The 56,648-nt window shown below is 68.7% G+C and carries 54 protein-coding genes and 1 pseudogene (1 of these 55 running past the window's edge); 31 read left to right on the top strand and 24 right to left on the bottom strand.

Going from position 1 to position 56,648, the window contains the following annotated elements; translation table 11 throughout:
- Nucleotides 1–60: 60 nt before the first annotated feature.
- Entirely contained in the window at nt 61–1,314 is a 1,254-nt protein-coding gene (locus LCL87_RS22190; protein ID WP_225023614.1) for a cytochrome P450, read from the bottom strand.
- Between the two features lie 175 nt (nt 1,315–1,489).
- On the opposite strand from LCL87_RS22190, the gene LCL87_RS22195 reads away from it, so the two are divergent.
- The 3 genes from LCL87_RS22195 (at nt 1,490) to LCL87_RS22205 (ending at nt 3,913) form a co-directional block, all read left to right on the top strand.
- Nucleotides 1,490–2,653 carry a steroid 3-ketoacyl-CoA thiolase gene (locus tag LCL87_RS22195; RefSeq protein WP_225023615.1) on the top strand — a complete coding sequence of 388 codons (1,164 nt, stop codon included), beginning with the start codon at nt 1,490–1,492 and terminating at the stop codon, nt 2,651–2,653.
- A 16-nt stretch (nt 2,654–2,669) separates the two neighbouring features.
- Nucleotides 2,670–3,140, top strand: coding sequence for a nitroreductase family deazaflavin-dependent oxidoreductase (locus tag LCL87_RS22200; protein WP_225023616.1), 471 nt, complete (start codon nt 2,670–2,672; stop codon nt 3,138–3,140).
- A gap of 101 nt (nt 3,141–3,241) precedes the next feature.
- A complete protein-coding gene (locus tag LCL87_RS22205) occupies nt 3,242–3,913 on the top strand; it encodes a GNAT family N-acetyltransferase (RefSeq protein ID WP_225023617.1) in 672 nt (223 codons plus the stop codon).
- 66 nt (nt 3,914–3,979) lie between these two features.
- Here the strand turns inward: LCL87_RS22205 and LCL87_RS22210 are convergent, their stop codons facing one another.
- Both LCL87_RS22210 and LCL87_RS22215 read right to left on the bottom strand, forming a co-directional pair.
- A complete protein-coding gene (locus tag LCL87_RS22210; RefSeq protein WP_225023618.1) occupies nt 3,980–4,894 on the bottom strand; it encodes an SDR family oxidoreductase in 915 nt (304 codons plus the stop codon).
- Nucleotides 4,891–5,676, bottom strand: a complete 786-nt coding sequence (locus LCL87_RS22215) for an SDR family oxidoreductase (protein WP_225023619.1) — start codon at nt 5,674–5,676, stop codon at nt 4,891–4,893. The genes LCL87_RS22210 and LCL87_RS22215 overlap by 4 nt, the downstream gene beginning before the upstream one ends.
- 97 nt (nt 5,677–5,773) lie before the next feature.
- Between LCL87_RS22215 and echA20 the strand changes: the two genes are divergently transcribed.
- The 4 genes from echA20 to LCL87_RS22235 are packed head-to-tail and all read left to right on the top strand — an operon-like array spanning nt 5,774 to nt 9,256.
- Nucleotides 5,774–6,559, top strand: coding sequence for a (7aS)-7a-methyl-1,5-dioxo-2,3,5,6,7,7a-hexahydro-1H-indene-carboxyl-CoA hydrolase (gene echA20 / locus LCL87_RS22220; protein ID WP_084870322.1), 786 nt, complete (start codon nt 5,774–5,776; stop codon nt 6,557–6,559).
- Nucleotides 6,559–7,449 (top strand): CoA-transferase, encoded by an 891-nt coding sequence (locus LCL87_RS22225; protein ID WP_225023620.1) that lies wholly within the window; start codon nt 6,559–6,561, stop codon nt 7,447–7,449. The genes echA20 and LCL87_RS22225 overlap by 1 nt, the downstream gene beginning before the upstream one ends.
- Entirely contained in the window at nt 7,446–8,195 is a 750-nt protein-coding gene (locus tag LCL87_RS22230) for a CoA-transferase (protein ID WP_225023621.1), read from the top strand. Before LCL87_RS22225 ends, LCL87_RS22230 begins: the two co-directional genes overlap by 4 nt.
- Nucleotides 8,192–9,256 (top strand): nitronate monooxygenase, encoded by a 1,065-nt coding sequence (locus LCL87_RS22235; RefSeq protein ID WP_225023622.1) that lies wholly within the window; start codon nt 8,192–8,194, stop codon nt 9,254–9,256. The genes LCL87_RS22230 and LCL87_RS22235 overlap by 4 nt, the downstream gene beginning before the upstream one ends.
- Nucleotides 9,257–9,323: 67 nt before the next feature.
- Here LCL87_RS22235 and LCL87_RS22240 read toward each other — a convergent pair whose 3' ends face one another.
- The 4 genes from LCL87_RS22240 to LCL87_RS22255 all read right to left on the bottom strand — a co-directional run bounded on the left by LCL87_RS22240 (nt 9,324) and on the right by LCL87_RS22255 (nt 12,727).
- Entirely contained in the window at nt 9,324–10,103 is a 780-nt protein-coding gene (locus LCL87_RS22240; RefSeq protein ID WP_225023623.1) for a hypothetical protein, read from the bottom strand.
- On the bottom strand, nt 10,100–10,897 hold the full coding sequence (locus LCL87_RS22245; protein WP_225023624.1) for a DUF8176 domain-containing protein: 798 nt from the start codon (nt 10,895–10,897) through the stop codon (nt 10,100–10,102). The genes LCL87_RS22240 and LCL87_RS22245 overlap by 4 nt, the downstream gene beginning before the upstream one ends.
- Nucleotides 10,898–10,950: 53 nt before the next feature.
- Nucleotides 10,951–12,138, bottom strand: a complete 1,188-nt coding sequence (locus LCL87_RS22250; protein WP_225023625.1) for a hypothetical protein — start codon at nt 12,136–12,138, stop codon at nt 10,951–10,953.
- 301 nt (nt 12,139–12,439) lie between these two features.
- On the bottom strand, nt 12,440–12,727 hold the full coding sequence (locus LCL87_RS22255; RefSeq protein ID WP_225023626.1) for a DUF2277 family protein: 288 nt from the start codon (nt 12,725–12,727) through the stop codon (nt 12,440–12,442).
- A gap of 104 nt (nt 12,728–12,831) precedes the next feature.
- Here LCL87_RS22255 and LCL87_RS22260 point away from each other — a divergent pair.
- Both LCL87_RS22260 and LCL87_RS22265 read left to right on the top strand, forming a co-directional pair.
- Nucleotides 12,832–14,236, top strand: a pseudogene (locus LCL87_RS22260) (cytochrome P450).
- Nucleotides 14,237–14,330: 94 nt separating this feature from the next.
- Complete coding sequence (locus LCL87_RS22265) at nt 14,331–15,248, top strand: bile acid:sodium symporter family protein (RefSeq protein ID WP_225023627.1); 918 nt, start codon at nt 14,331–14,333, stop codon at nt 15,246–15,248.
- A 4-nt stretch (nt 15,249–15,252) separates the two neighbouring features.
- On the opposite strand, the gene LCL87_RS22270 is transcribed toward LCL87_RS22265, so the two are convergent.
- Nucleotides 15,253–16,218, bottom strand: coding sequence for a quinone oxidoreductase family protein (locus LCL87_RS22270; RefSeq protein WP_225023628.1), 966 nt, complete (start codon nt 16,216–16,218; stop codon nt 15,253–15,255).
- A 108-nt stretch (nt 16,219–16,326) separates the two neighbouring features.
- Here LCL87_RS22270 and LCL87_RS22275 point away from each other — a divergent pair, with 108 nt between their 5' ends.
- From LCL87_RS22275 to LCL87_RS22285, 3 genes are all read left to right on the top strand, one after another.
- Nucleotides 16,327–16,902, top strand: coding sequence for a TetR/AcrR family transcriptional regulator (locus tag LCL87_RS22275; protein WP_225023629.1), 576 nt, complete (start codon nt 16,327–16,329; stop codon nt 16,900–16,902).
- 36 nt (nt 16,903–16,938) lie between these two features.
- Nucleotides 16,939–18,027 carry an alpha/beta fold hydrolase gene (locus tag LCL87_RS22280; RefSeq protein ID WP_225023630.1) on the top strand — a complete coding sequence of 363 codons (1,089 nt, stop codon included), beginning with the start codon at nt 16,939–16,941 and terminating at the stop codon, nt 18,025–18,027.
- A 95-nt stretch (nt 18,028–18,122) separates the two neighbouring features.
- A complete protein-coding gene (locus LCL87_RS22285) occupies nt 18,123–18,812 on the top strand; it encodes a class I SAM-dependent methyltransferase (protein WP_225023631.1) in 690 nt (229 codons plus the stop codon).
- A gap of 173 nt (nt 18,813–18,985) precedes the next feature.
- Here the strand turns inward: LCL87_RS22285 and LCL87_RS22290 are convergent, their stop codons facing one another.
- The 4 genes from LCL87_RS22290 to LCL87_RS22305 all read right to left on the bottom strand — a co-directional run bounded on the left by LCL87_RS22290 (nt 18,986) and on the right by LCL87_RS22305 (nt 22,944).
- Nucleotides 18,986–20,140, bottom strand: coding sequence for an acetyl-CoA C-acetyltransferase (locus LCL87_RS22290; RefSeq protein ID WP_225023632.1), 1,155 nt, complete (start codon nt 20,138–20,140; stop codon nt 18,986–18,988).
- A gap of 19 nt (nt 20,141–20,159) precedes the next feature.
- Nucleotides 20,160–20,783: a TetR/AcrR family transcriptional regulator gene (locus LCL87_RS22295; RefSeq protein ID WP_225023633.1), complete on the bottom strand. Its 624-nt coding sequence runs from the start codon at nt 20,781–20,783 to the stop codon at nt 20,160–20,162.
- 143 nt (nt 20,784–20,926) lie between these two features.
- Entirely contained in the window at nt 20,927–21,736 is an 810-nt protein-coding gene (locus LCL87_RS22300; RefSeq protein WP_225023634.1) for an SDR family oxidoreductase, read from the bottom strand.
- Complete coding sequence (locus LCL87_RS22305; protein WP_225023635.1) at nt 21,733–22,944, bottom strand: acyl-CoA dehydrogenase family protein; 1,212 nt, start codon at nt 22,942–22,944, stop codon at nt 21,733–21,735. Before LCL87_RS22305 ends, LCL87_RS22300 begins: the two co-directional genes overlap by 4 nt.
- A gap of 77 nt (nt 22,945–23,021) precedes the next feature.
- Between LCL87_RS22305 and LCL87_RS22310 the strand changes: the two genes are divergently transcribed.
- Genes LCL87_RS22310 through LCL87_RS22330 form a run of 5 tightly spaced genes read left to right on the top strand, consistent with a single transcriptional unit; the run spans nt 23,022 to nt 28,705 of the window.
- Nucleotides 23,022–24,599 (top strand): FadD3 family acyl-CoA ligase, encoded by a 1,578-nt coding sequence (locus tag LCL87_RS22310; RefSeq protein ID WP_225023772.1) that lies wholly within the window; start codon nt 23,022–23,024, stop codon nt 24,597–24,599.
- Nucleotides 24,596–25,459 carry an enoyl-CoA hydratase gene (locus LCL87_RS22315; protein ID WP_225023636.1) on the top strand — a complete coding sequence of 288 codons (864 nt, stop codon included), beginning with the start codon at nt 24,596–24,598 and terminating at the stop codon, nt 25,457–25,459. Before LCL87_RS22310 ends, LCL87_RS22315 begins: the two co-directional genes overlap by 4 nt.
- Nucleotides 25,459–26,598: an acyl-CoA dehydrogenase family protein gene (locus LCL87_RS22320; protein ID WP_225023637.1), complete on the top strand. Its 1,140-nt coding sequence runs from the start codon at nt 25,459–25,461 to the stop codon at nt 26,596–26,598. Before LCL87_RS22315 ends, LCL87_RS22320 begins: the two co-directional genes overlap by 1 nt.
- Nucleotides 26,595–27,581, top strand: coding sequence for an acyl-CoA dehydrogenase family protein (locus LCL87_RS22325; RefSeq protein ID WP_225023638.1), 987 nt, complete (start codon nt 26,595–26,597; stop codon nt 27,579–27,581). The genes LCL87_RS22320 and LCL87_RS22325 overlap by 4 nt, the downstream gene beginning before the upstream one ends.
- Nucleotides 27,578–28,705: an acyl-CoA dehydrogenase family protein gene (locus LCL87_RS22330; RefSeq protein WP_225023639.1), complete on the top strand. Its 1,128-nt coding sequence runs from the start codon at nt 27,578–27,580 to the stop codon at nt 28,703–28,705. The genes LCL87_RS22325 and LCL87_RS22330 overlap by 4 nt, the downstream gene beginning before the upstream one ends.
- A 66-nt stretch (nt 28,706–28,771) precedes the next feature.
- Here the strand turns inward: LCL87_RS22330 and LCL87_RS22335 are convergent, their stop codons facing one another.
- Both LCL87_RS22335 and LCL87_RS22340 read right to left on the bottom strand, forming a co-directional pair.
- Nucleotides 28,772–29,413, bottom strand: coding sequence for a ScbR family autoregulator-binding transcription factor (locus LCL87_RS22335; RefSeq protein WP_225023640.1), 642 nt, complete (start codon nt 29,411–29,413; stop codon nt 28,772–28,774).
- 90 nt (nt 29,414–29,503) lie between these two features.
- Nucleotides 29,504–30,316, bottom strand: coding sequence for an HAD family hydrolase (locus tag LCL87_RS22340; RefSeq protein WP_225023641.1), 813 nt, complete (start codon nt 30,314–30,316; stop codon nt 29,504–29,506).
- An 89-nt stretch (nt 30,317–30,405) separates the two neighbouring features.
- Here LCL87_RS22340 and LCL87_RS22345 point away from each other — a divergent pair, with 89 nt between their 5' ends.
- Nucleotides 30,406–30,735, top strand: a complete 330-nt coding sequence (locus tag LCL87_RS22345) for an ArsR/SmtB family transcription factor (protein WP_225023642.1) — start codon at nt 30,406–30,408, stop codon at nt 30,733–30,735.
- Entirely contained in the window at nt 30,735–31,388 is a 654-nt protein-coding gene (locus LCL87_RS22350; RefSeq protein ID WP_225023773.1) for a cation efflux transmembrane domain-containing protein, read from the top strand. The genes LCL87_RS22345 and LCL87_RS22350 overlap by 1 nt, the downstream gene beginning before the upstream one ends.
- Here LCL87_RS22350 and LCL87_RS22355 read toward each other — a convergent pair.
- On the bottom strand, nt 31,360–32,136 hold the full coding sequence (locus LCL87_RS22355; protein WP_225023643.1) for an SDR family oxidoreductase: 777 nt from the start codon (nt 32,134–32,136) through the stop codon (nt 31,360–31,362). The two genes, LCL87_RS22350 and LCL87_RS22355, sit on opposite strands and share 29 nt — an antisense overlap.
- Nucleotides 32,137–32,286: 150 nt before the next feature.
- On the opposite strand from LCL87_RS22355, the gene LCL87_RS22360 reads away from it, so the two are divergent.
- From LCL87_RS22360 to LCL87_RS22375, 4 genes are all read left to right on the top strand, one after another.
- Entirely contained in the window at nt 32,287–32,793 is a 507-nt protein-coding gene (locus tag LCL87_RS22360) for a nuclear transport factor 2 family protein (protein WP_225023644.1), read from the top strand.
- A 39-nt stretch (nt 32,794–32,832) separates the two neighbouring features.
- On the top strand, nt 32,833–33,708 hold the full coding sequence (locus LCL87_RS22365; protein WP_225023645.1) for an aldo/keto reductase: 876 nt from the start codon (nt 32,833–32,835) through the stop codon (nt 33,706–33,708).
- Between the two features lie 95 nt (nt 33,709–33,803).
- The gene (locus LCL87_RS22370) at nt 33,804–34,232 is read left to right on the top strand and encodes a cupin domain-containing protein (RefSeq protein ID WP_225023646.1); all 429 of its coding nucleotides are present in this window, start codon (nt 33,804–33,806) and stop codon (nt 34,230–34,232) included.
- 40 nt (nt 34,233–34,272) lie between these two features.
- The gene (locus LCL87_RS22375; RefSeq protein ID WP_225023647.1) at nt 34,273–35,838 is read left to right on the top strand and encodes an HNH endonuclease signature motif containing protein; all 1,566 of its coding nucleotides are present in this window, start codon (nt 34,273–34,275) and stop codon (nt 35,836–35,838) included.
- Here LCL87_RS22375 and LCL87_RS22380 read toward each other — a convergent pair.
- Complete coding sequence (locus tag LCL87_RS22380) at nt 35,814–37,037, bottom strand: cytochrome P450 (RefSeq protein ID WP_225023648.1); 1,224 nt, start codon at nt 37,035–37,037, stop codon at nt 35,814–35,816. The genes LCL87_RS22375 and LCL87_RS22380 overlap by 25 nt on opposite strands.
- 120 nt (nt 37,038–37,157) lie before the next feature.
- Here LCL87_RS22380 and LCL87_RS22385 point away from each other — a divergent pair, with 120 nt between their 5' ends.
- The 3 genes from LCL87_RS22385 (at nt 37,158) to LCL87_RS22395 (ending at nt 40,916) form a co-directional block, all read left to right on the top strand.
- Entirely contained in the window at nt 37,158–38,018 is an 861-nt protein-coding gene (locus tag LCL87_RS22385) for an SDR family oxidoreductase (protein ID WP_225023649.1), read from the top strand.
- Complete coding sequence (locus LCL87_RS22390; protein WP_225023650.1) at nt 38,015–38,746, top strand: acetoacetate decarboxylase family protein; 732 nt, start codon at nt 38,015–38,017, stop codon at nt 38,744–38,746. Before LCL87_RS22385 ends, LCL87_RS22390 begins: the two co-directional genes overlap by 4 nt.
- 112 nt (nt 38,747–38,858) lie before the next feature.
- On the top strand, nt 38,859–40,916 hold the full coding sequence (locus LCL87_RS22395) for a neutral/alkaline ceramidase (RefSeq protein ID WP_225023651.1): 2,058 nt from the start codon (nt 38,859–38,861) through the stop codon (nt 40,914–40,916).
- Between the two features lie 56 nt (nt 40,917–40,972).
- Here LCL87_RS22395 and LCL87_RS22400 read toward each other — a convergent pair whose 3' ends face one another.
- The 6 genes from LCL87_RS22400 to hsaA form a co-directional block, all read right to left on the bottom strand.
- Nucleotides 40,973–41,428, bottom strand: coding sequence for an SRPBCC family protein (locus LCL87_RS22400; protein WP_225023652.1), 456 nt, complete (start codon nt 41,426–41,428; stop codon nt 40,973–40,975).
- A 268-nt stretch (nt 41,429–41,696) separates the two neighbouring features.
- Nucleotides 41,697–42,473: a hypothetical protein gene (locus LCL87_RS22405; RefSeq protein ID WP_225023653.1), complete on the bottom strand. Its 777-nt coding sequence runs from the start codon at nt 42,471–42,473 to the stop codon at nt 41,697–41,699.
- An 83-nt stretch (nt 42,474–42,556) separates the two neighbouring features.
- A complete protein-coding gene (gene hsaB / locus LCL87_RS22410; RefSeq protein WP_510850840.1) occupies nt 42,557–43,144 on the bottom strand; it encodes a 3-hydroxy-9,10-secoandrosta-1,3,5(10)-triene-9,17-dione monooxygenase reductase subunit in 588 nt (195 codons plus the stop codon).
- Nucleotides 43,144–44,043, bottom strand: a complete 900-nt coding sequence (gene hsaC, locus LCL87_RS22415; protein ID WP_225023654.1) for an iron-dependent extradiol dioxygenase HsaC — start codon at nt 44,041–44,043, stop codon at nt 43,144–43,146. The genes hsaB and hsaC overlap by 1 nt, the downstream gene beginning before the upstream one ends.
- Nucleotides 44,043–44,948, bottom strand: a complete 906-nt coding sequence (gene hsaD, locus LCL87_RS22420) for a 4,5:9,10-diseco-3-hydroxy-5,9,17-trioxoandrosta-1(10),2-diene-4-oate hydrolase (protein ID WP_225023655.1) — start codon at nt 44,946–44,948, stop codon at nt 44,043–44,045. The genes hsaC and hsaD overlap by 1 nt, the downstream gene beginning before the upstream one ends.
- 10 nt (nt 44,949–44,958) lie before the next feature.
- Nucleotides 44,959–46,107 carry a 3-hydroxy-9,10-secoandrosta-1,3,5(10)-triene-9,17-dione monooxygenase oxygenase subunit gene (gene hsaA / locus LCL87_RS22425; RefSeq protein WP_225023775.1) on the bottom strand — a complete coding sequence of 383 codons (1,149 nt, stop codon included), beginning with the start codon at nt 46,105–46,107 and terminating at the stop codon, nt 44,959–44,961.
- A 217-nt stretch (nt 46,108–46,324) separates the two neighbouring features.
- On the opposite strand from hsaA, the gene LCL87_RS22430 reads away from it, so the two are divergent.
- Nucleotides 46,325–47,485 (top strand): 3-ketosteroid-9-alpha-monooxygenase, oxygenase component, encoded by a 1,161-nt coding sequence (locus LCL87_RS22430; protein ID WP_225023656.1) that lies wholly within the window; start codon nt 46,325–46,327, stop codon nt 47,483–47,485.
- Nucleotides 47,482–47,835, top strand: coding sequence for a hypothetical protein (locus LCL87_RS22435; RefSeq protein WP_225023657.1), 354 nt, complete (start codon nt 47,482–47,484; stop codon nt 47,833–47,835). Before LCL87_RS22430 ends, LCL87_RS22435 begins: the two co-directional genes overlap by 4 nt.
- A gap of 61 nt (nt 47,836–47,896) precedes the next feature.
- Here the strand turns inward: LCL87_RS22435 and LCL87_RS22440 are convergent, their stop codons facing one another.
- Nucleotides 47,897–48,622, bottom strand: a complete 726-nt coding sequence (locus LCL87_RS22440; protein WP_225023658.1) for a BPL-N domain-containing protein — start codon at nt 48,620–48,622, stop codon at nt 47,897–47,899.
- Between the two features lie 545 nt (nt 48,623–49,167).
- On the opposite strand from LCL87_RS22440, the gene LCL87_RS22445 reads away from it, so the two are divergent.
- Genes LCL87_RS22445 through LCL87_RS22455 form a run of 3 tightly spaced genes read left to right on the top strand, consistent with a single transcriptional unit; the run spans nt 49,168 to nt 55,099 of the window.
- Nucleotides 49,168–53,175: a Pls/PosA family non-ribosomal peptide synthetase gene (locus tag LCL87_RS22445; protein ID WP_225023659.1), complete on the top strand. Its 4,008-nt coding sequence runs from the start codon at nt 49,168–49,170 to the stop codon at nt 53,173–53,175.
- Entirely contained in the window at nt 53,172–53,846 is a 675-nt protein-coding gene (locus tag LCL87_RS22450) for a BPL-N domain-containing protein (RefSeq protein WP_225023660.1), read from the top strand. Before LCL87_RS22445 ends, LCL87_RS22450 begins: the two co-directional genes overlap by 4 nt.
- Complete coding sequence (locus tag LCL87_RS22455; RefSeq protein ID WP_225023661.1) at nt 53,846–55,099, top strand: heparan-alpha-glucosaminide N-acetyltransferase domain-containing protein; 1,254 nt, start codon at nt 53,846–53,848, stop codon at nt 55,097–55,099. The genes LCL87_RS22450 and LCL87_RS22455 overlap by 1 nt, the downstream gene beginning before the upstream one ends.
- Here the strand turns inward: LCL87_RS22455 and LCL87_RS26000 are convergent.
- Nucleotides 55,071–56,648, bottom strand: partial view of a LuxR C-terminal-related transcriptional regulator gene (locus LCL87_RS26000; RefSeq protein ID WP_225023662.1) — the 3' portion only. It continues 813 nt past the right edge of the window; 1,578 of the gene's 2,391 nt are visible here — the last part of the coding sequence; the start codon falls outside the window, past its right edge; it ends in the stop codon at nt 55,071–55,073. The two genes, LCL87_RS22455 and LCL87_RS26000, sit on opposite strands and share 29 nt — an antisense overlap.

Raw genomic sequence — 56,648 nt, forward strand, 5'->3', positions numbered from 1 at the left:
AGTGGCGCCGGCGAGGGATGAGGGATCTCGCCGGCGCCACTGCGCCTGTGGGTGTCGAAGCTAGTGCTTGACCGGGCAACCGCCGGTCTTGTAGTCGACCTGGTACTCCTTGATGCCGTTGAGCCAGCCCGAGCGCAGGCGACGGGTGTCGCCGGCCTCGGTGATGTCCGGCAGGAAGTCGGCGATCGCGTTGAAGATCAGCTCGATCTCCATGCGAGCGAGGTTGGCGCCCAGGCAGTAGTGCGCGCCGGTGCCGCCGAACGACAGGTGCGGGTTGGGGTCGCGGGTGATGTCGAACGAGTGCGGGTTCTCGAACACGTCCTCGTCGAAGTTGGCCGAGACGTAGCTCATCACCACGCGCTGGCCCTTCTTGATCGCGACGCCGCCGATCTCGGTGTCCTCGAGCGCGGTGCGCTGGAACGACGCGACCGGGGTGGCCCAACGGATGACCTCGTCGGCCATCGTCTTCGGGCGCTCCTTCTTGAACAACTCCCACTGCTCGGGGTTGTCCATGAACGCCTTCATGCCGTGCGTCGTGGCGTTGCGGGTGGTCTCGTTGCCGGCCACCGCCAGCACGATCACGAAGAAGCCGAACTCCTCCGGGCTGAGCACGTCACCGTCGACGTCCGCCTCGATGAGGGTCGTGACGAGGTCGTCGGCCGGGTTCTCCTTGCGGGCCTCCGCCATCTGGTAGGCGTAGCCGAGGATCTCCATCGACGCGGCGGCCGGATCGATGTCCGCGAACTCCGGGTCGTCGTACGAGGTCATCTGGTTGGACCACTCGAAGACCTTGCCGCGATCCTCCTGCGGCACACCGATGAGCTCGGCGATGGCCTGCAGCGGCAGCTCCGCGGCGACCTGGGTGACGAAGTCGCCGCTACCCTCCGCAGCGGCGGCCTTGACGATGGCCTCGGCGCGGGACTGCAGCTCGGCCTTGAGACCGTTGATCGCGCGGGGCGTGAAGCCGCGGGCGACGAGCTTGCGCAGCTTGGTGTGCTCCGGTGCGTCCTTGTTCAGGAGCACGAAGCGCTGCAGCTCGATCTGCGCACGCTCCATGTCGTCGTTGAAGCGCGGGATCGCGGTGTTCTCCCACGTGGAGAACACGTCGCTGCGCTGCGAGACGTCACGGATGTCCTCGTGCCGGGTGACGAGCCAGTAGCCGCCGTCGTTGAAGCCGCCGACACCGTCCGGCTGCTCGACCCAGAACACGGGCTCGGTCTTCCGCACCTCGGCGAGCTCTGCGACCGGGATCCGGTGTGCGTAGATGTCAGGATCCGTAAAGTCGAAACCTGCGGGAATGTTGGGCTGCGCCACTGCTGTCTCCTGCCCTCGCGGTCAGGCCCGCGAAGTGATGTGGAACACGTTCTACATGCATTGAATCACAGTGCGTCGATCAGGGAAAGACTAGGCAAAAATCAACCCACCGGGCGCTTGCCCGGCAGGGAGAACTTGTTCTACTTTTCGAAGTAGAGAGTGAAAGGAGCCCGCCGTGGGCACACCAGTAATCGTCGAGGCAGTTCGCACCCCGATCGGAAAGCGCGGTGGCTGGCTGTCCGGCCTGCACGCGACCGAGATCCTCGGAGCCGTGCAGAAGGGCATCGTAGACCGCGCGGGCATCGATCCCGTACTGGTCGAGCAGGTCATCGGCGGGTGTGTCACGCAGGCCGGCGCGCAGTCCAACAACGTCACCCGCACCGCGTGGCTCGCCTCCGGTCTCCCGTGGCAGGTCGGTGCCACCACCGTCGACTGCCAGTGCGGTTCCGCACAGCAGGCCAATCACCTCATCGCCGGCCTCATCGCGACCGGTGCGATCGACATCGGCATCGCGTGCGGCGTCGAGGCCATGAGCCAGGTTCCGTTGGGCGCCAACGTCGGCACCGAGGCGGGCCCGCGCCGTCCCGCGTCGTGGGACATCGACATGCCCGACCAGTTCAACGCTGCCGAGCGAATCGCCAAGCGTCGCGGTCTCACTCGCGAGGACCTCGAGGTCCTCGGCGTGCAGTCGCAGGCCCGCGCGAAGCAGGCGTGGGAGGAGGGCCGCTTCGATCGCGAGATCGTCCCGGTCACCGCACCGGTCATCGGCGCGGACAAGCTGCCCACGTCGGAGATGAACGTCGTCAGCCGTGACCAGGGCCTGCGCGACACCACCGCCGAGTCCCTCGCGAAGCTCAAGCCCGTCCTCGAGGGCGGCACCCACACCGCCGGTACGTCTTCGCAGATCTCCGACGGTGCCGCCGCCGTCATGCTCATGGACGAGGACCGCGCCCGCGCGCTCGGTCTGAAGCCGCGGGCCCGCATCGTCAGCCAGGCGCTCGTCGGCGCCGAGCCCGAGTTCCACCTCGACGGCCCGGTCCAGGCCACGTCGCGGGTGCTCGAGAAGGCCGGCATGAAGATCGGCGATCTCGACCTGTTCGAGGTCAACGAGGCCTTCGCGTCGGTGGCGCTGTCGTGGGCACAGGTCCACGGCCCGGACATGGACAAGGTCAACGTCAACGGCGGCGCGCTCGCGCTCGGACATCCCGTGGGCAGCACCGGTTCCCGGCTGATCACCACCGCCCTGCACGAGCTCGAGCGTCGCGACGCCTCGACCGCGCTCATCACGATGTGTGCGGGTGGCGCGCTGGCCACCGGCACCATCATCGAGCGGATCTGATCGGAGCCACTGGCAGATGACCACTCAGCGCCCGTCGGGGCTCGATTCGAAGTACACGGTCGACATCATCAAGTGGATGTCCAAGACCAACGTGAAGCTGTATCGGGCCACCGGCGGGCGTCTGGGTGGCAAGTGGCGCGTGGGCAGCGCATTCCCGTGGGGAATCCCGGTCTGCCTGCTCACCACCACGGGCCGCAAGAGCGGTCAGCCCCGGATCAGCCCGCTGCTGTTCCTCGAGGACGGCGACCGCGTCGTACTCGTCGCGTCGCAGGGCGGGCTGCCGAAGAACCCGATGTGGTACCTGAACATTCGCACCAACCCGGACGTGACCATCCAGATCAAGTCGCGGATCCGGAAGATGCGCGCGCGCGTCGCGACCGACGAGGAGCGCGCCGAGCTGTGGCCTCGTCTGGTGGCGATGTACGCCGACTTCGACAACTACCAGTCGTGGACCGACCGCCAGATCCCCGTGGTGATCTGCGAATAACTTTCGGCCCTCCCCCGCGCGGCCTCGGACGGGAATAATGGTGGACGACGCCCGGCATATCGGCGCCGGGCACACCGGTTCTCGAGGAGGAATGTCTCAACATGACCGTGAAGAACCACGACCAGGTGATCGACCGGCGCGAGATCGCTTCGGCCCTGCTGAAGGCACTCGACCGGCGCCACGAAGTCCTGGACGCCATCGTCGAGAGCAAGGATCGTGAGGCCGCCGTCGCGGCCGTCCGCGACCTGCTCGACACGTCGGATTTCTGCGCCGAGGCCGTACTGGGCCTGCGCTTCGACCGCCTGACGGTCAAGGAACGCGACCGTATCCGCACCGAACTCGAGGATCTCGACGCGACGCTGCAGTGGCTACCCGAGCAGCGCCCGTACAGCACGGGTGCGGGAGTTCGCGTGCGCCCGTTCACCGATTCCGACGCGGACACCGCACTGTTCCGGGCGCGGTCCACGGAGCGCTTCGACGAGTCCGGCTCGCCGTGGAGCGCGGACCGCGTCGAGCAGGAACGCCAGGACGGCCTGAAGCGCATCGACGACGAGTCGGCGGCATGGTTCGTCGCGGAATGCACGACGGGTGACGAACCGAGCAGCGTCGGCCTGGTGTTCGGCGAACTGGCCGGCAACGAGGTGGACGTCGCGGTCTGGGTGGCGCCCGACGCCCGCAAGCAGGGCTACGGCACCGCGTCGCTCAAGCAGGCCCGCAGTGAACTGGCCGCGTATTTCCCGGGCACCGTGCTGATCGTCCGCACCCCCGCCTGAACGACCCTCGGAAACGGACAACGCCCGTGCGCACGAAGCGCACGGGCGTTGTCGTCACTGCGTGACTTACGCGCCGTAGACCGGCGTCGGGACCTCGGCCTTGGCCAGCAGGTCGGCGACGACCGGGCCCAGCTCCTTGGGATCCCAGCGGTCACCCTTGTCCTGGGTGGGGCCGTGGCGCCAGCCCTCGGCGACCGTGATCTTGCCGCCCTCGACCTCGAAGACGCGTCCGGTGACGTCCTTCGACTCGGCGGAGCCCAGCCACACGACCAGCGGGGAGATGTTCTCCGGCGCCATCGCGTCGAAGCCCTCCTCCGGAGCGGCCATCGCCTCGGCCATGGCGCCACCGGCACCGACGGTCATGCGGGTGCGGGCCGCGGGGGCGATCGCGTTGACGGAGACGCCGTAGTTCTTCAGCTCGGCGGCGGCCTGGATGGTCATCTCGGCGATGCCGGCCTTGGCCGCGGCGTAGTTGCCCTGGCCGATGGAGCCCTGCAGGCCCGCGCCCGAGCTGGTGTTGATGATGCGGGCGTCGACCGGGCGTCCGGCCTTGGACTCGGCACGCCAGTACGCGGCGGCGTGGCGCAGCGGGGCGAAGTGGCCCTTGAGGTGCACGCGGATGACCGCGTCCCACTCCTGCTCGCTCATGCCGACGAGCATGCGGTCACGCAGGAAGCCCGCGTTGTTGACCAGGATGTCCAGGCCACCGAAGGTGTCGATGGCGGTCTGGATCAGGTTCTGGGCACCCTCCCACGACGCGACGTCGTCACCGTTGGTGACGGCCTCGCCGCCGGCGGCCTTGATCTCCGCGACGACCTGCTCGGCCGGGGTCTCGCCGGTGTTGGAGCCGTCGCCGCCGACACCGATGTCGTTGACGACGACCTTGGCGCCCTCGGCCGCGAAGGCCAGTGCGTGGGCGCGACCGATTCCACGGCCGGCGCCGGTGATGATGACGACTCGGCCGTCAAGCAAACCGCTCACTTGTTCTCCTCTGTAGTTGCCGCGGCCAGGAAGGCCGGGCGCTCGCCGCCGCCGTGGACGGTAAGGGTCGATCCGCTGACGTAGGCCGCCAGCGGGGATGCCAGGAATGTCGCACAGTTGCCGATGTCCTCGGGACGGGCCATCCGACCCAGCGGGACGGTGGCGCCGACCGCGTCGATGCCGGCGTCGTCGCCGTAGTGCAGGTGGCTCAGCTCGGTCTGGACCAGGCCGACGACGATCGAGTTGACCCGCACCTTGGGGGCCCACTCGACGGACAGGCTGGCCGAGAGCGAGTCGATACCGGCCTTGGCCGCGCCGTACGCCGCGGTGCCCGGGGAGGGCCGACTGCCGCTGACGGAGGAGATCATCACGATCGATCCCCCGTCCTCCTGCTTCTGCATGACCGCGTTGGCGATCTGCGAGAGCAGCAGGGGCGCGAGCAGATTGAGCTCGACGATCTTGGAATGGAACTTGGGGCTGGCGTCGGCCGCCATCGCGAACGGGGCACCGCCGGCGTTGTTGACGACGGAGTCCAGGCGGCCGTACTTCGCCACGATCTGATCGACCATCGACTGCACCTGCTCGGGGTCCCGGACGTCGCACGCGATGAAGTTGACACCGCGGCCGTCGACCTCGATGGGCTCGGCAGTGTCTTCCCTCGGGCGCCGCGCACACGTCACGACCGTCGCCCCCGCACGCAGGAAGGACCGGCTGATTCCGGCACCGATTCCGCGCACCCCGCCGGTCACCAGTACGACCTTGCCTTCGAGACCGAGATCCACCTTGTTCCTCCCTGAAGCGGCACGGGTCATTCGCACCCGTCTGTGATAACTTACCAAGCAATCGCTTGGTTCGGTCAATAGACGTAAGGAACATGCCATGGGCATCACTTCGACCTCGGACGGTGCCGGGATCACCACGGTCACCGTCGACTACCCGCCGGTGAACGCCATCCCGTCCAAGGGCTGGTTCGAGTTGGCCGACGCCATCCTGGCGGCGGGCAAGGATCCCGAGACCCACGTGGTGATCCTGCGCGCCGAGGGACGCGGCTTCAACGCCGGCGTCGACATCAAGGAAATGCAGGCCACCGAGGGTCACGGCGCCCTGATCGACGCCAACCGCGGCTGCGCGGCGGCCTTCTCCGCGGTCTACGACTGCGAGGTTCCCGTCGTGGTCGCCGTCAACGGCTTCTGCGTCGGCGGCGGCATCGGCCTGGTCGGCAACGCGGACGTCATCGTCGCGTCCGACGACGCCATCTTCGGCCTGCCCGAGGTGGACCGCGGCGCGCTGGGCGCGGCCACGCACCTCGCGCGCCTGGTCCCGCAGCACATGATGCGCACGCTGTACTACACGGCGAAGAACGTCGACGCCCAGACGCTCAAGCACTTCGGTTCCGTGTACGACGTCGTCCCGCGCGCCGAGCTCGACGCCTGCGCGCTGAAGATCGCCGGCGAGATCGCCGCCAAGGACACCCGGGTCATCCGGCGTGCCAAGGAAGCCATCAACCGCATCGACGTGATGGACGTGCACACGAGCTACCGGATCGAGCAGGGCTTCACGTTCGAGCTCAACCTGGCCGGCGTCGCCGACGAGCACCGCGACGAGTTCGTCGCCACCGGCAAGCCGAAGTCGAACACCACCGCACCCAAGGGAGACAGCAAGTAATGGCTGAGAAGCGCGAAAAGCGCCGCTCACTGGATGAGGCAGTCGCCGGTATCCAGAGCGGGATGACCATCGGCATCGGCGGCTGGGGCTCGCGGCGCAAGCCGATGGCCCTCGTGCGTGCGCTGCTGCGCAGCGACGTCAAGGACCTGACCGTCGTCGGGTACCTCGGCCCGGACCTCGGACTGCTGATCTCCGCAGGCAAGGTCAAGCGCGCCTACTACGGCTTCGTGTCCCTGGACTCGGCGCCGTTCTACGATCCCTGGTTCGCCCAGGCCCGCGTCGCCGGGACCATCGAGTCCCGCGAGATGGACGAGGGCATGGTCAAGGCCGGCCTGCAGGCCGCGGCCGCGCGCCTGCCGTTCATGCCGATCCGCGCCGGCCTCGGCTCGGACGCGCAGACCGTCTGGGGCGACGAGCTCAAGACCGTCGCGTCGCCGTACCCGGACGCCGACGGCCGTATCGAGTCCCTCATCGCGATGCCCGCGCTGAAGCTCGACGCCGCCCTGGTCCACCTGGACCTGGCCGACGAGCGCGGCAACGCCGCCTACACCGGCGTCGACCCGTACTTCGACGACCTGTTCTGCCTCGCGGCCGAGCAGCGCATCCTCAGCGTCGACAAGATCGTCTCGACCGAGGAGCTCGTCAAGTCGGTCCCGAATCAGGCCCTGATCCTGAACCGCTCGATGGTCGACACGGTCACCGAGGCCCCCAACGGCGCGCACTTCACCTTCGCCGGCAGCTACAAGCGCGACGAGAAGTTCCAGCGCCACTACGCCGAGTCCGCCAAGACCCCCGAGGCATGGCAGGCGTTCGCCGAGACCTACCTGTCCGGCAGCGAGGACGACTACCAGGCAGCCGTGCGCAAGTTCGCAGAGGAGCAGAAGTCATGACCGAGGTAACCCGCGCGGAGTACTGCGCCATCGCGTGCGCCGAACTGTTCGCCGACGCCGGCGAGATCTTCGCCTCGCCCATGGCGACGCTGCCGCTGATCGGTGCCCGCCTGGCCAAGCTCACCACCGAGCCTGACCTGATCATCACCGACGGCGAGGCCCTGATCCTGGCCGACGCCCCGGCCATCGGTGCCAGCGCACCGATCGAGGGCTACATCCCGTTCTCCAAGGTGTTCGACGTGGTCGCTTCCGGCCGTCGCCACGTGGTCATGGGTGCGAACCAGATCGACAAGTTCGGCAACCAGAACCTCTCCGCGTTCGGCCCGCTCGACAAGCCGACCCGTCAGATGTTCGGTCTGCGTGGCGCCCCCGGCAACACCATCAACCACGCCACCAGCTACTGGGTCGGCAAGCACTCCTCGCGCGTGTTCGCCGAGCAGGTCGACGTGGTGTGCGGTGTCGGCTACGACAAGGTGGACCCGGAGAACCCGGCGTTCCGCTTCCTGAAGAACCACCAGGTGGTCACCAACCTGGGTGTCTTCGACTTCCAGGGCCCCGGCCAGACGATGCGCGCGGTCACCCTGCACCCCGGCGTCACCGCCGAGGACGTCAAGGCCAACACGTCCTTCGAGATCGCCGGTCTGGACTCCGCGGGCATCACCCGTGAGCCCACCGCCGAGGAGCTTCGCCTGATCCGCGAGGTCATCGACCCGAAGAGCCTGCGTGACCGCGAGGTCTCGCTGTGAGCCAGGTGCTGAAGACGCCGTTCACCGAGCTGGTGGGCGTCGAGCATCCGATCGTGCAGACGGGCATGGGCTGGGTCTCCGGCCCGCGCCTGACCGCGGCCACCGCCAACGCCGGCGGCCTCGGCATCCTCGCCTCGGCGACGATGACGTACGAGGAGCTCGAGGCTGCGGTCAAGAAGACCAAGCAGCTCACCGGCAAGCCGTTCGGCGTCAACATGCGCGCCGACGCGTCGGACGCCTCCAAGCGCTGCGATCTGCTGATCCGCGAGGGCGTCAAGGTTGCCTCGTTCGCGCTGGCGCCCAAGAAGGAACTGATCGCCAAGCTCAAGGACAACGGGATCGTCGTGATCCCGTCGATCGGTGCCGCCAAGCACGCCGTGAAGGTGGCCTCGTGGGGCGCCGACGCGGTGATCGTGCAGGGCGGTGAGGGCGGTGGCCACACCGGCGGTGTGGCGACGACGCTGCTGCTGCCGTCCGTGCTCGACGCGGTCGACATCCCTGTCGTCGCCGGTGGCGGCTTCTTCGACGGTCGCGGCCTGGCCGCGGCGCTGTCGTACGGTGCCGCGGGTGTCGCGATGGGCACCCGCTTCCTGCTGACGAGCGATTCGGCGGTGCCGGACTCGGTCAAGCAGGAGTACCTCAAGCGCAGCCTGACCGACACCACGGTGTCGGTGAAGGTCGACGGCATGCCGCACCGCGTGCTCAACACCGATCTGGTGAACGCACTCGAGAAGTCCAGCTACGCAAAGGGACTCGCCGCGGCCACCAAGAACGCGCTGAAGTTCAAGGCGATGACGGGCATGAAGTGGTCCACCCTCGCCAAGGACGGGCTCGCCATGAAGAAGTCCGGCGACCGCACGTGGCAGCAGATCATCATGGCCGCCAACACCCCGATGCTGCTCAAGGCCGGTCTGGTCGAGGGCAACACGGAGGCCGGCGTGCTCGCGTCCGGTCAGGTGGTCGGCATGATCGACGACCTGCCCAGCTGCCAGGAACTGATCGACCGCATCATGGCCGACGCCGTGAAGCGCATCGATGCACTTGGAGACCTCAAGGCCTGATCGGCCGGTTCTCCACCGAAGGGACCCTTCCCGCGCCACCAGCGCGCGGAGGGTCCCTTCCTCCGTTTCAGGCGAGTTCGCTGCTCGACTCCCCCGACCCCGGCGGGGCGAGGCGGGTGAGCAGCCCGCCTAGGACGTCGAGGGCGTCGGTCCAGGCGTCGAGGGTGGCCGGCGCCAGCCTGCGGTGGTCGAGCACGCCGGGTTGCGCGAGGGCCGCGTCGAACGGCACCTCGACGAAGCCGGCGATGCGCGGCGCGAGCGCCGACCGGATCGGCCCCAGGTCCACGGGGGCGTCCGGCATCTGGTGCGAGACGGCGACGATGGTGCGTCCGAGCACGTCGGCGCCGTAGGTGGACATCACCCAGGTGAGGGCGTCACGCATCCTGCTCAGGGGCTCGGATCGGGCGGGCGCGACGACCACCAGCGCGGCGCCGGACCGCAGCAGCGGAGCCAGTCGCGGTGAGCGCAGCGCGGTCCCGACGTCGTGGATCCGGGCGCTGTGCCGGGCCGCGAGGAGTTCGTCGACGATGGCCGGGTCGCTGGGCTGGCCGCCGCCGTTGCCGACCACGACGACGCCGGCCGACGTCAGCGCCATGTGCGCCTGGAACTGGCGGATCGAGCGGGACGCGTCGACGGCCTCGAATCCGGTGCGGGAGAGCAGGTTGCCGCCGTCGCTGGTGGCGTCGACCGCGGAGACCTCCTTGCCGGTACCCAGCCGCAGGGCCGTGGCGAGTCCGAACGCGGTGGTGGTGGTCGCAGCGCCGCCCGAGCCGGCGACGACCACGGCCGACACCTGTTCGGGTTCGGCCACTTTCGGGACTCGGCGCAGCGACACCACGTTGTTCATCGCAGGTCCTCCACCGTCGCGATCTTGAACCCGTCGGGCGAGGCGGCGACGGTGATGCGCTGCCGGATGGTGCCGTCCGTGCCGTCGGGCATCCGCAGCCGGAGATCGACCATGTAGGCGTTCGGGTCCGGGGTGGACGCGATGGTGACGCAGTGCTCGGTGCCGACCTGGACGTCGTCGATCCACTTCTGGATCTCCGGCACCGGGTTCGGGGTGACCATCAGCGACGCGACCCGACTGCCGTCCCGTTCGGCGTAGTACGCGTGGTCGAAGGCGCGGATCACACCGGGCCCGTTGTCGACGGTTCCCGGTCCGCGTCCGACGCTCCGGCCCTCGCCCACCTCGTCGGCGCACCAGGCCGTCGAGATCGCCGATGCCCCGGCGGCCGCGGTGTCCTGTCCCGTCGCCGACGCCCCGGCCACCGGCACGGCCGATCCGGTGGTCTCGCGGTCGCCGCCAGTCACGAAGACGGCGGTCACTGCTCCGACGACGGCCAGCAGCGAGGCCGCGGCGGCGGCGATGACGATAGGCCTGCGCGTCGGGCGCGCGGTCGGCTCGGGTTCGGGTTCCACGTGCGGTTCGGCGAGCCAGGTGGGCCGGTGTTCGAAGTCCGACGCCGGCTCCTCGGGAACCGACTCCTCGGAGACACGGTCCTCAGGGGTCGGATCGATGGTGGGCGGATCGGTGGTGATCGGAACTGGATGCACGACAGCACTTTCGGCCGACGGCTCCGATTCGTAGTGCTCCGTCACGTCCGGGAACAGCGCGGGTCCGTTCCGGTTGTCGGTCGCCATTTCTCCTCCGCGGTGAGCGGGTGGGGCGGGATCGTTCCCGCCCCACCGATGGGTCATGCCTGGACGCCGGCCCCGACGGCCTCGCCGATCATGTTCGCCGCGACACCCAGGGACGATTCCTGGACGAACGCGGTGATCCCGGCGTCGATCTGCCCGAGCACCTGCTCGCCGCCGGGCTGCGCCGCCACGAAATCACGTGCCTGACGGTCGATTCCGGGCGCAGCGGCCGCGACGTCGCGCACCGCCGACGCGGCGGCGCCGCCGACCGGGTTGCTCTCCAACCGCGCGAGGGTGTCCTGCGTCTGCGCCGTGACCGCGGGCTGGTCGACGTCGTTGAACAAGCCCCGCACCTCGGCGGGGAATTCCTGCGGCTCGCCGAGGTCGCCGGCGCCGAACATGGTGCCCGCATGGACACCGGTAGCGCCTCCGACAACCGCCCCGGCCAGAGCGGCCGGGACACCGCCGATCGCCGCGCCTACCGCGGTGCCGAACACGCCGCCCGGCACCCAGCCGATGCCGGTGACCCACGCCGGAGGGTTGACGGCAGTGACGTATCCACCGATACCACCGCCGACCAACGCAGCCGGAACACCCCAAGTCACGGCCGTCCCGATCGCACCCGCCGCACCCATGCCCAACTGCGCCGCCGCGAGCCTGTTCGCCCGTGTGGTCTCGACGCCCAGGGAGCGCCAGAACGTCGACACCTCGGCCTCGATGACGGCGGAGGTGTTGTTGGTACGTGCGAGGTCGCCGTCGGTGATCCAGTTGGGCTGCGCCACATGGTAGGTGCCCAGTCGAAGGGTCTCGCGCGGCGCGATGATGGGCGCGGTGGGCTCGACGTACGTGGGCAGGTGCAATTCCTCGAACCGGAGGGGTTCGACGTAGTAGTCGTCGGGCGCGTTGTAGGTGTTGGTGTCGTAGTCGTAGTTGTCGAGCGCCTGGTACTCGATGTTCTCGTACTGCGCCGGCGGCGCCACCCAGTACACGGGTTCGGGCTGCGCCGGTGCGGCCGTCACGCCGCCCTGAGTGGTCGGTGTGGACGTCACCCCGCCCTGGGTCAGGGGCGCTTCGCCGACGTCGCCCTGCGTCGGCGGTGCCGTCGTCACACCGCCCTGCGACGGCAGTTCGTTCGGCGCCGCGGACGCCACCCCCGAGGCCGCCACGACCACCGCGGCCGCGGCGGACGGGACCAGCGCCATCCGTGCGATCGTGCTGACCCGGCTCTTGCGGTGCTTACCCATCGAGGATCCCCCTAGTGATTCGAGACTGAGACGTCGCGTTGTTCAGTGCCGCAGCAACCGCTGGTCCACGGAGGCGGTGAACGCCGATGTCTCGGTCCGGAATGCCTGGAATGCAAACGATGTGCGGGCAGCACGGCCCGCCACGACTCGAACGCGGGCACACGAATGCCCGCTCATCCCCCTCGGCAACCTGCCGCCCCCATCACGAAAACGTCCCCCGCCGATCCGGTTCCCCCCGGTCGGTGTTGCTTCGAGCGCGAGAGTAACAGCAGCGCCCGACCGACGCCGCGTGGCCCTCGCGTCAGCAATCGGCAGTGGTCCCCTTCGCCGCAGCCATCCGCGCGCGCACCTCGGGCCGGCGCAGCGGCGGGACGGTCTTGGGCGGCTGTCGGCGCGGCGGCAGCACGGCGAGCAGTTCCATCGTCGTGGCGGTGACCTCCTCGACGGCCTTCTCGAAGGCGTCGCGGTTGGCGTCGGACAGCTTGTGGACGCCGCTGACCTTGCGGATGTACTGGCGGGCGGCGGCCTCGATCTCCTCGGCGGTGGCGGCCGGTTCGAGCCCACGCAATTCGGTGATGTTTCGGCACATGCCTCGAACGGTAATCCCGCGTCGGCACCCCCGAAAGGGTGTCGGACGGCGAACCTAGGGCGTACTTTCGGTACCACACACCGAACCGGCACCGCGGGGGCACGATGCGCGTCGTTGAGAACTCGAGCACCGCAACCACGGCGGTTCCGCATCCGCCGCGGCGCCTGCCGTTGCTCGGCGACGTCCTGGGCGTCTCGCTGCATACCCCGGTGCAGGACTCGATGCGGCTCGAGCGGCAACTGGGCCCGATCTTCGAGCGCAAGGCGCTGGGTCACCGGTTCGTGTTCGTGTCGGGCGCCGACATGGTCGCGGAGTTGTCGGACGAGTCTCGCTTCGCCAAGAACGTCGCTCCCGGTATCGCCGAGTTGCGCGGGATCGGCGGCGACGGCCTGTTCACCGCCTTCAACGAGGAGCCCAACTGGGGCAGAGCGCACAATCTGCTGCGTCCGGCGTTCACGCAGGCAGCGATGCTGCTCGTACCACGACATCATGGTGGCGGTGGCCGGCGAACTCACCGAGCACTGGGACGCGCGGGTCGGTGGGGCGCCGGTGGACGTGTCGTCGGACATGACGAAGCTGACGCTCGAGACCATCGGGCGCGCGGGGTTCAGCTATTCGTTCGATTCGTTCCGCCGGGAGCGGCCGGATCCGTTCGTCGAGGCGATGGTCCGCGCACTGACGCATGCCCAGCGGCGCACCTTCCGCAACGTGCCGCTCGTCTCGAAGTTGCTGTACCGCAAGTCCGATCGACAGAACGAACTCGACACCGCCTACCTGGCACACGTGGTGGACGAGGTGATCCGGCAGCGTCGCGACAGCGCCACGGAGGGGCCCGAGGATCTGCTCGAGATCATGCTGCGCGCGGCCCGCGAAGACGACCCGAATCGACTCGACGAGATCAACATTCGCAACCAGGTGGTCACGTTCCTCGTTGCCGGTCACGAAACCACTTCGGGCGCCCTGTCGTTCGCGCTCCACTATCTCGCCCGCAACCCCGAGGTGCTGGCGAAGGCACGCGCCGAGGTCGATACGGTGTGGGGCGACGGGACGCCGGCCTTCGAACAGGTGGCGAAACTGCGGTACGTCCGACGCGTGCTGGACGAGACGCTGCGACTGTGGCCCACTGCTCCCGCCTACGCGCGCGAGGCACGGGAGGACACCGTGCTCGCGGGCCGCTATCCGATGCGGGCCGGCGAGTGGGTGCTGGTCCTCATCCCGTCACTGCACCGCGACCCGGCCTGGGGAACCGCTCCCGAACGTTTCGACCCGGACCGCTTCGCCCCCGAACATGTCCGTGGCCGCGCCCCGCACATCTACAAACCGTTCGGGACCGGCGAGCGTGCGTGCATCGGAAGGCAATTCGCGATTCACGAGGCCGTCCTCGTGCTCGGCACGATCCTGCGCCGTTACGACCTCGCTGCCGATCCCGACTACCAGCTGCGCATCCAGGAGCGGCTGACGCTCATGCCGGTCGGCTTCACGCTGTCGCTGCGCCGCCGTCGAATCTGAGCCCAGAGGAACATATTCCGGCATTTCGACCACCCGCTGCCGTCGTGCCCACTACCGTGCGCGTCACACCCGCACCCGAGGAACGGCGAACGACATGGACTCTCCCCTGGCCACTGTGGCTCTGCCGGCCGCGCTCGCGATCATCATGTTCGGGCTCGGCCTGTCCCTGACGACCGCCGACTTCGCGCGCGTCGCGCGGCATCCCCGTGTCGTCTCGATCGCGCTCGCGTGCCAGCTGTTGATCCTGCCGGCGATCGCGTTCGGCCTGGTCCTCCTGTTCGATCTGCCGCCGCTGCTCGCGGTCGGCATGATGGTCCTCGCCGCCTCCCCCGGCGGCACCACCGCCAACCTCTTCAGCCATCTCTACCGCGGCGACGTCGCGCTCAACATCACACTGACCGCCGTCAATTCGGTGATCGCCGTGGTCACGCTGCCGATCGTCACCAACTTCGCCCTCGGCTACTTCGACCCCGACACCGGAACCTCGATGGGCCTGCAGTTCGGCAAGGTCCTGCAGGTGTTCGCGATCGTGCTGATCCCGGTCGCGATCGGCATGTTCGTCCGCGCCCGGTGGACGGACTTCGCACACCGCATGGACAAGCCGGTGCGGATCGCGTCGGCGGTCGTGCTGGTGCTCGTCATCGTCGGCACGATCGCCGCCGAGAGCGAGAACGTGGGCAGCTACCTCGCCGACGTCGGCGCCATCACCGCACTGTTCTGTGTGGCGAGTCTCGCCGTCGGATATTGGATTCCGAAGCTTCTCGGTGCCGGACAGCGGCAGTCCATCGCGTGCTCGATGGAGATCGGAGTCCACAACAGCACCCTGGCGATCGCGATCTCGATCAGCGTCCTCGACAGCGTCGACATCGCGATCCCCGCCGCCGTCTACGGCGTGGTGATGTTCCCGCTCGCCGCAGCGGTCGGCTGGCTGATCAGCCGGGGCACAGCCACCGAGACGACGGATACCCTCCCGGTCCAGGATCGGACCGAGAGGGCCGCCGAGAGCGGCTGACCGCTCACGGCACGAGCACGATCGTTCCGTTGGTCGCGCGCTCGTCGATTCGTCGGTGCGCCGTAGCGATCGCATCGAGAGGAACCGTCGAGTCGATCACGGGCCGGATCGTGCCGTCGACGACGCGGTCGAGGGCCGTCGCGCGAAGGTCGGCGACGCGCTCGAGCCAGGCCGGCCCGGCACAGGCCGTGACGGTGTGGCCACCGGTGTAGAGATCCGCCGCCACGATTCGGGGCGGCTCCCCGGAGAGCATTCCGTACGACAGGAGTCGTCCGCGCAGCGGCGCGAGAACGTCGAGGACACGTCGTGCGGTCTCTCCCCCGATCGAGTCGAACGCCACGTCGATCGGGCACCCGCCCGCCGCCGCCTCGAGCGCGCCCGGCCGCTCCAGGTCCGCGTGGTCCACCACCACGTCCGCACCGAACGACACTGCCCGCGTCCGGCTTTCCGCGCTGCCCGCGGTCCCGATCACACGGCCGGCGCGGCCGCGGAGCAGTTGTGTCAGGTACGCGCCTATCCCGCTACCTGCCGCCTCGACGAGCACGGTCGCGTCGCGGAGATCACCGGCGCGTTCCACCAGCGCGAGTGCGACGGGCGCTCCCGCGAGCACGGCAGCCGCGTCCACGGCGCCGATCCCGTCGGGTACCTCGACGCACTGTTCGACCGGGGCGGCGACGAACTCGGCGTGCGCCCCGATCGCGACCCCGCTCACCGCAGCCCGGGTGCCGACCAGCCGCGGATCGACACCGTCGCCGACCTCGTCGACCACTCCCACCGCCTGGGAACCGAACACCGCCGGTAGCGATCCCGGCGAGGGCACCAGTCCGGCACGCATCCGTGTCTCGATCCACAACACCGGACTGGCCTCGACCCGTATCCGCACGTGCCCGGCGGTGGCGTGCACCTCCTCGACATCGCGCGCCGCCAATTCGTCCGGCCCGCCTGCCTGCGCCCATACGACCCCACGCATCACATCACCCCTTAAATGGACCAACGGTTCAGTTAAAGCATGCGTCGATCTGGACCGGCGGTCAAGATATATTCGGTCACCGACTTGCAACGGCCCCCAGGAGATTCGATGCCCGACGCGCGACCCGAACGCGCCGACGCCGCCCGAAACCGGCAGGCGATCCTTGCCGCCGCGGAACGTCTGTTCACCGAGCGCGGGCCCGAACACGTGTCGATCGACCAGATCGCCGCGGCGGCCGGCGTCGGAAAGGCGACGGTGTTCCACCGGTTCGGCAACCGGAACGAGCTGGTGCGCGCGGTCGTGTTCGAACACGCGAACGCTCTGCGCGAGGCCGTCCTCGGCGCACCGGCCCCGCTCGGCCCCGGCGCGCCGGCAGGAGACCGCCTCGTCGCGTTCCTCGCTGCCTTCGCACACCTCATCGTCGATCGCCCCGCACTCATCGCCGCCTACGACGCGGCCGGCGGAGACGAGCGAGCCGACGACCTGCACCGCTTCTGGTACGACCACGTGAGCGCACTGATCACCGAGACCCGGCCCGACATCGACCCGGACGCGACGGCCGTACTGCTGCTGGGAATGATCGGCGGGGTCTCGCGCCCGCTCGCCGCCGGCGGTGCCCGCGCCGAGCGGATCGTCGACTCGATCGAAGCCGTCGCACGCTCGATAGTCGGAGACCGGGCATGATGGTGTGACGTAGAGAGCACAGGCTGGAGGCCCACATTGGGTCAACCGTCCTCGCGGGACACGCTCGAACCGCGCCGCCCGGTCCGCTTCTTCACGGCGCCGACCGGCGCGCGGATCGCGTACGCCCGCACCGGTCGGGGGAAGCCGCTGCTGGTTCCCGCGGCGTGGATCAGCCACCTGGAACTGCTGTGGCAGGACCCGGCCTACCGCGACTTCTTCATGCCGCTGTCGGCCGTCCGCACCGTCGTTCAGTACGACCGACCCGGCTGCGGGCTGTCCGATCCGTTGCCGGGACCCGCGGGCCTGGACGCCGACCTGGCGCTGCTCGAGGCCCTGGCCGATCACCTGGATCTGGAGCGCTTCGATCTGCTGGGCATCTCCCTGGGCGCTCCGGTGTCGATCGCCTTCGCGGCGCGGTTCCCGCAGCGGGTCGACCGGCTGATCCTGTACGGCGGTTACGCCGACGGCTCGGAGGTCGCCACACCGGAGGTCCGCACCGCCATGCTGGGCATGATCCGGGCCCACTGGGGGTTGGGGTCGGAGATGCTGGCCGACATCTTCCTGCCGGACGGCGATGCCGCGACCAAGGCGCTGTTCACCCGGCTGCAGAAGGAAGCCGCGTCACCCGAACTCGCCGCCGACCTGCTCGCGCAGTGCTACGAGATCGACGTGACCGACCTCCTCGACCGGGTCGCCGCCCCGACGCTCGTCGTACACCGGCGAGGCGACCGGGCGATCCCCTACCGCGCCGGCCGCGAGCTGGCCGCGCGGATCCCCGGCGCGCGGCTGGTATCGCTGCCCGGCCACAGCCATTTCCCGCACGTCGGCGACGGCGCCGCCGTCGTCCGAGCGATGCTCGAATTCCTGGGGCACGAGACCACCGCGGCTCCCCCGGAACCGCTGGACGAGTTGACCGCGCGGCAGCTGCAGGTGGCGGCGCTCGTCGCGGAGGGCATGACCAACCGGCAGATCGGTCAGCGGCTGGGCATCGAGGAGCGCTCCGCCGAGGGACACGTCGAGCGCATCCGGCTCCGCCTCGGCGTCACCTCCCGGGCGCAGGTCGCCGCCTGGTGGGCCCGACGGGTCGCGCCCGGCCCGGGAACCGACGTCGAGGTACCGGATTGAGGTACCGGCTGGGGTGATTCCCGCCTATCCGCCGCCGCGGCGCTCCGCGAGGCTCGTAGTCACATCGACCACGAACCCGGAAAGGAGCGCCCGCGATGGACGCCAGCCACGATGTACTGCCCTTCGAGCCCCAGGAGTTCGCGCCGAGCGACTTTCGGCCGCATCCGCTCCGCGGGCCGTTCAACGCCCTGTTCTTCAGCGCGCTCGACCGGTACCAGGACCACCTGCTGCGACCACACAAACAAGCACTCTTCCGCGACCTGCCCCGCACCGTCGTCGAACTGGGGCCCGGGGTCGGGGCCAACCTGCGCTACCTCCGCCCCGGCACGCGGCTGATCGCCGTCGAACCGAACCCGGCCATGCACGACCGCCTCCGCGCGCGGGCCGCCCGCGCCCGCATCGATCTCGAACTGCACAGCGTCGGCGCCGAACGGCTCGATCTGCCCGACGCATCGGTGGACGCGGTGATCTCCAGCCTCGTTCTGTGCACCGTGCCCGACCCCGCCGCCGTCCTCGCCGAGGTGCACCGGGTCCTACGCCCCGGCGGGCTATACGCATTCCTGGAACACGTCGCCGCGCCGGAGGGCACCCCGCTCCGCCGCCTGCAGCGGGCCGCACGCCGGCCATGGGGTTGGGCGTTCGAAGGCTGCTCGTGTGAGCGGGACCTGCAGTCAGTCGTCGAGGCTGCCGGATTCGCCGAGACGACCATCGACGCCTACCGGCTGCGCTCGCCGTTCCTACCGGTCAACAGCCAGATCGCCGGCGTCGCCCGCAAGCGCCCCTGACCGCACCCCACCAACCGCGTTTTGCGCACTTGTCGCGCTCCGCCGGTCATCCGAGTCGCGATAAGTGCGCAAAACGCGGGGCTACGGAACGACGGCGGGCCACGGAACGACGAATGCCCTGCCGGTTCGGAAGTGAACCGGCAGGGCATTCGTGAGCGGGAGGACTGGTCGGACTAGTTCTCGATGCGCTCGATGATCGTGACGTTGGCGGTGCCGCCACCCTCGCAGATGGTGAGCAGGCCGTAGCGGCCGCCCGTGCGCTCGAGCTCGTTGAGCAGCGTCGCCATCAGCTTGGTGCCGGTCGCGCCGAGCGGGTGGCCCAGGGCGATCGCGCCACCGTTGACGTTGACCTTGGCCGGGTCGGCGCCCAGCTCCTTGATCCACGCGAGCACGACGGGTGCGAAGGCCTCGTTGATCTCGATCAGGTCGATGTCGTCGAGGGTCAGGCCCGTCTTCTCCAGCGCGTGCTGGGTGGCCGGGATCGGCGCGCTCAGCATGAAGATCGGGTCATCGCCGCGGGCGCTCATGTGGTGGATGCGGGCGCGCGGCTTCAGGCCGTACTTCTGCACGGCCTCCTCCGACGCGAGCAGCAGCGCGCTGGCGCCGTCGGAGATCTGGCTGGCGACCGCGGCGGTCAGGCGGCCACCCTCGACGAGGACGTTGAGGCTCGCCATCTTCTCGAGGCTGGTCTCACGCGGGCCCTCGTCGGTCTTGAACTCGTCGAACGCGACGATCTCGTTCTCGAAGCGCCCCTCGGCGATCGCGGCCTTGGCGCGCTCGTGGCTCTGCAGAGCCCACTTCTCGAGGTCCTCGCGGCTGATGTCCCACTTGTCGGCGATCATCTCGGCGCCGCGGAACTGCGACACCTCCTCGTTGCCGTAGCGCTCGGTCCAGCCCTTGGACTCGGCGGTGGGGGTGCTGAAGCCGTACTGGTCGCCGACGATCATGGCGGCCGAGATCGGGATCTGGCTCATGTTCTGGACGCCACCGGCGACGATCAGGTCGGCGGTGCCGGCCAGGATCGCCTGCGCACCGAACTGGATGGCCTGCTGGCTCGAGCCGCACTGACGGTCGACGGTCACGCCGGGCACGTGCTGCGGCAGGCCCGCGGCCAGCCACGACAGGCGCGCGATGTTGCCGGCCTGGCCACCGATGGCGTCGACACAGCCGAAGATGACGTCGTCGACGTCGGCCGGGTCGATGCCGGTGCGATCCACGACAGCCTTGATGACGTGCGCGCCCAGGTCGATCGGGTGAACGGGCGCCAGGCTGCCGTTCTTCTTACCGATCGCGGTGCGGATCGCGTCGACGATGTAAACCTCGGGCATAACAGCTCCTGGATTCGGATTACTTGTGGGAGTCGGGGCTGGCGAGCCCGTCCAGAACGATGGAGAGGTACTGCTTGGCGACGGCCTCGGCGGTCAGCGGGCCGCCCGGCCGGTACCAGCGCACGGCCACCCAGACCGTGTCGCGCATGAAACGGAAGACGATCTCGACGTCGAGATCCTGGCGGAAGCTGCCGTCAGCGACGCCGGCCTCGAGCACCCCGACCCACAGGTCGCGGAACTCCTGGTTACGCTCGGCGAGGTACGCGAACCGCTCGTTGGACGCGAGGTGCTTGACCTCGTCCTGGTAGATCGCGACCGCGCTGTGCGAGGCGTCGATGGCCTCGAACGACGCGACCACGAGGGCCTCGAACGTCTCGCGCGAGCCCATGCCGGCGGCGACGATCTCGCGGTAGCGACCGAACAGGTCGTCCTGGAAGCCGCGCAGGATCTCGTCGACCATCGACTCCTTGGAGTCGAAGTGGTGGTAGAGGCTGCCGGAGAGGATGCCCGCCGCGTCGGCGATGTCCCGCACGGTGGTGGCCCGCAGGCCACGTTCGGCGAACAGGCCGGCGGCGAGTTCGAGGAGCTCGGCGCGACGCCCGGACTTGTTCGAAGACTCGTCGGCGCCTCGGGGTGGAGTCATGCCGGACATCCTACCAACCAAGCGATTGCTAGGGTATCGGCGCATTTCGCCCAGTGGGCACTTTTGCGCGACGGCCGAATGTCACACCGGTTCAGTCGGACTGCACCGATGTGACATTCGGCCACCACGATCACGGGGGTTACCTACGCGCGCTGGCTCGAGACCGAGACGATCTCGCCGGTCATGTAGGTGGTGTAGTCGCTCGCGAGCATCGCGATGACCGACGCGATCTCCCACACCTCGGCGGCGCGGCCGTAGGCCTCACGCGACGCCAGGCTGTCGAGCAGCTCGTCGCTGGTGACCTTCGCCAGGAACGGGTGCTTGGCGATGGACGGCGAGACCGCGTTGATACGGACGCCGAACTCGGCGGCCTCGATCGCGGAGCAGCGGGTCAGCGCCATGACGCCGGCCTTGGCCGCCGCGTAGTGCGACTGCGAGTGCTGCGCACGCCAGCCCAGGACCGACGCGTTGTTGACGATGACGCCGCCGTGCTCGACACCCTTGAAGTAGCGCATCGCGGCGCGGGTGGCGCGGAAGGTGCTCGTCAGCGTGATGTCGACGACGCGGTCCCACTGCTCGTCGGTCATGTCGACGATCGGGGTCTCGCCGCCCAGGCCGGCGTTGTTGACCAGGGTGTCGATGCGGCCCAGCTTCTCGGCGGCGGCGACGATCAGCGCGTCGACCTGCTCGGTGCTCGAGACGTCGCACACGAACGACTCGACCTGCTGGTTGCCGAACTCGGCCGACAGCTTCTCGACGGTCTCACCGAGACGACGCTCGTGGAAGTCCGAGACCAGGACGTCGGCGCCCTCGAGCAGCGCGCGACGCGCGGTCGAGAAGCCGATGCCGGTGCCGGCCGCGGCGGTCACGACGATCTTCTTGCCCTTGAGCAGGTCGTGGCCCGCAACCTCTTCGGGGGCGACGGCGAGCGGGGACTTGATGGTGGCGGTCACGGGCGTGCCTCTCGGGGAAGGCCGAGCACGCGCTCGGCGATGATGTTGCGCTGGATCTCGTTGGATCCGCCGTAGATGGTGTCGGCGCGCGTGAACAGCCACAGCCGCTGCAGGTCGTTGAGCTCCTCGCCCGGCTCGGTGTTCTCCACACCGATCAGTGAGGCCGCACCCTGGACCTCCATCGCGAGCTCGCCGAGCCCGCGGTGCCAGTTGGCCCACAACAGCTTCGCGACGGACGCCTCGCCACCGTTGGCGCTGGCGTCGACACTCGCGAGCGTCCGCAGCGCGTGAGCGCGGATGACCTGCAAGCTCATCCACGCGCGGGAGATCTTGTTGCGGATCGCCGGATCCTTGGCCGCGCCGTTGCGCTCGGCCAGTTCGACGATCGACTCGAGCTCACGGGCGAAGCCGATCTGCTGACCCAGGGTCGAGACGCCGCGCTCGAAGGTGAGCGTGCCCATCGCGGTGCCCCAGCCGTTGCCCTCGCCGCCGACGACGAGGTCCGCATCGGTGCGGGCGTTGTCGAAGAACACCTCGTTGAACTCGGAGGTGCCGGTGAGCTGGATGATCGGGCGAACCTCGACGCCCTCCTGGTTCATCGGAACCAGGAGGTACGACAGGCCCTTGTGTCGCGCCGAGCCCGGCTCGGTGCGGGCCACGACGAAGCACCAGTCGGCCAGGTGTGCGAGCGACGTCCAGACCTTCTGGCCGTTGACGACCCACTGGTCGCCGTCGAGTCGCGCGGTGGTCGACACGTTCGCGAGGTCGGAACCGGCGCCCGGCTCGGAGTAGCCCTGGCACCACAGCTCGGTGACGGTCTTGATGCCCGGCAGGAAGCGCTGCTTCTGCTCCTCGGTGCCGAACGCGATGAGCGTCGGGCCGAGCAGTTCCTCACCGATATGGCTCACGCGCGCAGGCGCATCGGCGCGCGCGTATTCCTGATGGAAGATGATCTGCTGGCTCAGCGTCGCCTCGCGTCCGCCGTATTCCTTCGGCCACCCGAGGCAGGTCCAACCGGCGGCAGCCAGGTGGCGATCCCACTCGAGGCGTTCCTCGAACGCCTCGTGCTCACGCCCCGGCCCGCCCAGGCCCTTCAGCTCGGCAAACTTCCCGGAAAGGTTCTCTTCGAGCCATTCGCGAATTTCCCGCGCAAAGGCCTCGTCAGCAGCTGCCTGCTCGCTGGTCTCAATACCCTGGCTAACGTCCACAGCGATACGGTACCCTACCAAGCACTTGCTTTGTATAGAGGTTCCGCCTCGCCTTAGGAGAGATTGTGAGCACGAATGTGACCACCGAGCCCCGGACGACCCCGGCCGCGCTGTGGCGCGCCGCTGAGCAATTCGGATCGAACGAGGCTGTAGCGGACGGTTCCGACCGCACCACTTACACCGAGCTGCTGGAGCGCGTGCGCCTCGCCGCCCGGGCATTGATGGCCAAGGGTGTCGAAGCAGGCGACCGCGTTGCGGTCTGGGCCCCCAACACCCACCACTGGATCGAGGCGTTCCTCGCCGCGCAGTACGCCGGCGCGACGCTGGTGCCGATCAGCACTCGCTACACCGGACACGAGGCCCTCGATCTGCTCGAGCGCACCCGGGCCAAGGTCCTGGTCGTGCCGGATCGCTTCCTCAAGAACGATCGCCTCGCCGACGTTCTCAAGGCCGCCGGCTCCGGCGGCATCCCGACGCTGCAGCTCGTGCTCCGCACGCCGTCGGACGACCCCGCGGCCGGTGCCCCGACCACCGAGTTCCCCGGCGGCGAGATCCTCGAGTGGGATCAGCTCGCGGCCGCGGCCGAGCCGGTTTCGGTGGAGGAGGCGGACGCTCGCGCTCGCGCCGTCTCCCCCGACGACGTCGCCGACATCCTGTTCACGTCCGGCACCACCGGCAAGAGCAAGGGCGTCATGACCGCGCACCGCCAGACCGTCGGTATCGCCGACGCGTGGGCCGACTGCGCCGAGGTCGACCAGAACGACCGCTACCTGGTCATCAACCCGTTCTTCCACACCTTCGGCTACAAGGCCGGACTCATGGTGTGCATCCTGCGTGGCGCGACGATGGTCCCGGCGGCGGTCTTCGACGTCCCGACCATCATGGCGACCATCGCGAACGAGAAGATCAGCGTGCTGCCGGGTGCCCCGACCATCCACCAGACGATCCTCGACTTCCCGACCCGCGACGACTACGACCTGTCGAGCCTGCGCGTCGCGATCACCGGTGCGGCCGCGATCCCGGTCGTCCTGGTCGAGCGCATGCAGGCCGAGCTCGGCTACGACGCCGTCATCACCGCCTACGGCCAGACCGAGGCGGTCGTGGTGACGATGTGCCGCACGGACGACGATCCGGTGACGGTGGCGACCTCGTCGGGCCGCGCGATCCCCGGCATGGAGGTCCGGATCGGCGAGCACGGCGAGATCCTGGTGCGCGGCGAGAACGTCATGCTCGGCTACCTCGACGACCCCGAGTCGACGAAGAAGACGATCGACGCGGACGGCTGGCTGCACACCGGCGACGTGGGCGTGCTCGACGAGCGCGGCTACCTCGACATCACCGACCGCCTCAAGGACATGTACATCTCCGGCGGGTTCAACGTGTACCCCGCGGAGATCGAGAACGCGCTGGCCCGCATGGAATCCCTCGCCGAGGCCGCCGTCATCGGTATCCCGGACGAGCGCATGGGCGAGGTCGGCCGCGCGTACGTCGTTCCGAAGCCCGGTGTCGCCCTGACCGAGGACGAGGTCATCGCGTTCTGCAAGGAGCGCCTGGCGAACTTCAAGATCCCGCGCGAGGTGGCGATCGTCGGCGCGCTGCCGCGCAACCCGTCGGGCAAGGTGCTCAAGAACGATCTGCGGGAGGGCAAGGCATGACCGACCCCCACGGTGTTCCTGACGAGGGGGAAGTCGTCACGTACGAGGTGCGGGACCACGTCGCGTTCGTGACGCTGAACCGCCCCGACTACCGCAACGCCCAGAACTCGGTGATGACGTACGCCCTCGACGCCGCCTTCGAGCGGGCCGTCGAGGACGACGACGTGAAGGTGATCGTGCTGGCCGGCAACGGCGAGCATTTCAGCGCCGGCCACGACATCGGTACGCCCGGCCGCGACCACCACGTGCACTACGAAAACAAGGCCGCGCTGTGGTGGGACCACCTCGGCAAGGCCGGCGGTGACCAGCGTTTCGCCCGCGAGACCGAGGTCTACCTGGGCATGTGCCGTCGGTGGCGGGAGATCCCGAAGCCGATGATCGCGCAGATCCACGGCGCCTGCATCGCCGGTGGCCTCATGCTCGCGTGGTGCTGCGACCTGATCGTGGCCTCGGATGACGCGTACTTCTCGGATCCCGTTGTCCGCATGGGCGTTCCGGGTGTCGAATACTTCGCACACCCGTGGGTGCTGGGATCGCGGTTCGCGAAGGAGATCCTCTTCACGGGCGATCGTTTCTCCGCGCAGCGCGCGTACGAGGTGGGCATGGTCAACCGGGTGGTGCCGCGCACCGACCTCGAGACCGAGACCCTGGCGCTGGCCGCCCGCGTCGCGGAGATGCCGCGGTTCGGCCTGGCGCTCACCAAGAAGGCCGTCAACCAGTGCGAGGACCTCATGGGTCAGCGCGCCGGTATGGATGCGGTGTTCGGCCTGCACCACTTTGCCCACGCGCACAATGCCGAGGTGGGCAGGGACTCGCTGGGTGGAATGGACGTCAACAGTATGAAAGCGAAGGCGAAATAGTGGATCTCGAACTGGATGAAAAGGCCCGCGCCTTCCAGCTGGAAGTGCGCGAATGGCTCGCGGCCAACGTCCCGGCGGAACCGCTGCCGTCGATGGACACCGCGGAGGGCTTCGAGGCCCACCGCGAGTGGGAGCACAAGCTCGCCGACGCACGCCTGTCGACCGTTTCGTGGCCAGCCGAGTACGGCGGTCGTGACGCGTCGATGATCGAGTGGGTGCTCTTCGAGGAGGAGTACTACAAGGCCGGCGCCCCCGGCCGCGTCAGCCAGAACGGCATCTTCCTGTTCGCGCCGACGCTGTTCGAGCACGGCACGGAGGAGCAGCTCGCGCGCATCATGCCGAGCATGTCCCGCGCCGACGTCATCTGGGCGCAGGCGTGGTCCGAGCCGGAGGCCGGCAGCGACCTGGCGGGCATCCGCTCGACGGCTCGTCGCACCGAGGGCGGCTGGATCCTCAACGGCCAGAAGACGTGGAGCTCGCGTGCGGTGTACGCGGACTGGGGCTTCGGCATGTTCCGCACCGACCCGGAGGCCCAGCGCCACAAGGGTCTGACGTACTTCATGTTCCCGCTGAACCAGGACGGCGTCACCGTGCGCGCCATCCCGCAGTTGGACGGCGAGCCCGGCTTCGCGGAGATCTTCTTCGAGGACGTCTTCGTCCCGGACGCCGACGTCGTCGGTGAGGTCAACAACGGCTGGCGCGTCGCGATGAGCACCGCCTCCAACGAGCGTGGCCTGTCGCTGCGCAGCCCGGGCCGCTTCATCTCCGCGGTGAACCGCCTGATCGAGGTGTGGAAGGCGAACTCCGACGACACCGACACCGCCGCGCGTGACCGCGTCGTCGACGCGTGGATCGGCGCCGAGGCGTACCGCCTGCACACCTGGGGCACCGTCACCCGCATGCTCGAGGGTGTCCCCCTCGGCGTCGAGGGCTCGATCAACAAGATCTTCTGGTCCGAGCTCGACGTCCGCATCCACGAGACGGCGCTCGACATCATGGGCGCCGACGGCGAGCTCGCCGGCAAGTGGCAGGACGGGTACCTGTTCTCGCTGTCCGGCCCGATCTACGCCGGCACCAACGAAATTCAGCGCAACATCGTTGCCGAGCGGATGCTCGGACTCCCGAAGGCGGATCGATGAAATTCTCTCTGTCCACCGAGCAGCGCGATTTCGCGGAGAGCCTCCGCGGCCTGCTCGCCAACGCCAACACCCCGGCCGTCGTCCGGTCGTGGGGTGAGAACGACACCGCCGCGGGTCTGGCGCTGCTGCAGCAGCTCGCCGAGACGGGTGTGACCGCGCTGGCCGTGCCCGAGGAGTTCGACGGCATCGGCGCGCATCCGGCCGACCTGGCCGTCGCGTTCATCGAGCTGGGCCGCGCCGCGGTTCCCGGCCCGATCCTGGAGACGGCCGCCGCCGTCCCCGCCCTGCTGTCGGCGCTGAACGACCAGCAGCTGGCCAAGCGCTTCCTGCCCGGCATCGCCGAGGGCAACCTCGCGTCGCTGGTGCTCGAGCCGTCCACGCCGCGTGCCCTCGACGCCGATGTCGCCGAGCCGGTGCTGCGGGTTTCCGGTGACACCCTCGAGCTGGTCCGCCCGACCACGCAGCTGGAGTCGGTCGACCCGGCCCGTCGCCTGTTCGAGGTCGAGTCGGTCGAGACGCTCGCGCAGGGCGCGGACGTCGCCGCCGCCGCGGAGAAGGCCTACGACCTCGCGGTGCTGGCCGCGTCGGCGCAGCTGATCGGCGCCGGTCACGCGATGATCGAGACCGCCACCGAATACGCCAAGAACCGTTCGCAGTTCGGTCGCGTCATCGGCAGCTTCCAGGCCGTCAAGCACCACATGTCCGACGCCCTCGTGGCCGTCGAGATGGCGACGCCGCTGGTCTACGGCGCGGCGATCTCCATCGCCGAGGGGTCCGACACCGTCGCCCGCGACGTCTCGGCCGCCAAGGTCGCCGCCGCGAATGCCGCATACGTGGCGTCGCGCAAGGCACTGCAGGTCCACGGCGCGATCGGTTACACCCTCGAGTGCGACCTGTCGCTGTGGCTGACCAAGACGCGGGCGCTGCAGTCCGCGTGGGGCACCGCCTCTGCACACCGCGCACGGATTGCGAGCGCGCTGTGAGCGGGGTCGGCGTGTTCACCGAGGAGCAGATCGAGCTCCGCAAGATTGTCGCCCAGCTGCTGGCCAAGCGGGCCGATCCGGCCGCGCTGCGCAAGACGCTCGAGTCGGGCGAGGCGTTCGACCGCGGCCTGTGGGATCTGCTGTGCCAGCAGGTCGGTGTCTCGGCGCTCGCGATCCCGGAGGAGTTCGGCGGCTTCGGTGCCACGCTCGTCGAGCAGCACCTGGTGCTCGAGGAGCTCGGCGCCGCGCTGACGCCGTCGCCGATGTTCGGCTCCGCGGTCCTGGCCGCGCAGGCGATCCTGGCGACCGGCAACGAGGAGGCGTGCGAGCGCCTGCTGCCCGGTATCGCCGAGGGCTCGTCCATCGCCGCGCTGTGCTGGGTGGGCCCCGAGGGCCACTGGCGCAGTGACGACGTCGCGTGCACGGCCGCCGGCAGCGACGCCGACGGCTACACGGTCTCGGGTGCCGCCCACTACGTGCTCGACGGCGCACACGCCGACGTGCTGATCGTGGCCGCCTCCGTGGACGGCGCGATCGCGCTGTTCGAGGTCGACCCGACCGCTGCCGGCGTCGCCCGCCGCCAGCTGCCGACGATGGACCTCACCCGTCCGATGTCGTTGGTGGAGTTCGCGTCCGCCCCGGCCGTGCGGCTCACCGCCGACGACGCGACCGCGGCGCTCGAGAAGGTTCGCACCATCGCGATCGTCGCGCTGTCGGCCGAGCAGGTCGGCGCCGCCGAGCGCTGCCTGCAGATGACGGTGGACTACAGCAAGGATCGCGTCCAGTTCGGTCGCGCGATCGGCAGCTTCCAGGCGCTCAAGCACCGCATGGCAGACCTGTACTTCCTGGTGGAGACGGCCCGGTCGGCGTCGTACGCGGCCGTGTACTCGCTGAGCGAGGGTCTGCCGACGGCTGCCGCCGACGCCGCGGTCGCGAAGGCGTACTGCTCGGAGGCACTGCTCGCCGTCACCGGTGATTCGATCCAGCTGCACGGCGGCATCGCGATCACGTGGGAGCACGACGCGCACCTGTTCTTCAAGCGGGCCCACGGCAGCGCGCAGCTGCTCGGCCAGCCGGAGGAGTTCTTCAAGGAGATGGAGACGCTCGCGGGTCTGCCCGCCTGATCTCGTCCCCGGTTCGAGGGCCGGCCCGGTATCTTCCGGGCCGGCTCTCGGCGTATGTCGGGTGTTTCAGACCTCGGTCGGGGTCCAGCGGGCCTCCCGGATCCGGTCGATCTTGTGACGGCGTCGCGGCGCCATGATCCCGGGCAGGAGGAACGACAGCATCTGGTCGATGCGCTCGTACAGATCTTCCCGTCCGGTGAGCACGTTGGAGACCATCTGCACGCCGGTGAAGGCACCGACGATGAAGCGGCCCAACTCCTCCGGGACGACCGTGTCGACGACGTCGCCCTCCTCGATCGCGGCGCGCGCCACGCGGTCGCAGGCGTCGATCCAGTCCGCGTACGGCCTCTGGGGCCCTCCTTCGGCACTCATCTCGAGGGTGAGTCGGATGCCGGCCCGCACGATGTTGTCCTCGAGCATCTGCCGACCCATCTCGTAGCAGAGCATCGCCAACTGATCGAGCCCCGACTCACCCGAGGAGGTGATCGCCTCGACGGCCTTCATCGAGATGGCGTGCTGCTCGTCGATGACCACACTCGCGAGCTCGTCCTTCGACTTGAAGTGGAAGTACAGCGCCCCCTTGGTGATACCGGACAATTCGACGATTTCGGCGAGGCTGGCCCGCTCGTATCCGACGCGGTCGAACATCTCCGCCGCACCGTTGACGATCTGCTGCCGCGTGATCACCGCCCGTTCCTGCCTGAGCATCAAGCCGCACCCTTCGTCTGACGTGTTCCGACGCAATGAATCATTGCCGACGAAGGGGAATCCGACCAGAGTTATTTCGACGAATTTTGGTCAGGCCGTCAGTTCTTCGAGATACTGCGCGACGCCGTCGTCGTCGTTCGGGGGCAATACCCGGTCGGCGAGGGCACGAACCTCGGGGATCGCGTTCTCCGGGCACAGCGCGGTGCCGCCCCACATCAGCATCGGGATGTCGTTGACGGCATCACCGATCACCGCGACCTCGTCGGCGCCAATGCCTCTCGCCGCGCACAGCCGCGCGAGCGCGCTGGCCTTGGACACCCCGGTCGCCGCCATCTCGACGTACGGCGCACCCGAGTGCGTCAGTTCGACGCCGTCCACCCCGGCCGCGACCGCGAGCCGGTACAGCTCGTGGCTGGGCACCTCGGGATGCCGGGCGACGATCTTGACCATCGGCTCCCCCACCCGGGGCAGTCGTTCCTCGAGGATCATCTCGTCCAGGGTCCGGTGGTGGTCGGCGTAGTCGCACAGCGCCGCGTACTCGGGTTCGGCCACGAATGTCGTCGGCCCGACGTTGGCGAACACCACGCCGGGCACGAGCGTGCGGACGCGCTCCATCGCCGCAAGCGCCTCGGTGACTTCGATCGAGACGGTGCCGGTGATCTCGGGGGTGCCGTCCGCGAGATCGAGGGTGACGGCCCCGTTGGCGCAGATCGCCTCGCCGCGGAAGCCGCAGGACCGGGCCAGGGCGTCCACCGAGTGCCGGGCCCGCGCGGTCGCCCACACCACCTCGATGCCGGCGTCCCGCGCGGCCGCCATCGCCCGCGCCGTGCGCGGCGACACCGTCCGGTCGGACCGCAGCAGCGTGCCGTCGAGATCGGAGGCCACCAGTCTGATTCGCGTCACCTGTCGATGATCCCAGGCGCGGGATGAGGCGCGGCCGCCGCATTCGATACACCCTTTTCTGAATACAGAATTCGATGTACTGTCACGGCATGGAGACCCTGATGCACCGCGACGCCCTGGCGCGCTTCGGCTACGCGCTCTCCGACGCGACGCGGGCGCAGATACTGCTGAGCCTGCGCACGAGTCCCGGCTACCCGTCCGATCTCGCCGACACGATCGGCGTCTCCCGACAGACGATCTCGAATCACCTTGCCTGCCTTCGCGGCTGCGGGCTGGTCGTCGCGGTACCGGAGGGCCGGCGCACCCGGTACGAACTCGCCGATCCGCGGATCGGGCACGCCCTCGGCGACCTGCTGGGACTGGTGCTGGCGGTCGACCCGGCGTGCTGCCCGGCCGCCGCCGACGAGAGCTGCTGCTGATGCCGTCCGGTGTCGCGGTGTCGCCCGATCGGCGGGCGGTACTCGCGCGGCGCATCCGCTGGTTCGTCGCCGCCACCATCACCTACAACGTGATCGAGGCCGCAGTCGCGCTCACCGAGGGTGTTCGGGTGTCGTCGACGGCACTGATCGGGTTCGGTCTCGACTCGGTGATCGAGGTGTCGTCGGCCGCGGCCGTGGCGTGGCAGTTCGCCGGACGCGATCCGGAGGCGCGCGAGCGGGTAGCGCTGCGGATCATCGCGTTCTCGTTCTTCGGCCTCGCCGCATACGTCACCGTCGACTCCCTGCGCGCGCTGTTCGGTGTGGGCGAGGCTCGGCACTCCACGGTCGGCATCGCGCTGGCCGCCGTGAGTCTCGCGATCATGCCGGTGTTGTCGTGGGCGCAGCGACGGGCAGGCCGCGAACTGGGATCGCTGTCCGCGGTGGCGGATTCGAAGCAGACGCTGCTGTGCACCTACCTGTCCGGGGTGCTCCTGGTGGGGCTGCTCCTCAACAGCTTGTTCGGGTGGGCGTGGGCCGACCCGATCGCCGCCCTGGTCATCGCCGCGGTCGCGGTGCGCGAGGGCATCGACGCGTGGAAGGGCGACGCGTGCTGCGCGGCCCCGGTCAGCGACCGAACACAGTGCCACCATTGAGGTGGATCACCTGAGCGTTCACCAGGCCACCGGCCTCGCTGCACAACCACAGGACGGCCGCACCGACGTCGGCGCCGGTGCCGAGCCGACCGATCGGAACCCCGCGAATCATCTTCTGCACATCGGGCTCGTCTGCGCGACCCAGGCCCTCCATCAGACCCAGTGCCAACGCATTGGCAGTGACGCCGTGCGGTCCGCATTCCACACCGAGATGCCGGACCAGACCCTCCGAGCCCGCCTTCGCGGCGCCGTACGCCCCGACACCGATCGGTAGCCCCTGCGATGATGCGCCCGACGAGATCTGGACGATGCGGCCCCAGCCGTTCTCGATCTGCCGGGGCAGCACCGCCTGCACCATGCGCATCATTGCGACCAGGTTGAGGTCGATCTGCAGCTGCCAGTCGGACGGCGGCATGTCGACGAACCGGTTCGGCCGCCCACCGCCGTCGGGGATGCCGGCGTTGTGGACGAGGATGTCGACGTCACCCACGAGGTCCGTCAATCGGGCGAGCTCCTCCTCGGCTCGCTCCGCGTCGGTGACGTCGAATGGGCAGGGGACCGCCGCTCCCCCGGCCTCGACGATCGCGTCGACCACCGACTCCGCGCGTTCGGCGTGGAGATCGTTCACAGCCACCGTCGCTCCGGCGGCCGCCAGAACCTGCGCGATTCCCGCGCCCACGCCCCGGCCCGCGCCCGTCACCAAGGCCGTGCGCCCACTCAGCCCGAACTGCTCCACACCGAGGTCCATCGTGTCCTCCGTCCGCTCCGACAGTGTGCACATGGTGGCAGCCCGGAGGATCAGTCCGGCCGATCGCTCCCACCGAACGGGATTCTCTGCACCCGAACCAATTCCGCAGAAGCAACCCGGGCAGAAGGACCGCTGTGTGATGCTCCGCGAATGACCACCCGCTCTGCTGAAGAATTCGACGCCCTCGAGGACATCCGGCAACTCAAGTACCGGTACTTCCGTTCGCTGGACCTCAAGCGCTGGGACGAGTTCGCGGACACGCTCGCGGTGGACATCGTGGCCGAGTACGGCACGCACGCGCTGGGCAAGCCGTTGGTGTTCGACGGCCGGGAGGCGCTGGCCGGGTTCATGCGCAAGGCACTGGGCCCGGCGGTCACCTCGGTGCACTTCGCCCACCACCCCGAGATCACGGTCGCCGGGTCCACCGCGGAAGGATCGTGGGCGTTCGAGGACACGGTGATCGTCTCCGAGTACCGGTGCCTGATCCGCGGGGCGGGCTACTACCGGGACGTCTATCGCCGCGACGAGGACGGCCGCTGGCGGATCACTCGCACGTCGTACGACCGGATCTACGAGTCGATGATCTCGCTCGACGACGTGCCGAGTTTCGAACTCCTCTCGCACATGTGGGCGCAGCCGCCGGCGAAGGGCGCCTGACTACCTGCGACGCGACGGGAAGGCTCCTAGCCTGGATCCATGACCACTCCCGAGATCACCCTGAATTCCGGAACAGTCATCCCCCAACTCGGCCTGGGCGTGTGGCAGGCCACCAACGACGAGACCGAGCACGCCGTCCGCTTCGCACTCGACGACGCCGGCTACCGGCACGTCGACACCGCCGCCGCGTACGGCGACGAGGAGGGCGTGGGCCGCGGCGTCGCGAACTCGACGGTGGCGCGCGAGGACATCTTCGTCACCACCAAGCTGTGGAACTCCGATCAGGGCTACGAGCCCACCCTGGCCGCATTCGACGCGAGCCTGTCCCGCCTCGGCCTCGACTACGTCGACATGTACCTGGTGCACTGGCCGCTGCAGGATCAGGACACCCGCCTGCGCACGTGGGACGCAATGGAGAAGATCGCCGAATCCGGTCGAGCCAAGGCAGTGGGCGTGTGCAACTTCGAACCACACCACCTCCAGGACCTGGTCGACCGCGGCGGCCTGTTGCCCGCCGTCGACCAGGTGGAACTCCACCCGCACCTCCCCCAGCACGCGATCCGAGACTTCGCGGCCCTGCACGGCATCGCGGTCGAGTCGTGGAGTCCACTGGGTGGCACCAGCAACTCCGGGTGGGGCCCCGCGTCCAAACCCAACACCCTGCTCGACGCCCCCGTCGTCACCCGCATCGGCGAGGCACACGGCAAGTCCCCCGCCCAGGTCCTCATCCGCTGGCACCTGCAGAACGGCCTGATCGTCATCCCGAAGTCGGTGCACGACAACCGGATCGCGCAGAACATCGACGTGTTCGACTTCGCGCTCACCGACAAGGACCTGGCCGCCATCGCAACCCTCGACGACGGCGTGCGCGTCGGCTTCCACCCGGACGAGATGAACCTGGGCGCACCGAAATAGGACGATCGCCGGGAGTTTCGCGAAAAACGCCGCGACCTCCGGCCCCGTGCGCGCAGGATGATCCCGCACCTCGACCGGTTCGGGAAGGACCACACATGCGCGCTCGACACCGCCTCGCCCTCGCCGCCATCTCCGCCGCGGTCGCGCTCGGCCTGACACCGGGTGTCGCCGCGGCCACCCCGAGCGAGGGCGTCACCGGCGAGATCATCGCGCAGGCGACGGTGGACGACAAGGACTACATCCTCCGGAAGATCACGATCTCGCCCGGCGGAACCACGGGCTGGCACTTCCACGACGGCATGCTGTACGGCATTGTCACCGAGGGCACGCTGACGCACTACAAGTCGGACTGCACCACCGACGGCATCTACAACGCCGGTGGCACCATCGTCGAACCGAGCGGGCACGACTACGTCCATATGGGCCGCAACATCGGCCCCGCACCGATGGTGCTGCACGTGCTGTACGTGCTTCCGACGGGGAAGCCGATGTCGGAGGACGCACCCGCGCCGGGCTGCGCGTAGTCGCCCGCGCCTGTCGGAGGGCTCCGCTACCATCGAAACTATGTTCGAAACGGTGGCGGCGGGCGGGACGGTGGACGCGGAGGCGTCCGCCGCACTCGTCGAGCTACACGCCCGCATCGCGCGCGAACAGTTCCGCGAGATCGATTCGGTGACAACACTGTTCATCTTTCGCTGCGAAGAAGATGCGCGCGCGGGACGGAACGAGGCGCATCAGGGCGAGTTCGCGCACGTCGAGGTCGCCGGCATCCTCGGTCTCACCGAAACCGCGGCACGGCGCATGATCGGACTGGGCTGCGATCTGCGGTGGCGCCTGCACCAGGTCCGCGCCGAGTTCCAGGTCGGCCGGATCGACCTCGCGAAGGCTCATGCGCTGTCCGAGGCACTGGCGAACGTCTCCGACGACAAACTGGAGGAGATCGAGCGCCGCCTGCTCGACGGCGCGGGCCGCTCGACCACCTCCAGGCTCAAGGAACGCGCCCGACGGCTGATCGCCCGACTCGACCCGGACGGCGCGCGGGAACGGCGGCTTCGGGCCGCCGACGACCGTGACGTCCGAGTGATCGCCGGTGACAACGCGATGTCGCATCTCGACGGTCTGCTTCCCGCCGAAGGTGGCCGCATCCTTGCGATGCGCCTCCGCGCGATGGCCTTCGACGTCTGCGCACACGATCCACGCACCCAGGCTCAACGCCGCGCGGATGCCCTCGTCGCCTTGGCCGCCGGCGACACCCACCTCGTATGCCGCTGCGGCTCACCGGAGTGCACGGCCAGTGACGGCAGCGCCGCAACAGGCTCGGGCATGAAGGTCCAGGTACTCGTCGGAGTGAATACATCGACCCTCCTCGGGTTCGACGACGCGCCCGGCTACCTGTCCGGATACGGAGCCATCGACGCCGACCTCGCCCGCGAACTCGCCGCGGATGCAACGTGGAAGCGGATCCTCACGCTGTCCGCAGTCGATCGGGCGAGGCTGGCCGAGGGCCCACTCACCGGACCGGTACTCGGCATCGGCCCGCCGCTTCCGTCCCCGAAACACTCCCCTTCGACGATCGCGACCAGAACGCGAAAACGATTGCAGGAAACAACCTATCGACCCGGTGCCCGACTAGCTGAGATCGTTCGCACGAGAGACGGCGTGTGCCGATTCCCGAACTGCAACGCGCCGGCCACCGCTTGCGACCTCGACCACACGATTCCGTTCGACCATGAGGACCACGCTCGGGGCGGGCTCACCACCGAATCGAATCTTGCGTGCCTGTGTCGGACCCATCACCGGCTCAAGACTCTCGGCTACTGGTCCGTCCGTCAGATCGGTGAAGGCCGCCTCGAATGGCTCGACCCCACCGGCCGGGCCACGGTGACGCATCCACGCGGGCCGTTCTCCGATCCGGAGATGCAACCGGATCTGACGGCCGGACTCGACGACCGACTCACGGCGCGGCTCACCGATGCCCGCACCCTCGCGCGGCTCAACTACTCGACGGCCGAAGGCAACCTCGACTATCTCCTCGACAGCCTGATCCCCGCACGCAGTCGCCGACGCCCTGCCCCGCGCACGTCCTGTCCCGCCAGGACCATCGACTACGACGGCATTCCGCCATTCTGACTTGGATCTTCCGCCGCCGCGGTGAACTTCACCGGCATCGCCTCGAGACCCGAGACGAAGTTCGCGGGCCGGCGCGGCAGCGGCTCGGACGTCGCGAGTGCCATGTCCGGCAGGCGCGCGAGCAGGCGCTCGAACATCATCACACCCTCCAACCGCGCGAGCTGGTTGCCGAGGCAGAAGTGGGTGCCGAAACCGAAGGCCACGTGCGGGTTCGGAGAGCGTCGGGTGTCGAAGCGGTCGGGGTCGTCGAACACTGTCTCGTCGAAGTTCGCGGACTCGAACAGCAGCAGCATCTTCTCGCCCTCCCGTAGGTCGGTGCCGAAGAAGGTGGTGTCGCGGGTGACGGTGCGGGCCATGTTCTTGATCGGCGAGACCCACCGCAGCATCTCCTCCACCGCGAGCGGAATGCCCGACGGCTCGGCCACCAGCCGATCACGCTGATCCTCGTGCAGCATCAGCTGTTCCATACCGCCGCTGAGCACGTGCCGGGTGGTCTCGTCGCCGCCGATGAGGATCAGCAGCGACTCGTTGACGATCTCCTGGTCGTCGAGCCGCTGCCCGTCGATCTCGGCGTGCACGAGGATGCTGATGAGGTCGTCTGCCGGGTCCTTGCGCCGCTCGGCGATGGTGCGGAAGGTGTACTCGTTGAACGCGACATACGCGTCCATCATGGCCTTCAACTGCGCCTCGGTCGCGTTGCTGCCCAACGCCTTCACCAGATCGTCCGACCACTGCAGGAAGACGTCCCGCTCCTCGGGCCGGACCCCGAGCATGTCGCCGATGACCGCCATCGGCAGCGGGGCGGCCAGCTCGGCGACGAAGTCGCACTCACCCTTCTCGCACACCGCGTCGATCAGCTGGTCGCAGATCTCCCGGATCCGGCCGATCTTCGCCTCCACCTTCTTGCGGGTGAAGCCGGTGTTCACGAGCCGGCGGCGCTGTAGATGCGCGGGGTCGTCCATGTCGATCATCTGCGGCAGCGGACCGGTCTCCGGCCGGATCCCGCCCGCGTTGGAGAACAGGCCCGGGTCGCGCTCGGCGGCGATCACCGCCGCGTACGACGCCGCGGCCGGCACCCCGTTCCGGTCCCGGAACACCGGTTGATGGCTCCGCATCCACGCGTAGGCCGCGCGGGGATCGCCCGACGCGCCCGCGTAGAAGCGGCCATCGAGCAGATCGGTCTCGTTCACGATCGTCATCCGCGTGCTCCTTCATCCGAACGGACGAACCAGAAAGCCTCGACAATCACCCAAACCTGCCCCGATAGTAGAACTTGTTCCTACGATCGGCGGGGTATCGGACACACGAGGGGAGACGTGATGGGTTCGGAGGCGGATACCGGCGCATTCACCGGCAGATCGGTCCTGGTCACAGGCGGCGGCAGCGGCATTGGCCTCGGGATCGCCCAGAATCTCGTGGCGGCCGGCGCACACGTGACGATCTGCGGCCGCAGCGCCGACAAGCTGTCGACGGCGGCCGAGAAGATCGCCGCGACCGGCGCGTTCTCCTCCGGCGGGTCGATCTCCACCGTCGCCGCCGACGTCACCGTGGAGAGCGACGTCGAACGGGCCGTCACCCGCGCGGTCGAGACCACCGGGCGCCTCGACGGCGTCGTCGCCTGTGCCGGGGGCAACGAGACCATCGCCCCCATCACACAACTCGACGCCGACGCCTGGCGCCGCACCGTCGACCTCAACGTCACCGGCACGATGCTCACCGTCAAGCACGGCGCCCGCGCGCTCGTCGCGGCCGGTGGCGGTGCGATCGTCGCGATCTCGTCGATCGCATCCAGCAACACACACCGCTGGTTCGGCGCCTACGGGGTCTCCAAGGCGGGCGTCGATCACCTGGTGCAACTGGCTGCCGACGAATTGGGCGCCAGCAATGTCCGCGTCAACGGCATCCGTCCCGGCCTCACCCGCACCGACCTGGTCGCGATGATCACCGACGGCGGCCCGATCCTCGACGACTACATGGCGTGCACACCCCTGGCCCGCGTCGGGGAGATCGAGGACATCGCGGCGCTCGCGCTGTTCCTGCTGGGCCCGCAGTCCACCTGGATCACCGGGCAGGTCATCAACGTCGACGGCGGTCAAATGCTCCGGCGCGGGCCCGACTTCACGTCGATGCTCGAACAGGTCTACGGCGCCGACGGACTACGAGGAGTGGTGTCGCAGTGAGTTCGCATCAGGTGCTCGGCAAGCAGGTCGACATGCCCGTCGAGATCCGGACCGCGTCTGCGTTCATGGCGATGTACTCGGTCCCGACGGCCGCCGCCCAGAAGCTGATCGACCACACTGGCCTCGAGATCCTGCAGTGGCGCCGTGGTCGCGGACTGTGCGGGCTGGTGTTCGTCGACTACATCGACGGCGACCTGGGTCCGTACAACGAATTCGGCGTCACCTTCATGGTCCGCGACCACGAGCAGCGTGGGGCCGTCCCGGTGCGAAAGGACCTGCGCTCCCTGGCGAACGGCACCGGCGGCGCCCTCATCCACCAACTGCCGGTCGACGGCGAGTTCACGCTCGCCGCCGGCCGCGGCATCTGGGGATTTCCCAAGATCCTGGCCGATTTCGACACCGACCACGTGAGCGACGTCCGCCGCGGCAAGGTCAGTCAGGACGGGCACCTCATCGCGGAACTGACCGTCAAGCAGGGCATCCCGATGCCCGGACGCGGCGCCAACACATCGCTCGACGCGTACTCGAACCTCGACGGCATCACCCGCTGCACGTCCTGGGACATGAACCCACGAGGGGTCCGAATGAGACTGGGCGGCGCCGAACTGCGCCTCGGCGACCACCCGGTCGCCGACGAACTGCGCTCGCTGGGACTGCCCCGCCGAGCCCTGGCGACCACCACGATCCCGGACCTGCAGATGACGTTCGGGGACGCGTCCTCGATCTGACCACCTCGGCGCTCGGCGTGGCGGCCCTTGCGATTCGAGACCGACTGGTGTGTGCTGGAGACTTGGACGCTTGCTCAAGTTCGATTCTCCACCTCGCGCAAAGGATTACGTCGTGACGATCAGTCGACGCAGCGTGCTGGCCGGAGCCGCGGCCGCACCGGCGCTCGCAGCCATAGCCAGCTCGACCGCTTCAGCTCAGCCCCGCTCCGCCTCCGCTCCTGCCCGCCGAACCGCGCCCGACCAGGGGTTCCGGGTCGGCGTCGGGCTGTCGGACATGACCGGCCCGGTCGCCGAGAACGGCATGATGGGCTACTCGCAGTTCGACCAGCGCGCCGAGGGCCTGCACCAGCGAACCCGGGTGCGCGCCTACGTCTTCGCCGACGCCGAGGACAACCGCGTCGTCTACACGTGCGCCGACACCTGCATGGTGTTCCAGGCCGTGCACGACGCCGTGCTGGCCAAGCTGGCCGCGCGGTTCGGCAACCTGTACACCGAGAAGAACGTGATGCTCACGGCCGTGCACTCGCACGCGGCGTGTGGCGGCGCGTCGCAGGACTACGCGTACAGCCTCGCCACGCTGGGCTTCCAGCCGCAGGTGTTCGACGCCGAGGTCGACGGCGTCGTCGAGGCCATCGTCGCCGCGCACGACAACCTCGCCGCCGGCACCGTCGCGTACGGGCGCAGCGAACTGAAGGACGCGAGCGTGAACCGTTCGCGTGCGGCGTTCGATCGGAACCCGCAGCACGACAGGGACTACTACCCGCTCGGCATCGACACCGCGATGCGGGTGCTCCGGATCAGTCAGGGCGGCGACAACGTCGGCGGCATCGGCTGGTTCCCCACCCACGGCGCGTCGCTGACCAACAAGAACCACCTCATCTCCGGTGACAACAAGGGCGCCGCCGCGTACTTCTGGGAGCACGATGTCGCCGGGGTGCGCTACCTCGACGGCAAGCCCGGGTTCGTCGCGTGCTTCCCGCAGACCAACACCGGCGACATGTCCCCCAACCTGGACCTGAAGCCCGGCCACGGTCCCACCGCGGACGATTTCGAGAACACTCGCATCATCGGTGAGCGCCAGGTGGCGGCCGCCCGCGAGGCGTTCAAGAAGGCGGCACCGCTGTCGTCGACCACCGTGGACAGCCGAATCATGTACCTCGACATGGCGAACCAGGTGGTGGACGGCAAGTACACCTCCGACGGGCAGGTCCGCCGCACCGCGCCGGCCTGCATCGGCGCCGCGATGGCGGCGGGCAGCACCGAGGACGGCCCGGCGATCGACATCTTCACCGAGGGCACCCGCAACCCGATGATCGACGCGCTCGGCGGCATCGACACCCCCACCCCGCAGTGGCTCGCCGACGCCCAGGCCCCCAAGCTGGTGCTCGTGCCCGTCGGCCTGCTGCCGCCGGACGGCTGGGTCCCGCACGTGCTCAAGATCCAGATCATCCGCATCGGCGACGTCTACGTCGTCGGTGGTCCGGCCGAGTTCACCATCGTCTCCGGCCTGCGGATCCGCCGCACCGTCGCCGAGGGACTGGGCGTCCCGCTCGAGAACGTCATCTTCAACGGCTACGCCAACGCGTACTCGAGCTACTGCACCACGCCCGAGGAGTACGACGCCCAGCAGTACGAGGGCGGATCGACGCTGTTCGGCCGCAACACCCTTCCCGCGTATCAGCAGGGCTTCGCTGCCCTCGCGGCCGGGATGAAGGCGGGCGCCGACGTCCCGCGCGGCCCGGCGCCGCGCGACCTGTCCGGTTTTCAGCCCGGTTTCGGACGCGAGTTCCCGTTCGACGCCCCGCTGCCCGGCCGCAACTTCGGCGACGTCGTGGTGCAGCCCGCGGGCAGCGTCGGCTCCGGCGAACAGGTTGCCGCCGAGTTCGTCACCGGTCACCCCAAGAACGACCTACACCGCCGCGGAACGTATTTCGAGGTGCAGCGCCGCGATGGCGCCCGCTGGATTCGGCACGCCGACGACGGCGACTGGGCCACCAAGTACCGCTGGCGCCGGGACGGCCTCAACGCGTCGATCGCCCGCATCACGTGGGACGTCCCCGCCGGCACTCCGACAGGAACCTACCGCATCCAGCACTTCGGGAACTGGAAGAATCCGGAGGGCGCGGTGTTCGCACTCACCGGAACGTCGGCGGAGTTCACCGTCCGCTAGCTCGCCTCACCGACCGAAGGGTCCCTTCGTGCACTGTCAGCGCACGAAGGGACCCTTCAGCCGTTCGGGGTCTCGAGAATGACCTTGGCCTTCTGCAGGTTGCCGCGGACGTCGTGTGCGTACAGCTTCAGAACAATTGCGTCCGCGAACTTGAACAGGCCGCTGCCTTCCTCGGCGTCCTGTACATAGGTCACCTTGGTCGCCCCGTCGCCGTCGCTGCTGAAGCCGATCTCACGTGTGTAGGCGATCTTCGAGTCTGCCGACTCGAAGCCCATGCGCTTGTCTTTCTCGTACGCGGTGACCTTCTCGGTGGCATCGATCCGGGCGCCCGCGACTTTCGCAGTCACCGACATAACGGCACCCACTTCGTCGGGCGAACCGGAGAGAACCTTGTAATCGACTATGTTGCTGCCCCATTCGGCGGCATTCGCAGGATCGGTCAGATAGGCGAACACTTCGGGCAGTGGTTTGTCGATCACGATCGACTCGTTCACTTGCAGCGTCTTGGCCATGGATCTCACATCCTCGACTCGCGAAAATGGTCGACGCGTCACCCATGAGGTTGGCGCACCCGCGCCGATTGACCGCTCGCGCAGCCGCTTTCACGATCCACCGGGCGGCACCCGCACGAGCATCTCTTTCGATCCTAGCCCGACGACCCGCGGTTTTGAAGGCCCCGCAACAGACGAAGGGCCCCTTCACGCGCCGTCAGCGCAAGAAGGGACCCTTCGGCCCTATCCCCCCTGGGCAAGCTTGCTACAGGACACGACCTCCTCCGGGTTACCCCAGAGGGAAGACGAAGGTGTCGTTGACGAAGCGCTCGGCACGGCCGGAGAAGGCGACGCCGGTTGCGTTGCCGTCGCCGAGGATCCGGTGCACCACACTTCCCTCCGGCGCCGTCACCGTCCCGACGCCAACCGCGGGCTGGTCGATCGTCATGTTCGCGTTCGTGGTGACCACGTTGCGGCCCAGCGCATCCCGGGTCCACAGCTTGTAGACGACTCCCGGATTCGGCACCCTCACCCCGTCGGGCAGCAGCGACGGCGTCAATTGCGCTGTGGCGGAGATCGATGCGAGATCGCCGCCGGCCGTCGCGGACGCGTGGCGGACGAGTTGGCCGGGCGTGCCGAGGTCGAGCGTGATGTCGACGATCTCGCTTCGGTAGCCGAGACCCGACTTGAAATCGGACAGCAGCGTATTCGTGTCCAACTGCGAGAGCGTGTAGATGTTCTCGGCGACGATCTCACCCAGTCGCGGCGACGCGATGGGCGCGGGTGGCACGACCGACACCGCAGCCTCGGACAGGTGGAACCGGCCGATCTCGGTTCCGTTCACGTTCGCATCTGCACAGGTCGAAGTCTCGACCAGCATCGTGGGTATCGCGGCGAGGGCGAAGCCCGCCGGGAGCATCGCTCGGGCCCGATCCGCCTGCACCGGGTCGAGTGGGATCGTGACACCGAGATTCGTACACGATCGCGCCTCCACGACCCCCGCATGTGTCGCACCCGCCGCCGCCGATTCGGCAGCAGCGGGTGCGACGAACACCAAGGGAAGCATGAGTGCACTCATCGTGCCCCGAGCCAACGCCTTTCGTCGTTCACGAGACACATACACTGCGGTCCGCCTCTCTGCTGCGGACACTAGAGCCAGGTGTCCTCACTGGCGGTGGTGAGGAACGCCTCGAGGTCGTCCCGCCACTTCGCCGGCACGGTCTTGTCCGGTTCGATCCCGGTGTACTGGCCGCGGTAGAACAGCAGTGGCCGTTCGGACTTGATCTCACTCATCGAGTGCACCCGACCGAACACCACGTAGTGGTCGCCGCCGTCGTGCACCGTCTCGACCGTGCAGTCGATGTGGGCGAGCGATCCGGTGAGGATCGGCGAACCCAACGGCGACGGCGTCCAGTCGATTCCGGCGAACTTGTCGGGCTCGCGCGAACCGAAACGGGCACAGGTGGACTGCTGCTCCTCGGCGAGGACGTTGACGGCGAAGCGGCCGGACCGCTCGATCGCCGACCACGACCGCGACGCCTTGGTGGGGCAGAACAGCACGAGCGGCGGGTCCAGCGACAGCGCCGCGAACGACTGACACGCGAAGCCCACCGGGGCGTCGTCGTCGACCGTCGTGATGATCGTGACGCCGGTGCAGAACTGGCCGAGCACGGTGCGGAACTGGCGCGGATCGATCTCCGCGCCGGTTCCCACACCGGACGTCTCGTGCGCGGACACTACTTGAACCCCACCGTGAAGTCGTGGCCCCACAGGCTCACGGCGGTGCTCTCCTTCGCGATCCACTTGTCGTCCTCGACCTCGAGTCCCTCGCAACCGAATTCGACGTCGAATCCACCCGGAGTCTTCATGTAGAACGACAGCATGAGGTCGTTGACGTGGCGGCCGAGCGTCGCCGACATCTTCACGTTCTTGCGGAGCGCGCGATCGAGACACAGCCCGACGTCGTCGGAGTTCTCGACCTCGACCATCAGGTGCACGATCCCCGAGGGATTCGGCAGCGGCGCGAACGCAAGGCTGTGGTGACGCGGGTTGCAGCCGAGGAAACGCAGCCACGCCGGGTCACCGTCGGCCGGACGCCCCACCACCTGCGGAGGCAGGCGCATCGAGTCGCGCAGCTTGAATCCGAGCACGTCGCGGTAGAACTCGAGGTCCGCCTCGTCGTCCTTGGTCGCGAGCACGACGTGCCCGAGACCCTGCTCACCGGTGACGAACTTGTGCCCGTACGGGCTCACGATGCGGCGGTGCTGCAGGGCGACCGTGTGGAAGACCTCCAGGCGGGACCCGGACGCGTCGCGGCACTTGATGAACTCGACGACGTTGCGTTCCGCCGCCTCCTCCTTGGTGCCCTCCTCGAACTCCCAGTCGGCCTTGGCCAGACGCTCGCGGATCTCCTGCAGGCCTTCTGCGTTGGCACACTCCCAGCCGGTGGCGTAGAGACCGTCACGCTCGCCGGGAACGATGACGAGCCGCGCCGGGTAGTCGTCCATGCGCAGGTAGAGGTTGTCGGGGTTCGAACCCTTACCCTCGATCATGCCGAGCACCTTGAGGCCGTACTCGCGCCAGGCGGCCATGTCGGTCGACTCGATGCGCAGGTACGCGAGTGCACGAATACTCATCACTTACCCCCTTCTCGGGCGGAGCCTCGGGCAATGTCGCTGTCGAGCAGGAAATCGCTCGCGAGCCGGTTGAACTCGTCGAACTTCTCGAGCTGAGCCCAGTGTCCGCAGCCGCCGAAGACGTGCAGTTGGACCCGCGGAATCATCTTGAGCGCCACCAGCGCACCGTCGATCGGGTTGACCCGGTCCTCGCGGCCCCAGATCAGCAGCACCCGCTGACGCAGCTTGTAGGCGTCGCGCCACAGCATGCCGAGTTCGAACTCCGAGCTCGAGAACGACCTGCCCATCGCCTTGGCCGCGGCGAGCGACTCGGGCGCGCTGGCGGCGGCGAACCGCTCGTCGATCAGCTCGTCGGTGATGAGCTTCTGATCGAACACCATGATGCGCAGGAACGCCTCGAGGTTCTCCCGCGTCGGCTGGTACGCGAACTTGCCGAGATTCCGGACGCCCTCGGTGGGATCCGGTGCGAACAGGTTGACGCTGAGTCCACCGGGGCCCATGAGCACCAGCCGGCCGGCGCGGTCCGGGTAGTCCAGCGCGAACCGCACCGCGGCGCCGCCGCCGAGTGAATTGCCCAGCAGGTGAACGCGATCGGTGATGCCGATCGTGTCGAGCAGATCCTTGAGCGCCGAGGCACTGTGGCGGAAGTACTGCGGGTGCTCGGTGGGCTTGTCGGACCGGCCGTAGCCGGGCTGGTCCACCGCGATCACATGGAACTGCTCTGCGAGAACGGGAATGTTCTTCGCGAAGTTGGACCACGACGACGCGCCGGGTCCGCCGCCGTGCAGCAGCACGATCGTGGGGCCGTTGCCGACACCCGCCTCGTGGTAGTGCAGCTTCAGGTCGTCGCGGACCTGCGCGAAACGGGACGTCGACTCGTACGTGAGCTCTTCGGTTGCCGTCATGTACCCGCCCCTAGACCATCGTGTCGGTGAGCGGCAGGCCGAACTCGGCGCCACCGAACATCACGTACGCGCGCTCGGCATCGTTGGCGGCGTGCACGCGGCCGGCGTGCGCGTCGCGCCAGAAGCGCTGGATGGGAGTGCCGTTCGCGAGCGCGGTGGCGCCCGAGTTCTCGAACAGCAGGTCGATCGAGGCGATGGCGCGGCCGGTGGCGCGGACCTGGTCGCGGCGGGCCCGCAGGCGCAGTTCGATCGGCACCTCCTCGCCGGCGAGGAGGTGTGCGTACTCGTCGGCGACGTTGCCGGACAGCTGACGCCACGCGGCGTCGATGTCGCTGGACGCCTCGGCGATCCGGATCTTGGCGAACGGGTCGTCCTTGGCCTTCTCGCCGGCGTAGGCCGCGCGGACACGCTTGCCCTGGTGCTCGACGTGGGCCTCGTAGGCGCCGTACGCCATGCCGACGATCGGGCTGGAGATGGTGGTGGGATGGATGGTGCCCCACGGCATCTTGTAGACCGGAGCGGTGTTCTGCTGCAGACCCGGCGCCGTCAGGTCACTCATCGCCTTGAAGCTCAGGAAGCGATGGCGCGGGACGAAGACGTCCTTGACGACAACGGTGTTGCTGCCGGTGCCCTTGAGGCCGACGACATTCCAGACGTCGTCGATCTCGTAATCCTCACGCGGGATGAGGAAGCTACCGAAGTCGACGGGGCGACCGTCCTTGATCACCGGTCCGCCGACGACGACCCACGACGCGTGGTCGCAGCCCGAGGACCAGGCCCAGGCACCGTTGACCTTGTAGCCGCCCTCGATCGCCTCGCCCGCACCCATCGGCGCGTACGAAGACGAGATCCGGACGTCGGTGTCCTTGCCCCACACGTCTTCCTGCGCCTGCTGATCGAACAGGGCGAGGTGCCAGTTGTGGATGCCGAGGATGCCGGCGACCCATCCCGTGGACCCACAGGCGCTCGCGATGTTGCGAACGGCGGTGTAGAAGGTGACCGGATCGGCCTCGAGGCCGCCCCACTGCTTGGGCTGCACCAACCGGAAGAAGCCGGTCTCTTGGAGCGCCTTGATGGACTCGTCGGGGATGCGGCGCAGATCCTCGGTCTCTTGCGCGCGTTCACGCAGCACCGGCAGTAGCGCGTCGATCCGCTGCATCACCTCGTGGCTGTCATGGTCACCCACTGGACGCTCCCGTCTGTAATTCGATGTTGACTTGCCCTGAGACTAGAACACGTTCTCTTCCGTGTCGAGGAAACGTCAATTCCACTGGTCACACGAAGTCTTTGCCGATAGTAAGCACGCGAAATCTAGCGGAATCTCCCGAAGTTCTATAACGTGTTCTAGCAACAGCTAGAAGGGATGTGAGGTACTGATGGCGCAGATTCGTGAGATCGATGTGGGAGCTCCGCAGACGCGTTTCGCACGCGGTTGGCACTGCATCGGTCTGGAGAGCGAGTTCCTCGACGGGAAGCCGCACGCAGTCGAAGCGTTCGGCACCAAGCTGGTGGTGTTCGCCGACAGCCAGGACAAGCTCCACGTACTCGACGCGTACTGCCGGCACATGGGCGGCGACCTCAGCCAGGGCGAGATCAAGGGCGACTCGGTCGCATGCCCGTTCCACGACTGGCGCTGGGGCGGTAACGGCAAGTGCACCGACATCCCCTACGCCCGTCGAGTGCCGCCGATCGCGCGGACCCGCACGTGGACCACGCTGCAGGAGAACAAGCAGCTGTTCATCTGGAACGACCCGGAGGGCAACCCCCCGCCGGACGACGTCACGATTCCGCGCCTGCCGGAGGTCTTCACCGACGAGTGGACCGACTGGAAGTGGAACCGCATCCTCGTCGAGGGTTCCAACTGCCGCGAGATCGTCGACAACGTCGTCGACATGGCGCACTTCTTCTACGTTCACTTCGGCTTCCCGAAGTACTTCAAGAACGTCTTCGAGGGCCACATCGCGTCGCAGTACCTGCAGAACCACGGCCGGCCCGACGTCGGGAGCATGGGCACCCAGTACGGCGATTCGGTGCTGGACTCGGAGGCGTCGTACTTCGGCCCGTCCTACATGGTGAACTGGCTGCACAACAACTACAGCGGCTACAAGGTCGAGAGCATCCTGATCAACTGCCACTACCCGGTCACCCAGGACTCGTTCGTGCTGATGTACGGCGTCGCCGTACAGAAGCCGAAGGGCCTCGACGACGCCACCAGCGACAAGCTGGCGACGAAGTTCACCGAGGGTGTCGCCATGGGCTTCGAGCAGGACGTCGCGATCTGGAAGAACAAGACCAAGATCGAGAATCCGCTGCTCTGCGAGGAGGACGGCCCGGTCTACCAGCTGCGTCGCTGGTACGACCAGTTCTACGTGGACGTCGCCGACATCGATGAGAAGGCGACGCAGCGCTTCGAGTTCGAGATCGACACCACCAAGGCCGTCGAGGCCTGGCAGCGTGAGGTCGACGCGAACCTGGCGCGCCAGGCGGAGGAGAAGGCGGCGGCCGAATCGGCCGCCGAGCACAAGACTGGAGTGTGACGATGACCTCGACCTGGGCCAAGGCCCCCAGCTATTCCGACAGCCCGGCCCGGGTCGAGGCCGTCCGCGCGCAGACCGCCGTCGACCAGCAGAAGTACCTCGAGCAGGGGCTGCAAGAGGTGCAGTGCCGGGCGTGCGGGACGTGCGTGCTCGTCCAGAAGAACAGCTTCAAGCACACCAGCATCCAGTGGCAGGGCAATCCTGCCGAGGTGTGCCCGGAGTTCACGGCTGCCGGCGGGCGCGCCGGGTCGCGTCAGACCTGTCCGCGCATGATCAGCAGCATCCAGCATGCGGTGATGGAAGGCATTCTCGAGGTCCCGGAGGACCGGCCGACCGGATCTGCGAGCTGACATACCCACAGCAAGGCCCCGAACCAACGAGCGGTTCGGGGCCTTGCTGCATGTGGACGGCTCAGCGCCGGATCGTGGACTCGATGAGGTCGTAGCCGAGTTCGGGATGGATCGCGTTCGTGGGGTCCACTCGCGAGAACCACGTCGAGTCGGCCTCCGGGTGCGGCCCGACCACACCCACCCGTCCCGATCCGTACGGCGCGACCACAGCCGCGGGCTGTCCACCCTGATAGGTGGCGACGATCTCGGCGTTCGCACCGGGTTCGAGCCAGAACGCCGGCCCGTCCTGGAAGAAGACCGTGCGCGCACTCCCCCGCCACCGGACGTCGATCCGGGACGCCGCGGCGGTCTTCACCGTGGCGTTCGACGCCGTGATGTACTGCCACGTGTCGCCGGGCAGCAGGTTGAATCCGGGCGTGGCGCCGGCGAGGTACCCGCCGAGGCAGAACCCGAGATAGTTGCCGCCGCCCGCCACCCACTCGCGGATGACGGTCGCATGCGGACTCATCGCCGCCCAGCCCTTCGACAGGCTGGGACCGCCCGGCTGTGCGTACACGACCGCCCCCGCCAGGTTCGCTTTCGTGATCTTCTTCTTCTCGTTGGGACCCACGTATTCGGTGCGGAATCCGGTTGGGGAATCCCGCAGCAGCTGCGCCACCGCCTCGGGGCAGCCGGGCAACGACGCGGGCCCTCGGTAGACGAGCGCCAGCGGCTTGGTCGTGGCGGCCGCGCGGCTCGCACCCGCGGCCGATGCCACGGACGGCGTCAGGGCGAGAGCACCCGCCACACCCACACCTGCCAGAAATCCTCGTCGACTGATCACATTGCGCCTTTCGTCGTGCTCACATGCCGCCGGCGCCCGGCCGGCGGCCCCCTACGATCCGCGGGCGATCCGGCGGATACATGCTGTTCGGGACCCGAGGCCGACGGCCGCGGGTCCCGTGTCACGCATCACGATTTGAGCAGAAAAAGGGTTAAACCGCGGGTGAATCCGCAGTCGACACCCGGCAGCCCCCGCGAGGTCCTTCCCGGCCACCGAAAGCGGACCGGACGACCGACCAGATAGACCGGGTCGAACGGCCCGATTCTGCAAGTGGTCAACCGTTTGACCAGTAGCAATGCGCACGACCGACCACTCGGCATGTCGACGGCACGGCGCTCGCGCCGCCCGACTCCCCCGATGTCGAATCCGACACACTGCCAGCATTTTCGGAGGCCTCGCGCAGAACGATCACCGAAAGAGTCACTGGTTCGATTGCAAGTTGTGACCAATGGGGGGACACCGCGGCACGGAGACCGGACCCCCGAGAGACTCGACTGCGAGGTGGGATCGTGAATCGACGGGATCTTCGAATTCGCGCCGAGAGCCGATTGCGCTCCCGGAAGACCGCACCCGCAGGCCGTCTGCCACGCCGTCTCGAGCAGGTGTTCGAGAACTCGTGCGATCGCACCCCCGCCGCTGTCGCGCTCGAGTGCGACGACCGCCGGTTCACGTACGCCGAACTCGACGGCCGCGCGAACCAGCTCGCCCGGCTGCTGATCGACCTGGGCCTCGAGTCGGGCAATCGCGTCGCGATCCTGCTCGAACGCTCCCCCGAGACCTACGTCGCACTGCTGGCCGCGCTCAAGGCCGGTGCCTCGTTCGTCCCCATCGATCCGGGCGCTCCGCAGGAGCGCATCGGCTACATCACCTCGAACGCCGAGGTCGATCTGGTGCTCACGTCGTCGTCGTTCGCCGACACCCTCGCTCCCCTCGGGCACCGCTGGGTCGAGATCGACACCGAGGCCGGCACCCTCGACGCCTACCCGACCGAACGCCCGTCGGTGCAGTTCGACGCCGCCGCGGACCCCACCTGCTACGTCATCTACACCTCGGGCTCGACGGGCCAGCCCAAGGGCGTCGAGGTGGCACAGTCGAGCATCTGCAACTTCCTCGACGTCGTGCCCGGCGTGTACGACGTGCGGCCGACCGACCGTGTCTACCAGGGCATGACCATCTCGTTCGATTTCTCGATCGAGGAGATCTGGCCGACGTGGGCGGTCGGCGCGACCCTCGTCGCCGGACCTACCGACTCGCGGCGACTGGGCGGCGAACTCGCCGATTTCCTCGAGGACGCGGCCGTCACCGTGCTGTATTGCGTGCCGACACTGCTCGCGACCATCCCGCGTGAACTTCCTTTGCTGCGAAGCGTTCTCGTCGGCGGCGAGGCGTGCCCCGGCGAACTCGTCGAACGCTGGAGCCGCCCCGGCCGGCGCATCCTCAACACGTACGGCCCCACCGAGGCGACCGTCACGGCGACGTGGTGCGAACTGCTTCCCGGCCGGATCGTCACGATCGGCCGCCCCTTGCCGACGTATTCGGTGGTGCTGCTCGACGACCATCGGCTGCAGGTGCCGGACGGCGAGATCGGCGAGATCTGCATCGGCGGACCCGGCGTCGCCCGTGGCTACGTGGGCCGTCCCGAGCAGACTGCCGAGCGGTTCATCGACCACCCCCATGCCGCGCCGGGCCGAAAGCTCTACCGCACAGGCGATCTGGGGCGGATCACGGCAGAAGGCGAGATCGAGTACCTGGGCCGCGCGGACAGCGAGGTCAAGATCCGCGGTCACCGTGTCGATCTGGGCGAGATCGAGAGCGTGCTGCTCGAGGACGTCCAGATCGCCAGCAGCGTCGTGGCGCTCGTCTCGAACTCCGGGTCGGAGGAACTGGCGGCGTTCGTGGTGCCCCGGTCGGGCACCTCCCGCACCGAGCTCGACGACGACGCCGCGCGCGTGGTGCTGATCGAGCGGCTCCTGACCGAACTGCACAGCCGCCTGCCCGAGTACATGGTCCCGGCCTTCCTCGACATCGTCGACGAACTGCCGACCATGCCCAGCGGCAAGGTCGACCGGTCGCGTCTCCCGGTTCCGGGTCCCCGCCGGGTCCTCGGCTCGTCCGGCCCCGTCGAGGAGCCCCGCGACGCGGCCGAGACGCGGCTGCGCGGGATCTGGGCGGAAGTGCTCGGACTCGAACCTGCCGCGCTGTCCGTCGAGGCCGACTTCTTCACCGAACTGGGCGGGCACTCCCTCGCCGCCGCACGCCTGGTGTCGGTGCTACGCGAGTCCGCGGGCGACCACGCCGTGGGCCTGCGTGACGTCTACACCCATCCGACGGTGCGTGCGCTCGCGGCCGCGCTGACCGCCGTCCCCTCGGGGGGATCCGGCGTCGCCCACCCCGACGACGATCTCGACCCGTTGGAGCACAGCACCTTCCGTGTCGCCGTCGCGGGCGCGGCGCAGGCGGCGGCGCTGCTCCTGATGCTGCTCGTGGTGACGCTGCCGGTGTCGATCGTGTACAGCATCCATCACGGCCAGCCGTCGTTCCAGGCGCTGCGGGACCTGCTGATCGCGACGGTGCCGACGTATCTCGGTGTCCGATGGGTACTTCCGGTCCTCGTCGTGCGACCGCTCTCGCGGGGGCTGAAGCCGGGACGCTACCCGCTGTGGGGCGCCACGTACCTGCGACTGTGGGCGATCGACCGGGTCCTGGCGCTGTCCCCGATGCCGGTGCTCGCCGGGTCGCCGCTGATGGCGTCGTTCCTCCGCGCCGTCGGCGCACGGGTGGGGCGGGACACCGAGATCGGCACCAGTTCGATCCCGTTCCCCGCGATGGTCCGTCTCGGGGACGGCGTCACGATCGGCTACAACGCCGACCTGCGCGCCTGGAAGGTGGTGTCCGGCTGGGTCGTCGTCGAGAACGTGGTGGTCGAGGACCGCGCCTTCGTCGGCGCCAACAGCGTGCTCGAACCGGGCGCGCACGTGGAGCATTCGGCGATGCTGGCCGACCAGTCGGTGCTCGACCGCGGACGGCGTCTGCCGGCCGGACAGCGCTGGGCGGGGTCCCCGCCGCAGCCGGTCGACGCGCTCGACGCCGCCGTCGAGGCGATGGCTGCCGACACTCCCCCGCCCCCGTGGTCGAGGCGCCTGCTCGTCGCCGCGGCGCTGGGCCTGGCCGCCCTCGAACTCGTCGCGATCGCGACGCTCGTCCCCAGCCTGGTGCTGGTCTGGTACGTACTGCTCGAGTGGGGCATGATCGCGTCCTTCCTCGCGACGCTCGCGACCGGCACCGTCTACGTGGCGAGCGTGTGCGCGGCCGTGGCACTCGGCAAGCGCCTCCTTCTCCCGCACGTGCCCGTCGGCATCCAGAACGCCCGCAGCGGCCTCGGCGTCCGGAAGTGGATGACCGACAAGCTATTCCTGATGAGCCTCACCTACACCGGCTCGCTCTACGCGACCCTGTACACCGCGCCGTGGCTGCGCATGCTCGGCGCCCGGGTGGGTCGAGGCGCAGAGGTCTCGACCGCTGCGCACATCGACCCCGACCTGCTCACCATCGGCAACGACAGCTTCGTCGCCGACATGGCGAGCGTCGGCGGGTCGTCGTTCTGCAACGGCCGGGTCGCGTTCGACACCACCACCGTCGGCGATCGCGCGTTCGTCGGCAACGCCGCCTTCGTCCCTGCCGGTACGCACACCGGTGACCGCTCGCTCGTCGGCGTGCTGACGGTGCCCGGCCGGGACGGTGTGCCCGCGGACTCGTCGTGGCTCGGCTCGCCCGCCATCTACCTGCCCGCCCGCCAGGACAGCGGCGATTTCGCGGAGTCCGACACGTTCGCCCCGCCGCGTTCGGTGGTCGCGCACCGGTTGTTCATCGAGTTCTTCCGGATCACCCTGCCCGCGACCCTGATCGGCGTGAGCCTGTTCGTGTACCTGCTCGCACTGTCCCAGGTGGCCCGCTCGTCGGGACTGCTGGTGACGATCGCGGTGGCGCCGTTCATCGCGATCGCGACCGCGATCGGCGTGGTGCTGTACGCGTCGGCGGTGAAGCGGAACATGGTGGGCGTCTACGAGCCCCGCGTGGAACCCCTGTGGGCCAGGTTCGTCCGGCGTTCCGAGTTCGCCACCGGTATCTACGAGGCCGCCGCGGTCCCGGTCCTGCTCGACCAGTTGAAGGGCACCCCGTTCCTCCCGACCGCGCTGCGCGGTTTCGGCGCGCAGATCGGGCGGCGCACCTGGATCGGCACGACTTACCTGACGGAGTTCGACCTCGTACGGATCGGCGACGGCGCGGCCGTCGGGTCCAACGCCTCGATGCAGACCCACCTGTTCGAGGACCGCGTCATGAAGATGTCGGTCGTCACGGTCGGTGCCGACGCGACGGTCGGCACGCGGTCCATCGTGCTCTACGACGCCACCGTCGGCGACGGCGCCGAACTCGGCCCGCTGTCGCTGCTCATGAAGGGCGAGCACCTGCCCGCCGCCACCCGCGCCAACGGCATCCCGGCACAGGTGGAGCGATGATCGCGACCGCCCGCCCCCTCGCGCTCGTCTACCGCGGACGGGCGTCGCTGCCGGGCTGCTCCGAGTCGGTGGCCGACCTGTTGCGGGCCAGCCACTGGAACTTCGACGTCCGGTACGTGGGCCCGCGTGAGGAACTCCCGCTCACCGCGGACGTCCTCGCCCGCGCGACGCTCTACGCCCAGCCCGGCGGGGGCACCCTGCGCGCGGCGTGGCGGCGGATGCGCAAGCACAACAAGCTCGTTCGCGGTTTCGTCGCGGGCGGCGGGCGCTACCTCGGGTTCTGCCTCGGCGGCTACCTCGCCGGCGCCACCCCCGGATTCGACCTGCTCCCCGGCGACACCGACCAGTACATCGCGACGGATCGCGCCACCGTCGCCTCGACGCGGCCCGCCGTCGTCGAGGTGGACTGGCGCGACAACCGCCGCAGCCTCTATTTCCAGGACGGAGCGACCTTCCACGTGGAACCCCGAACCCCCGAACTCGACGTGATCGCGACGTACCCCAACGGCGAAATCGCCGCACTCGCCGTTCCCTTCGGCGAGGGGCGGGTCGCCGTGGTCGGCCCGCACCCCGAGGCCGACGCCGACTGGTTCCGAGACTCGGGCCTCCGGGTCCCCGCCCACAGCTCGCTGCCCACCGGGCTCGAGCTGGTGGACGCGGTGATGCGCTGATGAGCACGTCGCTGCACAGCCCCGCCCCGGCGTCCGGCACCGCGAACGCACCCGCCCGGAGCCGGCGCCTCACCGCGATCGACGCCACCCGCGGTCTCGCGGTCCTCGGCATGATCGCGGTGCACTCACTCAACGCCTACGACGACTCCTACAACCCGACCTGGACGTACAAGCTGTCCGCGGGTCACGCGTCGGCGATCTTCGCGGTCCTCGCCGGCGTCGGCATCGCGTTCATCTCGCGCCGACGGCAACAGGTCCGCGGCCCGCAGGCGACCGCGACGTCGTGGTCGCTCGTGGGCCGCGCCCTCATGGTCGGCCTCATCGGTCTGACGCTCGGCTTCACCGACAGCGAGTACGGCGTCGTCATCCTCGGCTACTACGCCGTGATGTTCCTGCTCGCGATCCCGCTGATCTACCTCGGTACCCGGACGCTGGCAGCGGTGGCGCTCACCCTCGCGGTCACCACGCCCGTCGTCAGCCAGGTCCTGCGTCCGCATCTGCCCGAACCGCTGGGAATGCAGCCGTCGTTCGACGCGCTGCTGCACGCGCCGCTGCGGCTCCTGTCGGACCTCGCGTTCACCGGCGAGTTCCCGGCCACGGTGTGGATGACGTACGTGTGCGTCGGTCTCCTCGTGGGCCGACTGAACCTCACCGCGTTCCGCACCGCGGCCACGCTCGCCGCGTCGGGCATGGCACTCATGCTGTCGTCCGCCGCCGTGTCGTGGCTCGTGCTGTATCCGATGGGCGGGCTCGAGCGGATCGAGGCGATCGAGGACCCCGAATCCGTCTCGGAGATCCTCACGTTCGGCGCCGACGGCACCGTCCCCACGTCGAGCTGGTGGTGGCTCGGCGTCGCGAGCCCGCACACCGGCACACCGCTCGATCTGATGGCCACCCTCGGCAGTTCGCTGCTGGTCCTCGGCGCGATGCTGCTGCTCGGTCACGTCACCCATCGTGTCTGGGCCCGGGTGATCAGGGTCGCGCTCGCCCCGCTCGCGGCGATCGGCAGCATGTCGCTCACGATCTACGTCAGCCACATCCTCTTCGTGAACTCCGATTTCGACGTCTACGGCCCGTGGTCCGGCTACATCCGGCAGCTGGTCTTCATGTTCGCGTTCGCGCTGGCATGGCGTGCGACGGCCGGACGCGGCCCACTCGAGGGGCTCGTCGCGTTCGTCACCACCCGGATCAAGCGCGTCTCGCTGCGCCGGACGGAGAACCGGATCACAACAGGGACAAGCGTTTCGCCTTGACCAGCGCCTCCTGTCGAGAGCTCACTCCCAGCTTCCGATAGGCGCTGCGCAGCTGACTCTTGACGGTGTTGGGAGAGACGAACAACCGACCGGCTACATCGACGATCCCGCTGCCGTCGGCGACAGCACGCAGGACGGCGCGTTCACGATCGGTGAGCGCGATCACCGGCAGCTTCTCCGGGAAGACCCCGCGCTCGTAGCGACCGGCCACCCGCGACCAGGCGTCCGGCAGGTCTGCCCCCTCGGCGAGGGCCTCGAGCCGGGCGGCCGGCACGGCGGCGAACGGCCGTACCGCTCCGGTCTGTTCCGAGAGCGAAACGACGCGCAGAAAGATCCTCCGGGCCTGCGCCAACCGGCCCAGGGCCAACTCGGCCTGAGCCTCGACGATCGACGCATCCATGTAGATCCGGGTGTACGACGCGGCCGAACGGGCGATCGAACGTCGCTCCGCGAGCGCACGCTCCGGGTGTCCGTTCAGCAGTTCCACGCGGGCGCGCGACACTCGCACGAAAGCATTCTCGCGCTGACCGTCGCCGAGGATCTGCCAGGCCTCGTTGCCCCGACCCAACGCGCACAGCAACTCGGACTCGGCGGTTGCCAGCAGAGCCGCGGCACCGGAATCCTCGGTCGTCCATCGTTCGAAGATGACCTTCGCCCGGCGGACGCGCACCAGACCACGATCGGCGGAACCCGTCAGCATGGCGTGCACGTGGTGCGCGTACTGGACGAAGGCCCAGTACTCCTCGTCGTCGGGAACATCCGCGAGTTCGTCCATCACCGGCGCCGCAGCCTCGATGTCCAAGCGTTCCAGGGCGACGAGCGCACGCGCGACGGTCGACGGCACCGCGACCATCTCGCCCAGCCGGCCGGGGACAACTCCGTGTCGAGCGACCCGCTCGAGCCAGGCCTCCGCGTGATGCAGTTCGTCGGCCATCGCGAAATGCAGTGCGAGGCAGGCGGCCGCGTTGGTGGCGACGAATGCAGGGCCGTGCTGCACTGCGTCCCGGTAGGTGTCGCGGAAGCAGCGAGCGGCCTCGCCGTACCGCCCCGCCAACTGCATCGTGATGGCCCACTGCACCTTCATCACCGAAAGGCCCGCACGATCGAGGCCGCTCGGCGACCCCAGGTCGTCGACCACCTTCGCGAGACGCTTGGCAAGGTCCGCGGCGTCGGAGAACTTTCCGACGACCCGGAGTCCGATCACGTGTGCAGTCGCAACCTCGATGAGGTCGGTGGCACCCTCGGCCCCCTCGAGCGATGCGAGGTCCTCGATCTCGTCGGCCTGGTCACTGAGCCGCGTCCAGGTCAGACCCGGGCCGGAGAAGACCGCCCGGCCGGCCCGCAGCGTCGCATCCGACTCCACTACCGCGTCGGGCAGCTTCGCGAGGGCGTCACGCAGCAAGCCGACGTCCGCGGAGAACACCCGCACCCAATTGCTCTTGAGGATCACGCCGACGAGATTCCAGTCCTGCGCCTCGACCGCGTGGAACAGGGCGCGTGGAATGTCGTCGGCGGACAGGTAGTACCGCGCGAGGAGCACCGAGTTCGG

It is taken from the genome of Prescottella equi, assembly GCF_020171745.1.
GTDB classification, from domain to species: Bacteria; Actinomycetota; Actinomycetes; order Mycobacteriales; family Mycobacteriaceae; genus Prescottella; species Prescottella equi_A.

Excerpts from the sequence above, each read along its gene's own strand:
- LCL87_RS22325 (WP_225023638.1), top strand. The coding sequence starts at position 26,595 with ATGAAATTCTCTCTGTCCACCGAGCAGCGCGATTTCGCGGAGAGCCTC.
- LCL87_RS22430 (WP_225023656.1), top strand. The coding sequence starts at position 46,325 with ATGGCGCAGATTCGTGAGATCGATGTGGGAGCTCCGCAGACGCGTTTC.
- hsaA (WP_225023775.1), bottom strand. The coding sequence starts at position 46,107 with ATGCAGCGGATCGACGCGCTACTGCCGGTGCTGCGTGAACGCGCGCAA.
- LCL87_RS22200 (WP_225023616.1), top strand. The coding sequence starts at position 2,670 with ATGACCACTCAGCGCCCGTCGGGGCTCGATTCGAAGTACACGGTCGAC.
- LCL87_RS22360 (WP_225023644.1), top strand. The coding sequence starts at position 32,287 with ATGACCACCCGCTCTGCTGAAGAATTCGACGCCCTCGAGGACATCCGG.
- LCL87_RS22370 (WP_225023646.1), top strand. The coding sequence starts at position 33,804 with ATGCGCGCTCGACACCGCCTCGCCCTCGCCGCCATCTCCGCCGCGGTC.
- LCL87_RS22290 (WP_225023632.1), bottom strand. The coding sequence starts at position 20,140 with ATGCCCGAGGTTTACATCGTCGACGCGATCCGCACCGCGATCGGTAAG.
- LCL87_RS22405 (WP_225023653.1), bottom strand. The coding sequence starts at position 42,473 with ATGCTTCCCTTGGTGTTCGTCGCACCCGCTGCTGCCGAATCGGCGGCG.
- LCL87_RS22385 (WP_225023649.1), top strand. The coding sequence starts at position 37,158 with ATGGGTTCGGAGGCGGATACCGGCGCATTCACCGGCAGATCGGTCCTG.
- LCL87_RS22315 (WP_225023636.1), top strand. The coding sequence starts at position 24,596 with ATGACCGACCCCCACGGTGTTCCTGACGAGGGGGAAGTCGTCACGTAC.
- LCL87_RS22270 (WP_225023628.1), bottom strand. The coding sequence starts at position 16,218 with ATGCGTGGGGTCGTATGGGCGCAGGCAGGCGGGCCGGACGAATTGGCG.
- LCL87_RS22230 (WP_225023621.1), top strand. The coding sequence starts at position 7,446 with ATGACCGAGGTAACCCGCGCGGAGTACTGCGCCATCGCGTGCGCCGAA.
- LCL87_RS22450 (WP_225023660.1), top strand. The coding sequence starts at position 53,172 with ATGATCGCGACCGCCCGCCCCCTCGCGCTCGTCTACCGCGGACGGGCG.
- LCL87_RS22275 (WP_225023629.1), top strand. The coding sequence starts at position 16,327 with ATGCCCGACGCGCGACCCGAACGCGCCGACGCCGCCCGAAACCGGCAG.
- LCL87_RS22250 (WP_225023625.1), bottom strand. The coding sequence starts at position 12,138 with ATGGGTAAGCACCGCAAGAGCCGGGTCAGCACGATCGCACGGATGGCG.
- LCL87_RS22455 (WP_225023661.1), top strand. The coding sequence starts at position 53,846 with ATGAGCACGTCGCTGCACAGCCCCGCCCCGGCGTCCGGCACCGCGAAC.
- LCL87_RS22245 (WP_225023624.1), bottom strand. The coding sequence starts at position 10,897 with ATGGCGACCGACAACCGGAACGGACCCGCGCTGTTCCCGGACGTGACG.
- LCL87_RS22355 (WP_225023643.1), bottom strand. The coding sequence starts at position 32,136 with ATGGACCTCGGTGTGGAGCAGTTCGGGCTGAGTGGGCGCACGGCCTTG.
- echA20 (WP_084870322.1), top strand. The coding sequence starts at position 5,774 with ATGGGCATCACTTCGACCTCGGACGGTGCCGGGATCACCACGGTCACC.
- LCL87_RS22345 (WP_225023642.1), top strand. The coding sequence starts at position 30,406 with ATGGAGACCCTGATGCACCGCGACGCCCTGGCGCGCTTCGGCTACGCG.
- LCL87_RS22295 (WP_225023633.1), bottom strand. The coding sequence starts at position 20,783 with ATGACTCCACCCCGAGGCGCCGACGAGTCTTCGAACAAGTCCGGGCGT.
- hsaD (WP_225023655.1), bottom strand. The coding sequence starts at position 44,948 with ATGACGGCAACCGAAGAGCTCACGTACGAGTCGACGTCCCGTTTCGCG.
- LCL87_RS22240 (WP_225023623.1), bottom strand. The coding sequence starts at position 10,103 with ATGAACAACGTGGTGTCGCTGCGCCGAGTCCCGAAAGTGGCCGAACCC.
- LCL87_RS22265 (WP_225023627.1), top strand. The coding sequence starts at position 14,331 with ATGGACTCTCCCCTGGCCACTGTGGCTCTGCCGGCCGCGCTCGCGATC.
- LCL87_RS22380 (WP_225023648.1), bottom strand. The coding sequence starts at position 37,037 with ATGACGATCGTGAACGAGACCGATCTGCTCGATGGCCGCTTCTACGCG.
- hsaC (WP_225023654.1), bottom strand. The coding sequence starts at position 44,043 with ATGAGTATTCGTGCACTCGCGTACCTGCGCATCGAGTCGACCGACATG.
- LCL87_RS22375 (WP_225023647.1), top strand. The coding sequence starts at position 34,273 with ATGTTCGAAACGGTGGCGGCGGGCGGGACGGTGGACGCGGAGGCGTCC.
- LCL87_RS22335 (WP_225023640.1), bottom strand. The coding sequence starts at position 29,413 with ATGCTCAGGCAGGAACGGGCGGTGATCACGCGGCAGCAGATCGTCAAC.
- LCL87_RS22400 (WP_225023652.1), bottom strand. The coding sequence starts at position 41,428 with ATGGCCAAGACGCTGCAAGTGAACGAGTCGATCGTGATCGACAAACCA.
- LCL87_RS22255 (WP_225023626.1), bottom strand. The coding sequence starts at position 12,727 with ATGTGCCGAAACATCACCGAATTGCGTGGGCTCGAACCGGCCGCCACC.
- LCL87_RS22285 (WP_225023631.1), top strand. The coding sequence starts at position 18,123 with ATGGACGCCAGCCACGATGTACTGCCCTTCGAGCCCCAGGAGTTCGCG.
- LCL87_RS22225 (WP_225023620.1), top strand. The coding sequence starts at position 6,559 with ATGGCTGAGAAGCGCGAAAAGCGCCGCTCACTGGATGAGGCAGTCGCC.
- LCL87_RS22365 (WP_225023645.1), top strand. The coding sequence starts at position 32,833 with ATGACCACTCCCGAGATCACCCTGAATTCCGGAACAGTCATCCCCCAA.
- LCL87_RS22350 (WP_225023773.1), top strand. The coding sequence starts at position 30,735 with ATGCCGTCCGGTGTCGCGGTGTCGCCCGATCGGCGGGCGGTACTCGCG.
- LCL87_RS22205 (WP_225023617.1), top strand. The coding sequence starts at position 3,242 with ATGACCGTGAAGAACCACGACCAGGTGATCGACCGGCGCGAGATCGCT.